The sequence below is a fragment of the Trinickia terrae genome (genome assembly GCF_005144415.1).
In the GTDB taxonomy this organism is placed as follows: domain Bacteria; phylum Pseudomonadota; class Gammaproteobacteria; order Burkholderiales; family Burkholderiaceae; genus Trinickia_A; species Trinickia_A terrae.
Genome location: NZ_SWJE01000008.1, coordinates 230,687 through 288,357 on the forward strand (window position 1 = coordinate 230,687; position 57,671 = coordinate 288,357).

Here is a 57,671-nt window from a genome sequence, read left to right on the forward strand (position 1 = left end):
TATGTCAGGGTGATTTCGACGTGATCAAGCAATCGAGCGATAATGGCATGCGCAATTTGCTGTTTGCGTGCCGGGCGAAATAACGGGCTTTTTGCACGACGTGCGGGACGGGGCGGGAAACTGCCGGTGTTTAATCTTCCTGCTCACGTTTAACGGATGCACGAAACTTTCATCTTGTTTCGCCAATAATCAGCCAGGGCCTGTTTACCGCTGATAACAGGCCCCACGCTCTGCTTGGCCGGCGTCGCCGGCCAAGCGCGTCTGTCGAACAACATGTGCAATCCGGGGGCGGCAAATGAGTCATTGCCAGGTTGAACAAGATCTCGAGCATTTGGAGCGGATCATCGCGCGCATTACTGCCGGGGATCGAATTCCGCTTTCGTATTGGCGCAAACGCATCCAATCCGTTTTGGCGGCGGCGCGCCTGCCGCCGCATATAGAGCGCGCAAAGAAATTAATTAGCGCTTTGGATGCGCTCGAGTCGAACATCAAATTGGGAGTTCAATAGATAGTATTCAGTTGCGCTAATTGCGTAGATTTCCTGCATGCGGATGATAGGCTTCGGCCGCATCGACCGCACAAGGCCCTCAAGTCAGATGGGGAGTCCTATGCGGCACTTTTTGTCCGTGGCATGGTCACACTGCCGTCATTCACAACAATAGGAGGCAATGCTCCATGGCGACGTACAAACAGCTCACTGCGCAACTCGAAAAGCTTCAGGTTCAGGTCACTGCGGCGCGCGAGAAGGAGATTGAAGCCGCGATTGCACAGATCAAAGAAAAGATTGCGGAATATGGCATCACCGCTGAAGAACTTGGCTTTTCCAGCAAACGTTCGACTGCGCGCAAATCGGCATTGGCGCCCAAGTACCGCAATCCGAAGACGGGCCAGACCTGGAGCGGGCGCGGGCGCGTGCCGGCCTGGATCGGCAAGAATCGCGAACGTTTCCTGATCGAAGATTGATGATCATTCTTGCTCGAGTGGCGACTGCGATGAGCATGCCGCTCGGATATGAGAAGCGCGGCTGAGCGCCGCGCTTCTTCTTTCAGCTCCCGAATCCGCTCACCTTTGGCAAGACGGCGTTCCCGAATCAGGATGTCCGTGTTGTCTGTTTCTCTGCTTCGCCAAGGACGCCGTAGGTCGCGCACTCCTTTGCGATGACTGCGGCAGCGATCAGTCAGAGGGATCGTGGCGGCGCCGCATTTACCCCCTGCTGATTATCTCAAGTCATTGATTTGCAATGGTTTTCTTATGCCGCGCAAGCGCCCTCCGGCGCGTCGGGCTGCGACTCGGTTGGCAGGTTCGGAGCGGAATCCTCACCGAAAAGCGGTTCGCTATCGGTGCGCCTCAGTGGCGCTAAACCGATCACCTATTGCTTTTTATCCGCGCCGTTTCCGCAGCTCCCGAATTTCCTCACCTTTGCGTTGCCGCGTTCGTGAAAAATCCGTAGAAACCCGAACTTGAGCCGCCCTCATACCCCGGATCAAAAAACATCGATTCATGCCTCATTTGGCCCGATAGCACAATCGTTCCACCCCCTCTTTAACCTCCAAAGGGTTCAAGCAAATGAGCGCAGCTACGGACAAGCAACTCTATATTGGCGAAGGCTTCGAAGGCCCGGGCGTCAATCTCGCCCACATCAACGTGCTGGTCGGCCCGCGCAACGGCCCCGCGGGCCAGGCATTCGCGACGGCGCTCGCCACGCCGTCCGCGGGCCATGCGCCGTTCGTCGTCATCGCGCGCCCCGGCGTGCCGACCAAGCCGCTCACGCTCTATGTGAACAAGGCGCAGATCGAAGGCGATTTCCACGGCAACGCGACCTGGGGCGCCTCGCAGGCTGGCATCGCCAAGGCCGTCGCCGAATCGCTCGAAAACGGCACGCTGCCGCCGGAAGCGGAGAACGACTGGGTCGTCGTGTCCGCGAACTGGGTCAACCCGAAGACCGACGATCTCGACGCTGTCTTCGAAAACAACTACCGCGCGTGCAAGAACGCGATCCTCGCGGCGATGAAGGGCCTGCCGCATCGCGACGAAGTGTTCGCCGCCGCGCGCGAGGTCTCGAACCCGTTCTATACGCCCAAACAACACTAATACATGCGCGGCGGCTTGCGCGCCATGAGAAGCGCCGCCGCTCAGTCAGCTTTGCATGAGAGCAGAGTAAGCGCTAAAGCGCTAACTCCAAGCAACCACAGCATGGGACCAGACTAGGCGCTGAAGCGCCAAGTCTGATCGACCGCTACGGGCTTGGAGTAAGCGCTGAAGCGCTAACTCCACGCGACCACAGCATGGGATCAGACTAGGCGCTAAAGCGCCAAGTCTGATCGACCGCTGCGGGCTTGGAGTAAGCGCTGAAGCGCTAACTCCAAGCAACCACAGCATGGGATCAGACTAGGCGCTAAAGCGCCAAGTCTGATCGACCGCTGCGGGCTTGGAGTAAGCGCTAAAGCGCTAACTCCAAGCAACCACAGCATGGGATCAGACTAGGCGCTAAAGCGCCAAGTCTGATCGACACAGGAGACAGACATGGAATACGTTCGCCTCGGTCAATCCGGCCTCAAGGTTTCGCGCCTGTGCCTCGGCACGATGAACATGGGTACGCCGGACTGGAAGCCTTGGATCTTCGACGAAGCGCAAAGCGAGCCGATCGTGCGTCACGCGCTCGACGCAGGCGTGAACTTCATCGACCTCGCCGATTTCTATTCGACGGGCGTGGGCGAGGAAGTGGTCGGCCGCATCCTGAAGCGTCTGACGCGGCGCGAAGAGATCGTCGTGGCGACCAAGGTCGGCTACGACATGGGCGCGTACCAGAACGCCGGCGGACATTCGCGCAAGCACGTGATGGACGGCATCGACGGTTCGTTGAAGCGCCTCGGCATGGAGTACGTCGACATCTACATGCTGCATTTCTTCGACGTGAATACGCCCGTCGAAGAAACGATGGGCGCGTTGAACGACATCGTGCGTGCGGGCAAGGCGCGCTATATCGGCGTGTCGACGATGTACACGTGGCAGCTTGCGAAGATCATGCAGGCCTGCGACCGCAACGGCTGGGCCAAGCCGATCAACATGCAGCTGCAATTGAACGTGGCGTATCGCGAGGAAGAGCGCGAGATGATCCCTTACTGCCTCGATCAAGGGATCGGTGTCTCGGTGTTCAGCCCGCTCGCGCGCGGCCTTTTGACCTCCGATCCGAACTCGACGCGCAATCAGACCGACTTCTTCACCGCGCAGATGTACGGCGATGCGGCGTCGCGCGAGATTGCGGCTTCGGTCGCGCGCGTGGCGAAGCGGCGCGGCGTGAGTCCGGCGCAAATCGCGCAGGCGTGGGTGCTGAATCATCACGGCGTGTCGAGCATGCTGGTCGGCGCCGATTCGGCCGCGCAGTTCGACAGCGCGCTCGCGGCTCTCGAAACGAAGCTCGATGCAGACGAACTGCATGAGCTGGAACGCAATTACACGCCGTGCGACCTGATCAACGATTACACGGCAGGCAAGCGCATTGCCCGCGAAGCGCGTCCCGCGCAGGGCGTGTTTGCCGACAACCTGGATAAAGCGGCATGAGCGATTTTCTCCGTACCGGACACTACATCGACGGCGAATGGCATCCGGCCAAGAGCCAGGGCAGCGATACCTACGCGGTGCACAACCCGGCCACGGGCGAGGTCATCACCTACGTGGCGAAGGGCGGCGCAGCCGAGACCGCCCAAGCGATCGCCGCAGCGGAGCGCGCATTTCCCGCATGGCGCAAGCTGACCGCGAAGGAACGCGGCGCGCGTGTGAGGCGCTGGGGCGAGCTGATGCTCGAGCATCGCGAGGCGCTTGCCGAGCTGATGGTGCGCGAGCAGGGCAAGCCGCTTGCCGAGGCGCGCGGCGAAGTGGGCTACGCGGCGAGCTTTCTCGAGTGGTTCGCCGAAGAAGCGAAGCGCATGTATGGCGACGTGATTCCGAGCCCGAAGCCCGATTCGAAGATCGTCGTCACGCGCGAGCCGATCGGTGTCGTCGCTGCGATCACGCCGTGGAATTTCCCGCTCGCGATGATCACGCGCAAGGCCGGTCCCGCGCTGGCGGCCGGCTGCACGATGGTGCTCAAGCCTTCCGAGGAAACGCCGTTGTCCGCGTTTGCGCTGGCCGTGCTGGCCGAGCACGCGGGTATTCCGGCGGGGGTGTTCAACATCGTCTCCGGCGATGCGGTTGCGATCGGCGGCGTGCTGACGGGCTCGCCCGTCGTGCGCAAGCTGTCGTTCACGGGTTCGACGCGCGTCGGCAAGCTGCTTGCGCAGCAGTCGGCGGAAACGCTCAAGAAGCTGTCGCTCGAACTGGGCGGCAACGCGCCGTTCATCGTGTTCGACGATGCCGATATCGACGCCGCCGTGCAGGGCGCGATGGCGTCGAAGTTCCGCAACACCGGACAGACCTGCGTGTGCGTGAACCGCTTCTATGTACAGGACGGCATCCACGATGCCTTCATGCAGGCGCTCACGGCAGCCGTGAAGAAGATGCGCGTCGGAAACGGGCTCGAAGGCGAGGCCGAGCAGGGGCCGCTCATCAACGAAGCGGCGCTGGCGAAGGTCGAGCGTCATGTCGCGGATGCCGTGCAGAAGGGTGCGCAAGTGCTGACGGGCGGCAAGCGCCACGCGCTCGGCGGCACGTTCTATGAGCCGACGGTGCTCGCCAACGCCTCGACGTCGATGCTGCTCGCGGAAGAAGAAACGTTCGGCCCGGTCGCCGCGGCGTTCCGCTTCAAGACCGAAGAGGAAGCGATCAAGGCGGCCAACGACACGCCGTTCGGCTTGTCCGCGTATTTCTACACGCGCGACCTGGGCCGTGCATGGCGCGTCGGCGAGGCGCTGGAAAGCGGGATGGTCGGCATCAACGAAGGCATCATCTCGACCGAAGTGGCGCCGTTCGGCGGCGTCAAGGAATCGGGACTCGGCCGCGAGGGCTCGAAGTACGGCCTCGATGAATACGTCGAGCTGAAGTACATGATGATGGGCGGTCTCGGCCGCTGACGTGCAAAGCGCGTGGGCTCGCGTCGGACAACGCAATATCGCGCGACGCGGGCCGCCAGTCGTTTTTCGCGCCTGCTTTTGGATCGGTTTCCCCTCGGGCTGCCATGCGGTGCATAGGCCCTCAATAACAAGAAGGAGACGACTTGAGTCATCCGCAAAATCAAATGGGAGTGGTTGGTCTTACCCCTGCTGCGCCGCATGCCGGCGCGAATTCCCTCCGCCATGATTCGAAGAACTGCGTCGCGCTCGACGATGTTCCGCTGAATGCCTTCCACATCAAGATCGCTGGCCTGACATTCGGTGCGCACTTCACCGAAGGCTTTGCGCTCGGCACCGTCGGTTACGCGCTGGCGTCGATGAGCCGGCAGATGCCGCTCGATTCGTTCTGGATGGGGATGATCGGCAGCTCGGCGCTGCTGGGCATTTTCTTCGGCAGCCTCGTGTTCGGCTGGCTGTCGGACCGCATGGGCCGGCAAAAGATCTTCCTGACGAGTTTTCTCATCATCACCGTGGCGGCGTTTGCGCAGTTCCATGCGACGTCGCCGCTCGTGCTGTGTCTGCTGCGCGTTGCGATCGGCTTCGGCATGGGCGGCGACTTCACGGTCGGCCACGCGATCCTCGCCGAGTTTTCGCCGCGCAAGCATCGCGGCGCGCTGCTCGGGTCGTTCAGCGTCGTGTGGACGGTCGGTTACGTGGCGGCCAACGTGCTCGGCATGCTGTATGCCGATGCGTCGCCGGATGCTTGGCGGTGGTTGCTGGCGTCGGCCGGCGTGCCCGCGCTGATTGTGCTGGTGATGCGCCTCGGAACGCCGGAGTCGCCGCGCTGGCTGCTCGGCAAGGGCCGCGTGCAAGAGGCGCAGGCGATCGTGTACAAGTATTTCGGCCCGAATGTGACGCTCGACGCCGAGCACATTCAATCGCGAACCACGCGTGCACTGCAGGGCGCGCAGGGCTTCGCGCGGCTCTTCGAGAAGGATCTGATTCGCCGCACCGTGTTCAATTGCGCGTTCTTCGTGTGTCTCGTGATTCCTTATTTCGCGGTCTATACGTTCTTGCCGGGCATCCTGAAGGTGATCGGGCTCAGCGAAGGGTTCGGGACCGACTTGCTGCTGAATGCGTTCCTCGTGCTCGGCGCGTTGATCGGCATCTGGCTCACGATCAAGCTGCCGCGGCGCACGTTTCTGATCGGCTCGTTCGCGGTGACTTGCGCGTCGCTCGTCGCGCTGAGTGCGCTGCCGCAGTCGGCGGCGGTGGCGATGATCGTCGCGTTTGGGATCTTCACGTTGACGATGTCGGCGTTCAGCAATCTCGTCGGCGTGTTTCCGCCGGAATGCTTTCCAACCGAGGTGCGCGCATGCGGTGTCGGGCTTGCGATTGCGTGCAGCCGGCTGGGTTCGGCGGCGGGGACGTTTCTGCTGCCCTTCGGCATCGTCACGTTCGGCTTTCACGCGACGATGATGGCGCTGGCGGTCGTGTTGTTCGTGGGGATGGTTGTTTCGATTGCCTGGGCTCCGGAGACGCGCAATCTGACGTTGAACGAGGCGAGCGGGCATTGATGGCGCTTTGAGCCGACGCGTAGGTTCGGCCTCTCGGTGATGGCGCCGAGAGGCTTGTTTGCATCGATACGAGCGCGAACTTCGTGCGTCAGCCTACCGCCGAGCCATCCCGTTCAGGCACGGTTTCCTCGCGTCCCGACGCCGCTTCATACATCCACTCCAGCGTCTCCCCAAGCGGCGTCGATGGCACCTGCCCGATCACACGCTGCAGCTTGTGATTGGACCCGACGAGCCGATGCACTTCATTCGCCCGCAAAAACCGCGGATCGACGAACACATCGATCTCGTACCCGGCGATACGCGCCAGCATCGCCAGCACTTCACGCAGCGAGTGCCCGGTGCCCGAGCAGATGTTGAACGTCTCACCAGCCGGCGCCGCCTCGAGCAAACCGCCGTACATCGCCACGACGTTGCGCACGTCCGAAAAATCGCGGCTCACATGTAGATTGCCCAGTGAGATCTTCGCTTCGCGCCGCGCGTAATGCCCGACGATCTTAGGCAGCAGATAGTCCTCGCGCTGGCCCACACCCGTGTAGTTGAACGGCCGCGTCACGATGATCGGCAAGCGGTCCATCCAGAGCCGCGCCGCGTGCTCCATCGCGAGCTTGCTGACCGCATAGTCGTTGGCGGGCGAGGGCGCGATGCTTTCGTCGAGCGTCTCGACAGGCGCGTTGCCGTAGACGTTCGCGCTGCTCGCTAGCAGTACGGCGCGCGGCGGCTTGTCGAGCGAGGCGAGCGCCGCGAGCAGATTGCGCGTGCCGACGATATTCACAAGGTACGTATTGCTCGCCGTGCCGTTCGCCACGTGCGCCGCGCCGGCGAGATGGACGACCACGTCGGGCCGCGCGTCGGCGACGAGCGCCTTCATGCCTTCGGCGTCGAGCAGATCGACCGTCGATATGAGGTGCCGGTGCGATGGCGTTTCCGCCGCTGCGAACCCAGACCCTGCCTCGGACTCAGCCTCAGAGGCAGGCTCGGGCGACACCGTGCCCCACACCTCATAGCCCTCGTTTTCGAGGTATTCGGCCATGTGCTGGCCGGTGAAGCCGGCCAGCCCGGTGACGAGCGCGCGGCGCCCTCGGCGCTCAGAAAGTCTCATGGTGCTCATTGCGCGCGAGGTCGGCGTGAACCATCAACTGGCACAGCTGCTCGAGCGTCGTTTCCGGTTGCCAGCCGAGCTTTTCCTTGGCCTTGTCCGCGCAGCCGATCAGGAGATCGACTTCGGCAGGCCGGTAGAACTTCGGATTCACCTGCACGAGCACCTTGCCGGTCGAGACGTCGAGTCCTTTCTCCAGCTCGCCCTTGCCCGTCCACTCGATTTGATAGCCCGCCGCGGCGAACGCCATGTCCACGAAATCGCGCACGGTCTCGGTCCGGTTGGTGGCGAGCACGTAGGTATCGGGCTCGTCGGCCTGCAGCATGCGCCACATGCCCTCGACATACTCCTGCGCGAAGCCCCAGTCGCGCTTCGCGTCGAGGTTGCCGAGCTCGAGCCGCTCCGCTTTGCCGAGCTTGATCTTCGCGACCGTATCGGTGATCTTGCGCGTGACGAACTCGCGTCCGCGCAGCGGCGACTCGTGATTGAACAGGATGCCGCTGCAGCCGAAGATCCCGTACGACTCGCGATAGTTGATCGTCGTCCAGTGCGCGAACAGCTTCGCGACGCCATAGGGGCTGCGCGGATAGAACGGCGTGGTCTCCAATTGCGGAATCGCCTGCACCTTGCCGAACATCTCGGAGGTCGATGCCTGGTAATAGCGGATGCGCGGGTTGATCACGCGGATCGCTTCGAGCAGATTGAGCGCGCCGAGGCCCGTGACGTCGGCCGTGGTGGCGGGCTGATCGAACGAGACGCCGACGAAGCTCTGCGCCGCGAGGTTGTAGAGCTCGCTCGCCTGCGCGACTTCGAGCAGGCGCAGACTGGAGCCGAGGTCGGTCAGGTCGTGCTCGACGAGCGAGAGGTTCGGATGCTGGCGGATGCCGAGCTCGTCCATGCGCCAGAAATTCACGGAGCTGGTTCGCCGATACGTGCCGGTGACGTGGTATCCCTTGTCGAGCAGCAGCTTGGTGAGATACGCGCCGTCTTGTCCTGAGACGCCGGTGATGATCGCTTTGCGTTGAGGGTCCATAGCGTTTCCCTGAGAGTGATGCGAGTGTTTTATTCGACGGTCAGCAGTTGACGGGCTTCTTTGTGGTGTGGCCCGCCGTGAATGAGCCTCTTTTCGAACGCAAACCAGGTGAAGCTTGCATAGGCGAGCGTGAGGGCGAGCGCCGCGGCGGCCGCCGCATGGCGGTTTTGGATGTGCGGCCAGAGTGCATAGAGGATGCTCAAGTGAATCAGGTAGATCGTGTAGCTGACGGTGCCGATATGGACGAGCACGGGTTGGCTCAAGAAGCGCTTCACGATGCCCTTGCTTTGCAGCGCGATCACGACGAGCGACGTGCAAAGCACGAGCGACACGCTATAGAGGCCCGCATTCGAGAGCGCTGTATTGGCGGCGCGAAAATGCGGATAGTGCAGATGCAGCCACGCGAGCACCGCGAGCGCGGCGACAAAGGCAATGCATGCCGGCACTTTCAACCGCTCGAGTGCCTGCTTGTCGCGCCGCGCCAGCACGGCGAGCAGCGCGCCTGCGGAGAGCAGGTCCATGCGAAACGGCGTCAGGTAGTAGATGGGCCAGAACGTATCGAAGAACGGCGTCGAGATCGCGCGCAGGATCGGCACGATCACGATCAGCGCCGCCGCGACGATGAGCAGCGTGCGCTCCGACGTGAACAGCACGACGAACGGCCAGAACAGATAGAACTGCTCTTCGACGGCGAGCGACCACAACACGTTGAGACTGGGATGTCCGGCTTGATCGAGCGCATCGCCGATATTGGTCGCAAAGAACGCGTACCACTGCCAGTGCTCGGCCCAGCCAAGCCCGAACAGCAGCGACGAGACGATCATCAGCAGCACGTACGGCGGCAGGATGCGGCGCGCGCGGCGGGCGTAGAAGTAGCTGAAATACGACTGCCCGCGCGCCTTGCGCTCGAGCAGGATGCCCGTGATCAGAAACCCGCTCAGCACGAAAAACAGGTCGACGCCCATCCACAGCGGCGCTTTCAGCGCGTGTTGAGCGAACACGGCCAGCACGGCGATGGCGCGCAGGCCGTCCAGCGGAACGATGCGTTCACGAGGCTTGGCGGTAGCGGTAGGGGCAGTGGGCAGTGCGCTGACAGTCATTGATCGATCTATGCGTTACCGGAGGTGAGCAAGCGGCGATTGGAGAAAGCCATTCGCGTCGCGCGGCGGGCGTGCCGCCACGTATCGCAGGTGCAATCGATTCTAGGGAAAAGAAAATGACGAAAAAACAGAACGGTAATGAACGGAATTAGCGTGCCGTTTTAAAAAAATGAAATGGCGGCGAATGCCGGGGTGCGGCAGCGCTGGCTGCCCGACGCCCCTGTTTCGTGCGTTCGTGGCCGCCTGTGGGAGGAATTTTCTACCTGGGGCGAGGCGAAGCCGGTCGATATTGCGCGCAAAAAATCGATTTGGTGCGCAGGAATGCTCGCATGCACTTTAAAAAATCACGCGTATTGCATGCGGGAAATCTATCCGAAATATTCGGAATTATTTGTCAATTCTGGTGGATATTTTTACTTGTACTCTGGGTCGCCTTGAACGGATTCACTCCGTTAAATCCCGGCTCGCCAAGAGCCGAGCCTCGACTGGAGGAACGCCTTTGTTCCGCGCAATATCCTGTTCAACGCTTGCGGCCATCTTGTGCGTGAGCTTCGCGCTCGACGCCAGCGCCGCCTCATCGGAGACGGTGCTGCCCGCCTCGACTTCGTGGATCGGCAATAGCTTCGGCTACGGCGACGGCGCGTGGACGCAAATCAATATCGCCGCGATCGCGGTCGCGCCCGACGGCCGGGTCTATACGAACGCGCCCTGGGACGAGAGCGGCGCGGAGGTCAGCATCTACAAGGACGGCAAGATGCTTGGCTTCGCCGGCGGCACGCACGGCTGGGGCAATACGGGCGGCAGCGCGATCGCGGTCAACAAGCGCTATGCGTATATCGCGACCTCGGTCGGCAACGAAAAAGGCCGGCTCGTCGCGCAAGGCGTGTGGCCCGAGTCCGGGCAGCAATGGTTCGGCATTTCTCGCCGCTCGCTTGGCGACGTCAAGGAAAGCGCGCCGATCAGGTCAGCCGGCATGGAGCCGCGTGCGCGGCTGGCGGCGAGCTTCCTGATGATGAACCAGGTGCCGGTCGCCACGCGTGCGGAGATTGGCGGCCTGGCAGCGAACGATGCGACGCTCTACGCGGCCAACACGACGCGCGACGAAGTCGACAGCTACGATGCCGCCTCGATGCAGCCGAAGGACAAGTGGACCGTGCACGAGCCGGGCCGCATGGCGCTCGCCGATAACGGCACGCTGTGGGTGCTGGCCGGCACGCTGACCGATCCGGCGCCGCGCGTCGAGCACTATTCCGCGAGCGGACAGAAGCTCGACGATACGTTGCCGCTGCCGTCGGATTCGGTCGCGGTCGATATCGCCGTCGATGCGAAGGGCCGCGTGCTCGTCGCGGACAACGGCCCGCGCCAGCAGGTGCTGATCTTCAGCAAGCAGAACGGACGCTATGCGCTCACCGATACGCTCGGCGAGCGCGGCGGGATCTTCGGCGGGCCGCCGAGCCAGGCGGGACGCCCAGGGCCGCAGCGCTTCAATGGCCTGACCGGCGTGGGCGTCGATGCGGCGGGCAACGTCTACGTCTCGACGAACGGCATCGGGCCGCGTCTAGGCACCACCGGTGCGGGGCTCGGCGCGACGCTCGAAAGCTACGCGCCCGATGGCCGCCTGCGCTGGCAAGTGCAGGGGCTGCTGTTCGTCGATGGCGCGTGGGTCGACCCTGGCCGCCCCAATAGCGTCTTCACCGGCAACAAGCGCTTCGAGCTCGATCTCTCGAAGCCACCGGGCCAGCAATGGAAGTACGCGGGCTTCCTCTCGAATCGCTTCAAGTATCCGCAAGACCCCGTCTTCAGCACGGACCAATGGCCGGGCCTGCCGATGGCGCGCAAGCTCGACGGCCGCACGTTCCTGTATTTGACGGACATGTACTCCGATCACCTCAAGATCTACCGCTTCGATCCGCAGCGCGACGGTGAGACGGCGATTCCGTCGGGCCTCATCGCGGGCCGCGCGCGGCCCGTCGACAAGATCCCCAATCGTCCGCCAGGCGGCGACTGGATCTGGCGCGATACGAACGGCGACGGCAAGTTCGACGCCAACGAGTTTTCGCTGAACACGTCCGGCGCGAAGCTCGCGGGCGGCTGGGGCTGGTGGGTCGATACGAAGGGCGACATCTGGCGCACGAGCGATCAGCGCGGCATTCACCGTTTCCGCTATGGGGGGCTCGATAGCGTCGGCAATCCGATCTACACGTATGCGGACATGACGAGCTATCCGATGCCCGCGCCGTTCTCCGAATTGCGCCGCGCGATCTACGAGCCGCAAACCGACACGCTCTACGTGACGGGCTACACCGCCGATGCGCCTGCCGGCGCGCCGGGCACGTGGAAGGAAATCGGCCGGATGCTGGTGCGCTACGACAAGTGGTCGAGCGGCGCGCCGGTGCAGCGCTACGCGATCACGCTGCCGTGGGACACGAACGCGAAGCCGATCCAGACGCTCATCAGCGTGACCGTGGAAGGCAAGTACATCTTCGCGGTCGAGCCGGCCGGCGGCGTCCACGTCTACGACAAGGCGACGGGCGGCGCGATCGGCGTGATCGAGCCGGGGCCGGAGGTGGGCAATGCGTCGGGCTGGATCGACGTGCCCAACGGCATCGGCGCGCATCAGCGCGAGAACGGCGAGTACCTCGTGTTCGTCGAGGAAGACGCGCGCGGCAAGGTGATGATGTACCGCTGGAAACCGCAATGACGTTTGCGCTCGAGGGCCTCGGCTCACGCGCTTTCGCACGCATCAGAAACCGATAGGGCATTCGATGGACAAGGGCATTCTCAAGAACGTCGCGATCAATTTCTTCGGGCTCATCCTGCCGACGTTCGTCTCGCTCGTGACGGTGCCGTCGTATATCAAGCTGCTCGGCGTCGAGCGCTACGGCGTGATCAGTCTCGTCTGGACCTTGATCGGCTACTTCGGGTTTCTCGATCTCGGCATGAGCATGGCGGCGCAGAACCAAATCTCGAAGGCGCGCGCGACGAACGACGCAAGCCAGAGCGCGCGCGTTTTCTGGAGCGCGTTCTGGCTCAATCTCGTGACGGGCATCGTGGGCGGCCTGCTGATCTACTTCGGCGCGTTCATCTATACCGCCTACTTCACGAAGGTGTCGGCCGAGCTGCAGCATGAGGTCTATCGCGCGCTGCCGTGGCTCGCCGTGGCGATTCCGATCGCCAACGTATCGTGGGTGTTCGCGGGCGCCATCAACGGCGCGGAGCGCTTCGGCGTCTACAACACCAACCAGACGATCGGCACGTTCCTGTTCCAGTTGCTGCCGCTCGGCGCCGCTTGGCTGATCGCGCCGACGCTGCAAAGCGTGCTGGCCGCGGCCGTCGTCGCGCGCATCCTGGCGGCCGTGCTGCTTGCGCGAGCGAGCCTGAAGGTGCTGAACATCCGGCACATCCAGCTTCCGCAATGGGGCGTCGCGAAGGGGCTCTTCAGCTTCGGCGGCTGGATGCTCATCGCCAGCGTGACGAGCATGGTCTCCGATTCGCTCGATCGCGTGATGCTCGGCACGGGGCTCGGCGCGCGCTTCGTCACCTACTACACGGTGCCGCAAAATCTCGTCACGCGCCTGAACATGCTGCCGAATGCGCTGATACGTACGCTGTTTCCGCGCTTGTCGGCCGTCGAGCGCGAGCATGCCGATGCGCTCGTGCGGCAGTCGCTCGAATTCCTGAATGCCGTATTCACGCCGGTGGCGATCGTCGCGATTCTCGTGCTCGGGCCGTTCCTGACCGTGTGGGTCGGCAGCGACCTCGCGACGGCGTCCTCGCCCGTGGGCCGCATCCTCATCGTCAGCGTCTGGCTCGTGGGTCAGGCGAGCGTGACGCGCATCCTGATCCAGTCGCAGGTCAACCCGGCACGCGCCGCGGGCATCGGTCTCGTCGAATTGCCCTTTTTTGCGGGGGCATTGTGGTTCGGCATCGCCCACTACGGGCTGGTGGGCGCGGCGGTGGTGGTCGCGGTGCGCGCGCTCGTCGACTATGGCGCGCTGTTGTACCTCTCCGCCATCCGCGCGCGGCCGATCTGGCTCGACATGCTGGCTCATCTCGTGTTTCTGCTCGCGGCGCTCTATGTGGCGAGCGTCGTATCGAATCTCGCAACGCTCGCCGTGGTCGGCATCGCCATGCTCGGCGCGAACGTCGGCTGGTCGATCACGACGACGCCCGCGTTGCGCAATCTCGCCCGCGATCTGCTGCTGCGGCTCAACGTGAGGAATAGCGCATGAGCGACAACCTCTATGCAGACTATGACGAGGCCGCCGCGCACGCAGTGGCGGCCGATGTCGGGAATGGCGCGGGCCGCGCCGCGCTGGCGGAACCCAGGGAGCGCGCCCAGGCGGCGTCCGCTTCGCGTGCGCTGCGCGTGGCGGTCGTGCACGATTGGCTCGTGACCTACGCCGGCGCCGAGCGCGTGCTCGAGCAGATCATCGCGTGCTTTCCCGATGCCGACGTGTTCAGCCTCGTCGATTTTCTCGACGACAACCGCGCGTTCCTGCGCGGCAAGCACGCGAAAACGTCGTTCATCCAGAAGCTGCCGATGGCGCGCAACAAGTACCGCTCGTATCTGCCGCTGATGCCGCTTGCGATCGAGCAGCTCGACGTCAGCGCCTACGATCTCGTCATTTCGAGCAGTCACGCGGTGGCCAAGGGCGTGCTGACCGGTCCCGACCAGGTGCACATCAGCTACGTGCATTCGCCGATCCGCTACGCGTGGGATCTGCAGCATCAGTACCTGGAGCAGTCGAAGCTCACGAGCGGCCTGAAATCGGTGCTGGCGCGCGTGATTCTTCACTACATCCGCAATTGGGACATCCGGACTTCGAACTCGGTCGACTACTTCGTCGCCAACTCGGCGTTCATCGCGCGGCGCATCAAGAAGGTCTATCAGCGCGATGCGCAGGTGATCTTTCCGCCCGTGGACGTCGACGCGTTTTCGCTGAATACGCAGAAGGAAGATTTCTACCTGACCGCGTCGCGGATGGTGCCGTACAAGAAGATCGATTTGATCGTCGAGGCGTTCGCGCGGATGCCGGACAAGCGCCTCGTCGTGATCGGCGACGGGCCGGAGATGCGCAAGATCCGCGAGAAGGCGGCGCGCAACGTCGAGATCATGGGGTATCAGCCGTTCGCGGTGCTGCACGATTGCATGCGCCGCGCGAAGGCATTCGTGTTCGCGGCGGAGGAAGACTTCGGCATTTCCGTGGTCGAGGCGCAGGCGTGCGGCACGCCGGTCATCGCGTTCGGCAAGGGCGGGGCGCTCGAGACGGTGCGCGATCTATCGCGGCCGCAGCCGACGGGCATGTTCTTCGGCGAGCAGAGCGCCGAGGCGATTGCGCGTGCCGTCGACACGTTCGAGCACAACGCCGCGCGGTTTTCCGCGCAGGATTGCCGCGCGAACGCCGAGCGTTTTTCCGCTGCGCACTTTCGCGCGAGCTTTACCGGATATGTGGAGCGCGCGATGCCGGGCGCGTCGGCGCGCGCTTCGCGCAGGCCCGCGCCTGCCGCCGAGCGCGTGGACGGCAATCGGCCGAAGGTGCTTGCCGTCGACCAGACCGGCTTGCTAGGCGGCGCGGAGCTTTCGCTGCTGGAGATCGCCAGGAACTTGAAGGAATCGATGGAAGTCGTGCTGTTTGGCGACGGGCCGTTCCGGATCGCGCTGGAGGAAGCGGGCGTGGACGTCGATGTGCTCGACGTGCCCGCGCTGCATGGCGTGAGCAAGAGCGGCGGCGGACTTCCGAAAATGCGCACGCTCGGCGGGCTCGCCTCGCTCGTGCGCGAAACCGCCAAGCGTGCGCGCGAGGCGGACATCATCTACGCGAATACGCAGCGCGCCATGGTGGTCGGCGCGATTGCGGGCCGGCTCTCGCGGCGGCCGGTGGTGTGGCATCTGCGGGACATCGTCAGCGCCGAGCATTTCGGCGGCGTGCAGCGAACGATCATCAAATGGGCCAGCAAGCTGGGCGTCGATCATGTGATTGCGAATTCCGGTGCATCGGCACGCGAGTTCGCCGCGTTGACAGGGGCGTCCAAGGATCGCGTCGACGTCGTGTTCAACGGCATCTCCGAAGCGCCGTTCGCCGCGCTCGACGAGGTGGCCAGCGCGGAGCTTCGCGCGCGTTTCAATCTGCCGCTCGACGCGTTCCTGGTCGGCGCGTACAGCCGCCTTGCGAGTTGGAAGGGGCAGCATGTCCTGCTGGAAGCGATTGCTTCGAATGCGGGCATGCACGCGGTGCTCGTCGGTGCGCCGCTGTTTGGCGAAGATGCGTATGAGGCGCAATTGCGCGCGTACGTCGAAGCGCATGGGATCGCGGATCGCGTGCATTTCCTCGGGTTTCAGCGCGATGTCGCCGCGTGCATGAAGGCCGTTGATGTCGTCGCGCATACGTCGATCACGCCGGAGCCGTTCGGGCGGGTGATCGTCGAGGGCATGCTCGCGAAGCGGCCGGTCGTGGCGTCGCGTGCGGGCGGGGTGGTCGAGATCGTCGAGGACGGTGTGAACGGCGTGCTTTGCGAGCCGGGCGATGCACAAGCGCTCGCCAGGACGCTGGCCGAGCTGCAGGCGGATGCGCAGCTGCGTGCGCGGCTTGTCGAGAATGGTCTTGCGAGTGCGCGGAGCAGGTTTGGTACGCGGATTTATGTGCAGAGTGTTGAGAGGGTGTTGGCGGGGGTGGCGGGGAAGTGGGTTAAGCGTAAGCACAAGCACTAGTAGTTTGAGGCTTTCGTGCAACTTTGATATCGCGGCGGTCCGTATAGTCCGTCCCTCCCCGGGACCGGGGTCACTTTGGTCTTGCCCAAAGTAACCAAAAGCGCGTCCTAGGCGGACGGCCTGTCCCGGAGGCACGCAGTGCTGTTGGCGGTAGCGTTCTGGGGGCATCTGTTACCGCTCGCCGTACGTCCCGTTAGCACGCGGCACGGAATAGTCCTGCGACGAAACAAATAGAAGGCGTCGAATTGGCTGCGCTCCATGTTGCCTACGATTAAAAGTCAGCGGGAATGCATAAAGCAGCATCGCAAGACAAGTCCCTTTAAGCGCTTTCCTTAGCGCTGGCATTGATTTGATTCGACTTAGCGCAATTCCGTGCCGCGTGCTAACGGGCCAGGCCGTCCGCCTAGGACACGCCTTTGGTTACTTTGGGCAAGACCAAAGTGACCCCGGTCCCGGGGAGGGACGGACTATACGGACCGCCGCGAATTCAAAGTTTTCGCGAAAACCTTGGCAAAAGAACCCGAAGCCAGTTTCATTAGCGAGTCTTAGGCTTGATACTCCCCGACCACTGCATCGCGGGCAGCTCGACGAGCCGATAAAACCCATAAGCGATGCCGATCGCAACGGGCATAAACGCGAGCGAAGGCCAGATCGAAAGCTGCAACGACGACCGGAACAACACCGACCCCAGGCACACGAAAATCGGCAGGTGTACGAGATACAGCGAATAGCTGAAGTCTCCTAACCGCGCGAGCACGCGTGATGCGAGATGAGGCGGCGCCGTACGATCGAGCGCCTTGTAGAGATAGCACGCGAAGCCAAGCGCCCAAAGCTGGAACGCGCCGTATTGACCGAAGTGAAAGGCGGCGCAGCCGAGCGCGGTCAGCGCAGCCGCTGCGGCGTACCAAAGCGCGGACTTGCCGCGGGAGCCGTCCGCAGCAGTCGCACGCACGTCGGCGATATACGCGCCGATCATCCACGACAGCCAGTACGACGTGAAGAACTGCACGTCATGACGCTCGAGCAGAAGCGCCGAGGCGACATTCACGATGGCCACCGCCGCCAGCACCGCATTCATTCCAAAGCGCCGCCGGGCCGCAAAGACGAGCGGATAGACAGCATAGAACTGGACTTCGAGCGACAGCGTCCACAGCGCGCCATTCGAGCCATACGTATAGCCCGCCACGCCTTGCAGCGAAAACAGGTTGACGAGGAACGGATAGAGCCCGATGTCGCGGATCTTGTGACTGACCGGCGGAAAGTGCAGGCTGATCGTATCGAGCGCGAGCGTCAGCAGGAGCGCGGCGAGCAAGACCGGATAGATGCGCGCGAAGCGCCGGGCCCAGAAATTGCGCGCATCGAGCCGGTATTGCGGGTTCGCGGCGAGCCGCAACGCCGCGTTGCGATGGATGCAGTAGCCGCTGATGACGAAGAAGATCGGCACGCCGGCGGAGCCCCAGGCGATCGGCAGCGTCAGGTATCCGGCGATGGCGCCGGGATTGAGCGCATGCCCGAGAGCGCGATGAAACTGCTCCATGCCGACCCAGACGACTTGTCTGCAATGGAAGTAAGCGACCAGTAAGGCTGCGAAGCCGCGCATCGCGTCGATGACGAAATCCTTCGGGGCCGCCGCGGCTCGCGCATCGGATTGACGGAGGGCCGGGAACGCGGGGTTCGCGGCGGCGGTCTGCAACGCTTGGAAATCGCTCATTCGAGATCGTCGTCCGGGCTGTTGGAATGTCCTGGCGCAGCGCGCGAGGGGGCCGCGAGCCGCCCTTCATCCTAGCGCAGCGAGAAGGCGTGCAATAAGTAAATAAATTCGCAATCCCTATTCATCCGTCCAGTGTCGCGGCGAGTGAATTACGGAAAAAATTAGCGTTGGCGTAATGCCAATTATTTGCCGATTTTTTCATGATAGTTTTGTACTCGAATCGATCTGACAAGGAGTGCGTCATGGACTTGCATTGGGTTGCCGGCGTCGCCGTGCTGCTGATCCTGGCTGCGATCTCAGCCTATCGGGACGCCCTGAAGAACGAGCCGATCGGTCATTTTGGCTGGGCCAACGGCGATCTTCCGAAAATGGAAGAAATCGAATAGCAAAGGTGTGACTGGAATAGGTCGAATTTACTCGACCCATTCCCATTGATCGGTAATTTGGTATTCATCTCATGCGCGGATAAAAATCGGCTGCCCGCGAATTCTTATCCGCGCGTCATTCACAACACGACTGGGAATTCTCACGATGTTGAAAGTCACCAAAGCCGTGTTCCCCGTGGCGGGCCTGGGCACGCGGTTTCTCCCGGCCACCAAGGCGAGCCCCAAGGAGATGCTGCCCATCGTCGACAAGCCGCTGATTCAATATGCGGTCGAGGAGGCGATCGAGGCCGGGATCACTGAAATGATCTTCGTCACGGGGCGCAGCAAGCGCGCCATCGAAGATCACTTCGACAAATCCTACGAGATCGAGGCCGAGCTCGAGGCGCGCGGCAAGCAGAAGCTGCTCGACCTCGTGCGCAGCATCAAGCCGAGTCACGTCGACTGCTTCTATGTGCGCCAGCCGGAAGCGCTCGGCCTCGGCCACGCGGTGCTGTGCGCGGAGAAGCTCGTGGCGGACAGTCCGTTCGCCGTGATTCTCGCCGACGACCTGCTGCACGGTCAGCAGCCGGTGATGAAGCAGCTCGTCGAAGTGTTCAATCACTACCACAGCTCGGTGGTGGGCGTCGAAGCGATCGCGCGTGAAGACAGCCGCTCATACGGCGTCGTCGAAGGGCGCGAATGGGAAGAGGACGTCATCAAGCTGTCGGGCATCGTCGAGAAGCCGGCGCCGGAAGTCGCGCCGTCGAATCTCGGCGTGGTCGGCCGCTATGTGCTGATGCCCAGCATCTTCGACCACATCAAGAAGCTCAAGCCGGGCGCCGGCGGCGAGTTGCAATTGACGGATGCGCTGCAGTCGCTCCTCACGGAAGAGCAGGTGCTCGCGTACCGCTACTACGGCACCCGCTTCGACTGCGGCAGCAAGCTCGGCTACCTGAAGGCGACCGTCGAGCTCGCGCTGCGGCACCCTGAAGTCAGCAAGGAATTCGAGGCTTATTTGCGCGGCTGTCTGCCGGTTTTTGCATCGGCTGCCTGAAGCCCTCGCGCGTCATCGATCGCATTCCCCCCATTGGCATCGCGCCGCAACGACGTTGCGGCGCGATGCTTTTTTTGCGCTTGCTGCGCGCGAACGGCTGGCGCAGCGGCCGCTGTCACTAGGAGGAAGACCGTTCAATACGGCTGCGGCTGGGCAGGCGCGCGCATGCGCCGCTTCAGCTCGGCTTCGACAGGCTTTTTCAGCGCCAGCACGCGTTTTTCCAGCAGGCGCCAGGAGAGATGCGCGAGCAGCAGCGACAACAGGAATTGCAGCACGGCCGGCAACGCCTGCTGAAGCTCGGTTGGTAAATGCATCCGCGCATAGAGCGCGGGCGCTGCGCCCAGCTTAGACGGAATCAGGTTGTGAATGAGATAGAACCCGTAGCTGATGGTGCCGAGATAATCGAGGGCCGGCGTTTCCAGCACGGTCACCAGCACGCTGTCCTGCCGGTTCACGACGTAGAGAAAGAAACAGCAGAGCGAGACGGAAAGGCCGAGGTCGATCCATCCGAGCGCCAGTGGGCCAGCGTCGGCTGCGCACAACGGCTGGGAAGCGAACACGCAAGTTCCGGCGAGGCCTGCCGCCAGCCACGACGTACGGCGCATGTGAGCGGCAACGCGCGGATCGGCGCTTGCCATGCTGCACATTCCGCCCAGCGCGAGCAGCGCGAAATTCCAAGGCGAGAACGCATAGATCAGCGGCGAGTTTGCGCCGGCCGCATAGAGCGCGAGATGCAGCGCCGCGCAGACGAGCACGAACGCCGCGCACATCCGCAAGTGCCGCTTCGCGCGCGTGAGTACGAGCGTGAATGGCGCGACGAGATAGAATTGCTGCTCGACCGCGAGGCTCCAGAAATGCGAGACGGTGCCGGGCCACATCCGTTTGACGACGCCGATCCACAGGTTCGACAGAAACACGAAGTGCCAGACGATGCCGAGATCGACGCCGCGCTGGTAGAACAGCCGATGCGCGATCGCGAGCGCGGCGAGCAGCAGGTAGTAGACGGGAAAGATGCGCAGCGCGCGCTTGGCGAAGAACACGGCAATCACGGTGCGGCAATCCTGCATGCCGTGTTCGATGCCGGTACGGTTGCGATGCAGCTCGCCGACGATCAGGAACCCGCTGATGAAGAAGAAGATCCATACGCCGAGCTTGCCCGCATCGACGGATGCGAGATGGGCCTTGTGCGAGAGGAACACCAGGATGACCGCCAGCGCCCTCAGGCCGTTCAAGCCTTTCACGTGCTTCGTACCGCTTTCCATTGCTGTTCCAGAGTACGACTGACGCGGAAGTATAGGCAGGCAATTATTCGTAAGTAATTCTGGCGTCTTCTGGGAACTCGACAATCGTCTTTCGCATGCGCGATAAAAATTGGCGATTTGAAAGATTGCTTTGGGTTGCGAATGCGCCAATTTCGCGCTCGCTGCGGATCGATTTGTCATCGCCGCGACACACGACCGTGATCGTGCATGCTGGTGCGGTACGCGTATGGTGCGTGCCTGCTGCTTGCAAGCCGCGGCAAGCGTAAATCCTCGTAGCCGCCACCTGCGCCGCTGTAATCTGGATGACAGCGACGGCGGGTATGCTTCGGGCGGCTCCATCCGAGCCGCCACGAGAACGGATTCCCCATACGGCGATGACTCGAGATCCACAACACGCCCGCGGCGTGCCGCAAGCGGCGGAGCCGCTCGATGCGCTTTGGCGCGCGCTCGACGCCGCGCCGCAAGACGCCGCGTTGCATCGTTCGCTGGCGGACGCCTTGCGCTCGCAAGGCGACGAGCTCGGCGCGCTGGCCCATTCGATCGCCGCGCAAACGCTCGAAGCCCGCGCGGCCGGATCGCCCGATGTGTCGGCCGGCGACTTGTGCATGGTCGCCACCGGTTATTTCATGAAGGGCGACACCGAAGCGGCCGTGCGCTGGTATCGCCTCGTGCTCGCGATCGATCCGAACGTTGCCGTCGCCTATCAGAACCTCGCGGCCATTCACGCCGACGAGGGCCGCTTTGCCGAGGCCGAGGCGTGCCGCGCAAAAGCCTACGCAATCCAGCGCGTGTTCGTCGAGCGCGCGGGCGATCCGGTGCGCGACGTGCTGATTCTCTGCACGGGCCAAGGCGCCGGCAATGTCCCGTTCGATGCACTGCTGCCAAGCGCCGCGTGCGGCCGGATCAAATACGCCATCGACTACGCGCGCGACGAAGAGGATGCGCAGTTGCCGCCCTACGACCTCGTGTTCAACGCGATAGGCGATCCGGATGTCGCCGCGCCGCTCATGGCGAGACTCGAGCGCTTTGCCGCGCGCTGCGAACGTGCACTGCTCAATCCGCCCGCCGCGATCGCCCGGACTTTCCGTGACCGGCTTCCGGGCTTACTGCGCGATCTCGACGGCGTTGCGGCGGCGGCATGTGTGCGCGCCGAAGCCGCGCCCGCTTCGCGCGACGCGCTTTTGCAATGGCTGGCGGCCGCGGGCATCGTGTTGCCGGTGCTGGCGCGTCCCACCGCGACGCACGGCGGCGAGGGCCTCGCGCGCTGCGACTCGCTCGACGCGCTTCAAGCGAAACTGAAGACGCTCGACGGCACGCACTATATGACTGCGTTTGTCGATACTCACTCGGCGGACGGCTACTACCGCAAGTACCGGATGATCTTCGTCGACCGCGAGCCCTATCCCTACCATCTCGCGATTTCGCCGCACTGGATGGTGCATTACTTCTCCGCCGAGATGGAGCAGCACGCCTGGAAGCTCGACGAAGAGCGGCGTTTTCTCGAAGATCCCCGGGCCGCGCTCGGCGACCGTGCGATGGCTGCGATTGCCGCGATCGCACGCAGGCTCGACCTCGACTACGGCGGCATCGACTTCACCGTGCTGCCCGACGGACGAGTCTTCGTTTTCGAGGCCAACGCGACGATGCTTGCGCACTACGAGCGCAGCGACGGCGTGCTGGCGCACAAGAACAAGCATGTGCAGCGCATCGTCGATGCGTTCGGACAACTGCAGGCGCTGCGCGCGAGCGTTCGGGGCGCTGAGTGAATATGCAAACGAGCACGCAAATGAACTTCTCCGGCGGCCCTGGCGCCTTGCCGGCGCCGGTATTGCGCCAGACGCGCGACGCCATCGAGGCGTTGCCCGAGACGGGGCTTTCCGTGCTCGGCATGAGCCACCGCTCCGCATGGTTTCGTGCGGTGCTCGACGAAGCGGAACACAACCTGCGCGAGCTGCTGGACATTCCGCGCCACTATCACGTGCTCTTCATGCAGGGCGGCAGCAGCCTGCAGTTCTCGATGCTGCCGATGAACTTCCTGCGCGGCACCAAGCAGCGCGCCGAGTACATCGTCTCCGGCTACTGGAGCGCGAAGGCCCCGGTGGAGGCGCGTCACGAAGGCCACGCGAGCGTCATCTGGGACGGCTACGACGAACGCTATACGCGCCTGCCCCAGGCGGACGAATTGCGGCTGTCGGAAGATGCCGCTTATCTGCACTACGTTTCCAACGAAACGGTCGAAGGCCTCGAGTTCGCAGAAGCGCCCGGCCTGCCCGGCGTGCCGCTCGTCTGCGACATGTCGTCGAATCTGTTGGCGGGGCCCATCGATGTCGAGCGCTACGCGCTGATCTACGCGCACGCGCAAAAGAACCTCGGGCCGTCAGGGGTCACGGTGGTCATCCTGCGCGACGATTTTGCGCGACGCGCGCGCGGCTCGCTGCCGACGATGCTCGACTACCGCACGCATATCGACACGCGCTCGCTGTACAACACGCCTCCCGTCTTCGCGATCTACGTGCTGATGCTGGTGACGCGCTGGCTGCGCGGCGAGATCGGCGGTGTCGCGGCGATGGCCGAGATCAATCGCGCGAAGGCGAGGGCGGTGTACGGCGCGCTCGACGCGTACCCCGGCTTTTATCGCGTGCATGCGGAGCGGTCGTGCCGCTCGACGATGAACATCGCGTTCCGCTTGCCCGATACGGTGACGGAAACGCTGTTTCTGGAGGCCGCGCAACGCGACGGCTTGCACGGGCTCGAAGGGCACCGCTCGATCGGCGGATTGCGGGCGTCGCTATATAACGCCGTCACGTTGGACGCGGCCGCTACGCTTACACAATGGTTGACCGATTTTGCGCGGCGTTACGGTTAACTGCCGCTTAGGTTTTCGTGAAACTTGAATTCGCGGCGGTCCGTATAGTCCGTCCCTCCCCGGGACCGGGGTCACTTTGGTCTTGCCCAAAGTAACCAAAGGCGTGTCCTAGGCGGACGGCCTGGCCCGTTAGCACTCAGTCCTGCCAGCGATAGCGGTCGATGGGCAAGCGTTATCGCCCGCCGCACGTTCCGTTAGCACGCGGCACGGAATGGCGCTGCGACGAAGCAAATGGAGGACATCGGTTAGGCCGGGCGCCAGTTGCCTGAGTTTAAAAGTGAGCACGAGCGCATCCGCATCATCGCAAGACAAGTCTCTTTAGGCCTTTTCTTAGCGCGAGCATTGATTTGATTCGACTCAGCGCCATTCTGTGCCGCGTGCTAACGGGACGAACGGCGGGCGACAACGGTAGCCCTCAGACCGCTACCGCAAACAGGACTGAGTGCTAACGGGCCAGGCCGTCCGCCCAGGACACGCCTTTGGTTACTTTGGGCAAGACCAAAGTAACCCCGGTCCCGGGGAGGGACGGACTATACGGACCGGCGCGAAATCAAGTTTCACGAAAGCCTAAACCTTACGATCCTTGGAATCGCCAGCCATTATTGGCAAGCCTTAATCAAGCATAAAACAGCAAGCGATAAATAGTAAAAATATGTATCTAAAGGCGCATTGAAAATACCGCTTCGCGTCATTCTCAAGTGGTCTACTCCAATTCACAAATTGGACATGATCGCTTTCTATGCTTAATCGCCTTTCCGATTCTTATTAAGCTGGCGCGCGCTTCGCGCGTGGAGAAAGATCGTGCTCATCAAGACCGTTTGCGCTTGTGCGGCAGCCATTGTGTGCCTTGCCGTGGCGGCTTGCAGCAACGACGACGGCGCAAGCGCGCCAAGCCGGCAGGACGCGGCTGAGCGCACGCCGCAGCTGCCCGGCACATTCGACACGAACGCTCGCGCAAACACTCAGCAAGCTCCAGTTCTCGCACAAGGATTCGCTGCCCCGCAAACGCCGGCGGCAACTGGCGCATCGGCGCCGCTTCCTCCGCTTCAGACGCCGGTATTTCATTCGGCGGATTGAATCGGCTGCAATCGGCTTTCAGCTTTTCGTAGTTCGCTTTCTCGTCGTTAGCTGGTCCCCCAACAGGCTGTACTCGTCGACGCGTATCGCCCGCTCGCGTGCCGTCTTATTCCATCCTTATTTAAAAGAAACGAATATGACTTCGAATAGCCGACGTGACTTTCTGCGCGCCGCCGCTCAGGCGGCCGGCGCCGCAGCCGCGATGGGCGCGTTGCCCGCAGGCATCCGCAACGCGCTCGCCATTCCCGCCAACAACGCAACTCGCAGCATCAAGGACGTGGAGCACATCGTCATCCTGATGCAGGAGAACCGCTCGTTCGACCACTATTTCGGCACGCTGCGAGGCGTGCGCGGATACGGCGACAAGCGCACGATCACGCTGCCTTCGGGCAAGCCGGTCTGGTATCAGCCGCTCGCCGGCGACGCGGGCTACGTGCTGCCGTTCCGCCCGAGCGCGCCGGACCTCGGCCTGCAGTTCCTGAAGGACCTGCCGCACGACTGGAACACGACGCACGCGGCGTGGAACGGCGGCGTCTACGATCAGTGGGTGCCGGCCAAGAGCTCGACGACGATGGCCTACCTGACGCGCCAGGACATCCCGTTCCACTACCAGCTCGCCGACGCGTTCACGATCTGCGACGCCTACCACTGCTCGGGCATGACGCCGACCGACCCGAACCGCTACTACATGTGGACCGGCTGGGTGGGCAACGACGGCAACGGCGGCGGCCCGGTGATCGACAACGCCGAAGCGGGCTACTCGTGGTCGACGTATCCGGAAGTGCTCCAGCAGGCGGGCGTTTCGTGGAAGATCTACCAGGACATCGGCAACGGGCTCGACGCCGCGGGCTCGTGGGGCTGGACGAGCGATGCCTACATCGGCAACTACGGCGACAACTCGCTCCTCTATTTCAATCAATACCGCAACGCGCAGCCGGGCAATCCGCTCTATGACAACGCGCGCACGGGCACCAACGTGGCGGTGAGCGGCGGCTACTTCGACGTCCTCAAGCAGGACGTGCAGAACAATACGCTGCCGCAGGTCTCGTGGATCGTCGCGCCCGAAGCGTACTCGGAGCATCCGAACTGGCCCGCGAACTACGGCGCGTGGTACGTCGATCAAGTGCTGCAGATCCTGACGTCGAACGCCGACCTCTGGAGCAAGACGGTCCTGCTCGTCACCTACGACGAGAACGACGGCTTCTTCGATCACGTCGCGGCGCCGTTCGCGCCGTCGACGAGCGCAACGGGCTTGTCGAACGTCGATACTGCCAACGAGTATTTCGCCGGCAACTCGACGTATTCGGCGGGTCCCTACGGCCTCGGGCCGCGCGTGCCGATGCTCGTGGTGTCGCCGTGGTCCAAGGGCGGCTGGGTGTGCTCGGAGACGTTCGACCATACGTCGATCATCCGCTTCATCGAGCGCCGTTTCGGCCACGACCACAATCTCGCCGAGCCGAACGTCACGGCGTGGCGCCGTGCGGTATGCGGCGACCTCACGCGCGCGTTCGACTTCACGAATCCGAACGCCGCTTTGCCGACGCTGCCGAGCACGAGCGGCTACGTGCCGCCCGACCAGCTGCGTCATCCGGACTACGTGCCGGTGCCGCCGCTCGTGCAGGCGGTTCCGCAGCAAGAGCCCGGTGTGCGTCCGGCGCGCGCGCTGCCGTATGAGCTGTTCGCGCACGGCCTGCCGCAAGCGAACCAGGGCAAGTTCAACATCGAGTTCGTCAACAAGGGGCAGGCGGGCGCGGCGTTCCTCGTCTACGCAGCGCACAGCACAGGTGCGCCGCGCACCTACACCGTCGCCGCCGGGACGCGCCTGAAGGACCAGCTCGCGCTCGCCAGCGACGGGAGCTACGGCTTCTCGGTGCACGGCCCGAACGGCTTCTTCCGCCGTCTCGCGGGCAAGGCGGTGGCGACGCACTGGTGGAGCGGGACCGACGTGGCGTTGCCTGATGTGGTGGAAAGCTACGACGTCGCCAACGGCAACATCCAGCTCACGCTCAAGAACGCGGGCACGGCGGCTTGCCAGTTCGCGATCTTCAACGCGTACGACCGCGGCAACGTCCTCAGGAAATCGGTCGCGGGCGGCGAGAGCGTGAGCGTCTACATCGATCTGCGCGCGCAGTACGGCTGGTACGACCTGCGCGTGACGGTCGAATCGGACCCGACGTTCGAGCGTTGGCTCGCCGGCCACGTCGAGACGGGCAGCAGCAGCATGAGCGATCCGGCGCTGGGTCAGTCGTGATGGAAGGCCGCCATCGGCGATGAGACGCATCGGACCCGCGTGCCGCGGGTCCGATCAGCTTTTTCTCGACGTCTGCGCGACAAACGGGGTGGGTACGTGCTGCACCTGCTCGCTCCCGCATTTCGGGCAGGGCGGATGGGCCTTCTCATGTTCGGCGAGGTGTTCGACATGCTCGAACGTCTCGCCGCACTTTTCGCAACGATATTGGTAAGTCGGCATGGCAGTCCTCCGGCACGAGTCCTGCACGTCGTCGCCGGGTATCTCGCCAACAGTGTGCAGCGCTCTAGTGACCCATTGTAGGTCACGAAAAGAGCCGAACCCTTGTTTGAACCGGCAATTGCATAGTTTGGCGGACTATGGTCTCGTACTCGCTTGCGAGCGGATTGCTCGGACGATTCGCCAGTCGGCTGAAAAAACAAAACCATGAACTCAACGGTTCTTTCGGCGCTCGCCGCACTGGTCGGCGCGATCATCGGCGGCCTGACGTCGGTATTGGCGTCATGGATGACGCAACGGACACAGGCGCGGGCAGACTGGCTCCTGCAGGACCGGGCGCGCCGCCAGGAGCTTTACAAGGATTTCATCGAGGAGGCGTCCGCATGCTACGTCCATGCGCTCCAGCATGGCGAGCCGGATCTGCATTCGCTTGCCAGTCTCTACGCGAAGATCAACCGGATGCGGGTGCAATCCTCGCGGCAGGTCGTGGAGGAGGCCGATCGCATCGGGCGAGCGATCGTCGATACGTACCTGAGTCCCGACAGGACATTCGTCGAGTTGCGGGAGATGCTCGCGGACGGCTCGATCGACATCCTCATCGAATTCGGTTCGATGTGCCGCGCCGAACTGGAATCGCTGCGCGCCCAGCAATTCTGATCGGCACGGCGCTTCAGGCTTTATCGCGCGGCGTTTCTTCAGTGACGCGCAACGCGGCGTGGGCCGCGACCAGCAGTCCGGCGTCGTGCTCGCGAAGCGACGCGTCGACAGCGTCCAATGCCTTGGCGAGTTCATGACGTCCTTCCTCGGTCGAATTACCGCCGTCGAACACGAGGTCGGCTTCTTGTCTTAACCGTTTAATGAGCTTTGCGGCACAGCGGCTGTCGAGTGTGCCGTTGTGAACGAATGCGCTGATTTGCAGCGTCAGGGCGGCCAGGGTGGCCTCGGTGGTTTGATTGAGAAGCTCCAATTCGTCTTTCGACGACCGTTTACTCATCGCGGTTCTCCGGTTTGCGTTCGTTCGAGAAACACAGGATCGGCGCTTGCGGCACCCAGGCTCCGCAAGCTCGGCTTTGGACAGGGCGATCCATTCTAATAGACGAAGTGGCCTTTTTGATGCGAAATGAGTTGGATTGTGCGCATGTCCACGATCGGTCCGCTCAAGCGCCGTTTCGTTAGCGACGCTGCACGCTTCGTGCGACGGATGCCCGAGCGCTTCCTCACTTCACCACGCTTTCGGCCTGCGTCTCCAGCGCTTCCGTTTCAGGCGCGCGCACGCCATGCGCGCACGACACCATCCCCGGCTGCAGCAGCAGCGCGACGAGCCCGCTCCAGCCGGTCTGGTGCGAAGCGCCGACGCCGCATCCGTTGTCGCCGTGAAAATACTCGTGAAAGAGCACGAGGTCGTCGCAGCGCGGGTCCGCCTGCAGCTTCGGGTACGCGCCCATCACCGGGCGCTTGCCGCCGGCGTCTTTGAGGAACAGCGTCGTCACGCGGCGCGCGAGGAAGAACGCGATCTCGCGCAGCGAATACTTCTGGCCAGAGCCGGTCGGGTATTCGACGCGGAAATCGTCGCCGTAGTAGCGATGGAATTCGAATAGCGATTCGATCAGCAGGAAATTCACCGGCATCCATACGGGCCCGCGCCAGTTGGAATTGCCGCCGAACACGTGCGAATCCGATTCCGCCGGCAGGTACTTCACGTAGAAATGGTCGCCGTCGTGGCGGAAGGTGAACGGGGTTTCGCAATGCACGCGCGAGAGCGCGCGCACGCCGTGCGGCGACAGGAACTCGTTTTCATCGAGCATGCGCCGCAGCAGGCATTTCATCCGATGGCCGCGCAACAGCGAGAGCAACGCGCTGTTGCCCGCGCCCGGCTCATGCCAGCGCGACACGAGCCGCGCGAGATCGGGCCGGTGCTCCAGGAACCAGAGAAGCCGCTCGCGCAAGCCCGGCAGGCTGCCGTGCGTGCGCTGCTCGAGCACGCGCACTGCGAAGAGCGGAATTAGCCCGACGATCGAGCGCATCCTGAGCGGCACGCTGCTGCCGTCGGGCAGACGCAGCTTGTCGTAGTAGAAGCCGTCTTCGTCGTCCCAGAGGCCCGTGTCGCAGGCGTCGCTGCAGCCGACCGCTTCCGCGATATAGAGAAAGTGCTCGAAGAATTTCACGGCGATATCGACGAACACCGCATTCTCGATCGCAAGCTCGAGTGCGATCTGCATCAGGTCGAGCGCATAGGCGGCGACCCAAGCGGTGCCGTCGGCCTGATCGATGCGGCCGCCGGTCGGCAGCGGCGCGGAGCGGTCGAAGATGCCGACGTTGTCGAGCCCGAGAAAGCCGCCCTGGAAGATGTTGTGGCCGGCGGCGTCCTTGCGGTTCACCCACCACGAGAAATTCAAGAGCAGCTTGTGAAAGATGCGCTCGAGAAACATGCGGTCGCCGCGGCCCGTCGCCGCCTTGTCCATTTCGTAGACGCGCCACGCCGCCCATGCGTGAACGGGCGGGTTCGCGTCGGAGAACGCCCATTCGTAGGCGGGCAGCTGGCCGTTCGGATGCTGGTAGCGATCCTTGATCAGGAGGGTCAACTGGTGCTTGGCGAAGTCAGGGTCGATCATTGCGAACGCCACCGCATGGAACGCAAGGTCCCACGAGGCGTACCACGGGTACTCCCATTTGTCGGGCATCGAGACGATGTCGCAATTCGACAAGTGCCGCCAGTCGGCGTTGCGCGCCGTGCGCCGCGCGCGCGGCGGCTTCGGCTGGGCGGGGTCGCCGTCGAGCCAGCGCGTCACGTCGAACTGGTAATACTGCTTGCCCCATAGCATCCCCGCGAGCGCCTGGCGCTGGACGAGCCGCGCATCGGCGTCGTCGAGGTCTTCCTGCAGCGCCGCGTAGAACTCGTCCGCTTCCGCGCGGCGCATCGCGAAGATCGCGCTCGCGTCGATATGCGCCGAGCGTTCGGCCGATTCGGCGCGCACGCGCAGATGCACGACACGCTTTTCGCCGGGCGCAAGCCGCAGATGCACTCGGGCCGCCGCGCGCGTGCCGCGGTCGCGGCGGATCGCATGCTTGTCGCCGGCGACGAGGTAGTCGTTGAAGCCGTCCTTGAACGGTCCCGCGCCGTCCATGCCGAACAGCCGCCGCACGTTGGTGTCGTTTTCGCAGAAGAGCCATTCGACGGGCGCGTCTGCGCCCGCCGTCACGACGAGCGGCTCGTGGCCCGCGCGCCGCGCGATCACGCAGGTCTTGCCTTCGGCCGCTTCGAGCGACAGCGACGGCCTCGGCTGGCCGGGCCACCATGACCAGCGGTTGCGGGCCCAGATCTGCGGCAGCACGTCGAGCTCCGCGGGCTCGCTCGCGCGGTTCTCGACGGTGACGCGCATGACGATGTCGCCGGGGTCGCCCTTGGCGTATTCGATATGGATGTCGAAGTATCGATCGCCGTCGAACACGCCGGTGTCGAGGATTTCGTATTCGGGATCGGCAGCCCCGCGCCGCGCGTTTTCCGCAACGAGGTCCGAATAGGGGAACGCGGCCTGCGGATATTTGTAGAGCATCCGCATGTAGGAATGCGTGGGCGTGCCGTCGAGATAGAAATACAGCTCCTTGACGTCCTCGCCGTGGTTGCCTTCGTCATTGGTCAGGCCGAACAGGCGCTCCTTCACGATCGCGTCGCGCCCGTTCCAGAGCGCGACGCTCATGCACCAGTCGAGCGTGTCGTCGCCGAAGCCGCCGATGCCATCCTCGCCCCAGCGGTAGGCGCGGCTGCGTGCGTGATCGTGCGGAAAGTAGTCCCATGCCGTGCCGTTCGCGCTGTAGTCCTCGCGCACCGTGCCCCACTGGCGTTCGCTCAGGTACGGGCCCCAGCGGCGCCAGCGTGCGATGTCGGGTCCATGGAGGCGGTGGCCTTCGACGGTGTCGAGAAGCTTGGAGCGGCGCGGACTGAGCATGGCGACTTCCTCGGACGAGGAGCGGAAGAGGCCAATTTAGCGCATTCGCGGGGCTTATGTGCGCCGCACCGTACCCGAGCGGCCGTTCGGCTGCACCGACGCCAGCAGCGATTCGATACGCAGCAGCTCCCCGAGCGACCACGCTTGAAACGGCGTGCCGCGCGGCGCGTGCGGCGCGTCGCCGTCGGCGATCTCGCAGACGTGGCCGAGCCCGTCGACGCGCAAATGCGCGAAGAGCGGCGCGAGGAAGCGGCGGCGCGCTTCGGCGCGCGTATGCGGCGAACTGCCGTGCACGCGCAGCCAGGCTTCGACGAACGGACCGATCAGCCAGGGCCAGACGGTGCCCTGGTGATAGGCCGCATCGCGTTGCCGCACGTTGCCCGTGTAAGCGCCTGCATAGTTCGGATCGCCCGGCGCGAGCGTGCGCAGCCCGAGCGGCGTGAGCAAATCGGCTTCGACTTGCTCGACGATATGGCGCGCCGTTTCGCCTGTCGCGAGCGTGAATGGCAAGCCGCCCACCGCGAAGATCTGGTTCGGCCGGATGCTCGCGTCGACGCGGCCGGGCTCGTGATCGACGTCGACGACGTCGTACAGCGCGCCTGTCTGCGGATTGACGAAGCGCGCGAGAAACGCCTGCGTGGCGCGCTCTTCGAGGCTTTGCCATTGCGCGGTCCAGTCGAGCGAGGTCCGCAGCGCGTTGATCCACAGCGCCTGGACCTCGACCGGCTTGCCGATGCGCGGCGTGACGACCCGGCCGTCGACTTTCGCGTCCATCCACGTGAGCTGGACGCCCGGTACGCCGGCGCGGACGAGCCCGTCCGTATCCGCGCCGATCGCATAGCGGGTGCCGCGCGCGTAGCCTTCGAGCACGGCGTCGACGGCATGGCGCAAGGTCGAGCGGGTCGTGTGGCTCGCGTGGTCGGTGCGCAGGTAGTCGTGCACCGCGACGATGAACCATAGCGATGCATCGACGGCGTTGTATTCCGGCTCGCTGCCGTCGTCGGGGAAGCGGTTGGGCAGCATTCCTTGCGACACCGTGCGCGACCAGTCGAGCAGGATCGCCTCGGCGTCGCCGTAGCGGCGCGTGCCGAGCGCGAGACCGCGCAGCGCGATGAAGGTGTCGCGGCCCCAGTCGGTGAACCACGGGTAGCCGGCGACGAGCGTCTGGCCCGTGCCGCGCTCGACGAAGTACGCGTCGGCGGACAAGCGCGTGCGCGAGCGGAACGCGGCGCGGCGCGCATGCTCGGCGCGCGCGAGCTCGGCGGCGCGCGTCTTGGCGTCGTCGCCGAGTTCGCCGTTCGGGCGCAGGATGATGACGGCGTCGCGCGCGGCCACGTCGAACGCGAACACGCCGGGGGTCGCGAGATCCTCGCTGAAGTCGAGGCCCCGCTCGCGCTCGCGGACGTAGAGGAAATGGCGATACCAGTCCGGCGCGTGCTCATACGTGCCGTTCGTCAGTGCGGCGATAGCGGGCAAATCGCCGTAGGGGCGCCATGCGACGTTGCCGCCCGCCTCGCGGCAGGAGAAGCAGAAGGCCGCGTTTTCGTGGTGCAGCGCATGGTGGTCGCGTCCGGAGAGCAGCAGCCGCACCTTCAAGCGAAGCGGACCAGCCACGTCTTGCGCGCCTTCGAGCCTCCAGCGCAGCACGGTTTCCCCATAGCCCTTCGCGACGAACAGCTCGTAGACGAGCGTGGCCGCGCCGTCGATCCGGAAGCGCCAGACCGGCCAGGGCGCGACGTCGAACGCGATCAGATGCGGCGCGAGATCGGGGTGGACAACATCGGGAAGGTAGCGCTGCGTCGACAAAGGCACGTTGCCGCCGGGCGTTTCGAGCCACGCCTGAAGGCCGTTGACGAGCACCACGCGGCCCGTCGGCGGATGCGTCGCCGCGAGCAGCAGCGCGTGATAGCGGCGCGTGCGCTCGCCGCCCGCGGTGCCCGACGCGAAGCCGCCGAGGCCGTCGGGCTCGAGCCATTCGGCGTGCTCGTCGAACTGCTCGGCAAGAAAAGACGATGCGCCGGAGGCGTCCCGCGCGCCGCTATGCGCGTCGTCCGGCAGGTGTTCGGAGGGGATCGTTCGCGTCATGTCGAAGCTCTTCGCGCTCTATGCACGCATCAGCGCATCGTATCCGTTCGCTGCCGCAGCGTCTCGAAGACTCGGGAAAACACGGTGCCCGAAGCAATCCAAACGCATTTTGACCGCTGAAACAAGGCTCAAAATGCATCGGACAGTCTGCGCCGCGCAACACATCGCGCGATAAAGCAGCGGGAATAACACAAAAGAGATGCACGAAACGTTGTGGCGTATGTAGAATCCGCCGTTGAAGCGCGCGTATATCTCGCGCGCTTCGGTTCATCACTGACCACAACTGGTAGGAGAAACATGGCGACTTCCGCAAAAAAGGTAGCCAAGAAGGCTGCCCCCGCACCGGCTAAGAAAGCAGCCGCAACGAAAGCTCCCGCGAAGAAAGTAGCGGCTAAGAAGGTCGCCGTGAAGGCGTCCGGCGCACCGTCGCCGATCAAGGACACCTTCACGAAGGCCTCGCTGGCTGCTCACCTCGCTGAGCGCGCTGCTGTCGAGCCGAAGTCCGTCAAGGCTGTGCTGGCCGCACTCGAAGACACGATCCTCGGTACGGTCCACAAGAAGGGCGCAGGCGAGTTCACGCTGTCCGGCCTTCTGAAGATCGTCGTGCAAGCCGTGCCGGCGAAGAAGAAGCGCTTCGGCAAGGACCCGTTCACGGGCGAAGAGCGCTGGTTCCCGGCCAAGCCGGCATCGGTGCGCATCAAGGCGCGCGCGCTGAAGAAGCTGAAGGACGCAGCAGCGGCGTAATAGCCGCGCGTGCTGGCATCGCCGCGTGCTGTTGAGCGCGGCGCCGCGAGCGCAAGCTGATCGGAATCCCCGCGAGCGGAAGTTCGCGGGGATTTTTTTGCGTCAGTCTCAATCAACCCCGCGGATGTAAGCCGGCGTAAGTGCCGGGCGTCACGCCATAGGTGCGCTTGAAAAGGCGGTTCAAATGGCTTTGATCGTAGAGGCCGGCTTCGGCGGCGCTGCGCGGGGATTGGCGAAAAGTGCTATGGGGAGAGAGGCGGGAGGACAGGCGCGCGCCGTCTGTCCTCCCGTCGAAGCGCTATTGCGGCTTCTGGTCGAGCGCCATCTTCGGATCCGGCTGATAGCCGTCGTTCAGCGTCTTCATGAAGGCGATGATGTCGCGGATATCGTCGTCGGTCATCGACGGCTTGTCGCCGAACTTGCGGTCGAACGGGGCATCGGATTTGTCGATGTTCGCGCGGTAGCGGGCCGGCAGGTCGTTGTACTTGGTCACCTTGCCGTGCGCGTCGCGCGGGTAGATCTTCGCCGGATCGATGTCGCGCAGGTTGTAGAACGCCATCACCTCGTCGAGCGTGTGGTAGACGCCGTTGTGGAAGAACACCTTGCGCGTCGACGAATTGCGCAGCGTCGGCGTGAGGAACATGCCGCAATATTGCGTCTGCTTTGAAAGGTCGGTCCGGTAGGGGCCGCAGATCCCCATGTCGTAGTACTTGGGGTTCTTCGTCGCCGCGAGCGCCGTGTTGCGCGGCACGCCGAGCGCTTCGTACTGGTAGTCGGTAAACATCGGCGGCAGGCCGTCCTTGCCCGGCTTCGACAGGTGGCAGCCGGCGCAGTTGGCCTTCTGCGGATCGTTGAAGAGCTGCAGGCCATGAAGCTCGGCCTGCGTGAGGCGAGCCTTGCCTTCGAGCCAGTAATCGTACTTGCTCGTGTACGGATGGAACGACACGTCCTCGAACTGGTAGCGCGCCACCGCGAACATCGCCTCCGACACGAGCATCTTCGGATTGTCGAAGATGGCTTGGCCGAAGAGCTGCGCGAACGCCGCGCGATAGGAGCTGTGGGAGAGCTTGCCGGCGATCGCTTCGAGGCTCGGGTTCGCCATCTCGGTCGGGTTCAGCATCGGGCCGATCGCCTGCGCCTGCAGCGTGTCGACGCGGCCGTCCCAGAACAGACCGCCCTGCGGCACCATCGCGGGCGCGGCCGGCGCGACGCCCGCCGTCTTCTGCGCGCGCGCCACGCCGCTTGCCGCCGTCGCGGCCTGGGTCAGGTTGGCGGCTTCCTCGGTGTCGCCCTGGTCGGGGCCGATGCTGAAGTTCGGCTGACGGTAGAGGTACATCAACGAGGGCGGCGGACGGTCGCCCTGGAGCGTCAACGACGGGCCGCCCATCTGCACCGGCAGGCCGTTGGGCGGGCCGTACGCGTGCTCGGCGCTATGGCACGAGGCGCACGACATCTTGCCCGAGCCGGACAGCGTCTGGTCGTAGAAGATCTGCTTGCCGAGCTGCGCCATCGCGGAGAGCGGCGCGGCGGCGGGGCGCACCAAGTGCACGGGATTCGGGTTGGCGCCCGTCAGCTGCTCCACCATCTTGCCGACCGGAGCGGGCGTCTGGTCTGGCGCGCTCAGCGCCCACACCGACAGGCCGGCGGCGGCACACATCGCGGCCAGCGCGCCGCTGACGAGCCGGCGCGCGCGGCGGTTCGCCGCGCCTGAGGATGATGCGTCCGCGGATGGCGCGGAAACGGCGGCATTCTGCGATTCGTTCATTGAAGTCGTGTCTTTGTCGGAAGTCAGAAACGGCTACAGCCCGTTGCCGGGCTGTGAGCATCCCTCTACAGCGGTAGCGGCTCCTGCGCGTTTGCGTCCGTTGCGGCGCTTGGCGCGAGGGAACCGCGGCTCCCGCTAACTTCTCGTCAGATCGACGGCGGCGTCGCCACCTGCTCGCCGGTCGTCGGGTCCAGATAGATCACCGGATTACGGCCGCCGCCGCGGAAGTCGAACATGTCCATGATGCTGCCCGAGCGCGCGTCGAACGAGCCGCCGCCGAGGCGCTCGCCTTCGAGCCAGTTGTCTTCGATGAAGCGCACGACCGAAGCTTGCGTGAGCAGCGTGTGATCGACGTAGTTCTGCTTCGCCCACGGCGAGATCACGAGGAACGGAAGGCGCGTGCCGGGGCCGCAGCGGCCGTTGACGGGCTTGCCGAGCACGCCCTCCCGCGCCTTGCCGGTGCCGCAGATGCCCGCGCCGTTCAGCTGGTCGGCGACGGAATCGTACGAGGCGCTTGTCGGCGTCGTGTACTGGTGGTCATACCAGCCGTCGGAGTCGTCCCAGGCGACGATGACCGCCGTGTGCCTCCAGTCGGGCTGCTGCTCGAGGAAGTTGACCACCTTGGTCACGAAGGCCTGCTCGTCGAGCGGATCGGAGTAGCCCGCGTGGCCGTCCTGATAGGCCGGGGCCTTCAGGAAGCTCACCGCCGGGAAGTTGCCCGCCTTGACCGCCGTGAAGAAGTCGTCCGTGTCGTACTGGTGGTTCGCCGGGTCGATCGTCCGGTGGTCCTTTTCCCGCGTGTGGCCGATCGCGGCCGTCGAGTTCGGGCGCTGGTGCTGCGGGTTTGCCGTCGACGCGAAATACTGGAACCAGTTGTGGTGCGGAATGTAGTCGCCCGTCGTCGACCCCACGACGCTCGAGTACGTGCTGCGCTTGCAGCCCGTCGTGCCGTTGCTGTTGGTCTTCGTCAGGTCGAAGCCGCCCATGAAGCCGCCCCAGCTGATGTCCTTGTCGTTCAGGAGATCGCCGATGTTCTTGCTCGTCATCAGCGCCTGGTCGGTCGTGCTCGAGCAGGTGTCGTAGCCGGGGTCGACGTCGTTGATCATCGTGAAGCCGCCTTGGCCGTCGTTCACGTAGTACGAGCCCGCCACCGACGGCTTCTTAGTCGTCAGCACGACCTGCATGCCGTTGGTCTGGCCGGACACGACTTCGAGCGCACCCGGCGTCGACGGGCCATAGGTCGACGTGTAGGCGTTGTCGCTCATCGCGAAGTTTTGCGCATAGTTCCAGAGCCCCGTCACGGTGTTGCCGTCGTAGTAGCCCATCACCTGGCCCGTCGTACCGAACGCGCCTGCGCCGCCGCTCGTGCCGCGGCCGGTGTATTTCGGGAAGAGGTCGGCGGCGCCGTTGTCGTACGCTTGCTGTTCCGCCGTATACGCGTGGTTCTGGTCGGCCGTCGCTGCCTGCGTGCGGTCGAGGCGGAACGGGTTGGCCGCGCCGGCGCCGTTGGCGGCGTTCGTGTCGTTCGGGTTCGCGGTCAAGAGCGCGCCGGACAGGCCGTTGGGCGTCGGGGTGCCCGCGGCGGCGTTGAATGCGGGCTCGCCGGAGGGGTTCGTCGCGACCGGGTAGGTCGCGAAGTAGTGATCGAACGAGACGTTCTCGCCGTAGATCACCACCAGATGCTTGATCGGAGTTGCGGTTCTTCCTTCGTTGCGCCACGACCTGTCGTGCGACCTCTGGTCGTCGTCTTGCCCATGTGCAGCGACGGCGATCAAGCCGGCGAGCGCAAGTGAAACGGGGATCAGCTTACGGGGAAACATCGTCGGAACTCCTTTTTCTAATTGAATTGCCGAAGTGGCCTCGTCCTGAACGCGAACGCTCTCTCGACGGGACGTGAAGCGGAGCCAGGCAATGGGGGGTGTTTTGCGGAATTGCGAGGCATTGCATCACGCACGTGTTAAAGCTTGGGGACGGGGCGCTTTCATTCTGGTTTCAATTATTTTCGGTGCATGATTTGCTGAATCGATTGGCGTGGTTTCCGTGCCTGATATTGAAAATTGGAATGTTCTGATAATTACGTCGATATCCTGAATAGTGTGCCTCGGGGGCGATTCGCTTTGGCTTGCTGTCTTGGAGTTGGGTTCGATGAATTAATCAGGATTTCGTACTAATTGGGTGGCTGGCGTGTTGTCGTGTTGCATCGCAGCGCAGGGGGCGGTGGCAAGGGGTGATTCGTCGTCTGCGAATGAGGGCCGTATGACTGCCGGTGCCCGATGTGGTTCGAAAACCACTCCAGCTCCGCCCGGACAGCGAAAAAGCGCCGCCGGACAGGCCAGTAAACGGCCGATCCGTGATCCAAACCACCCCGGAGCACTTATCCGACACCGCCCGCGCATTACAATAGCGGGGTTTGGTTGGCTTCCGATTACGAGAAAAATCCATGACTTACTGTGTGGCGATGTGCGTCGACGACGGGCTCGTCTTCTTGTCCGACACGCGGACCAACGCCGGTGTCGATCACATCAGCACCGCGCGCAAGATGACGGTGTTCGAGCAGCCTGGGGAACGCGTGCTGGTCCTGCTTGGCGCGGGCAATCTCGCGCTGACGCAGGCGGTGCTCCACGAGCTCTCCGAGCCGTCGAATCCTGACCGGCCCTCGCTCTGGACGGCGCCGACGATGCCCGACGTGGCCCGCGTCGTCGGCCAGGCGGTGCGCGACGTGCATCAGCGCGAGGCGCGCGCCTTGCAGGAATTCGGCGTCGACTTCAATTGCAGCTTCATTCTCGGCGGGCAGATCGCCGGCACGGCGAACGGGCAGGGCGCGAACGGCGAGGGCGGCGCGCGCACGCTCAATCGTCCGCGCCTCTTCATGATCTACTCGGCGGGCAACTTCATCGAATCGTCGAGCGTGAATCCGTATTTCCAGATCGGCGAATCGAAGTACGGCAAGCCGATCATCGACCGCGTGCTGACGCCCGCGACGCCGCTCGGCGAGGCCGCGAAATGCGCGCTGGTGTCGATGGATTCGACGCTGCGCTCGAACCTGTCGGTGGGGATGCCGCTGGACCTGCTGGTCTACGAGACGGATGCGCTGCGCGTCACGCGATTCGTCTCGATCGATCAGGACAACGCCTACTTCGAGATGATTCACCGGACCTGGGGCGAGCGGCTGCGGCAGGTGTTCGCCGAGATTCCGGACCCGAACTGGCGCGATGGGGCCGAGGCGCCGCTGCAGCGTCCCGAGCGCTCGCTCGTGCTGCATCGCTCGCCGCTTGCCGGCGCGGAGGCGGGCCACACGACGCCCGCGCAGACGCTCGCGCAAGACGACAAGGCGCGGCCGCAGCGGTAGGCGTCGGACGCTTGGCGCGATGAGGCGTCAACTCCACTACGAAAAAAGCCCGTCCCGGCGTGAGCCGGGACGGGCTTTTTACACAGCGTGTTGCTTCAGCTGCCGGTCAAGTCCGATTAGAACTTGTGGCGCAGGCCGAGAGCGAAGAGCTCTTGCGAGTTGTTGCCGCTGCTGTAACCGTACGAACCGACCGAAGCCTCGGCGTTGACCACGGCGGTGCCAGTCGCGTTAAGCGTATTGCCGCTCGCGTGCTGGTAGGCGCCAACCAGGTACACGTCGGTGCGCTTCGACAGGTTGTAGTCCGCGCCCAGCGAAATCTGATGGTAGGTCGCGGCGGTGTTGCCGCTCGACTTCGTGTAGCTGTAGCCGAGGCCCAGCAGCAGCGCAGCCGTTGCCTGGTAGTTGGCGAAGCCTTGGCCCGTGTTGTACTTCTCGGTCGAGGTGAACGTCGAGAAGCCGTCGTTCTTGTACTGCGAGTTGCTGTAGCCGGCGCCGAACGTGAACGGACCTGCGACGTACTGCCCGGCGATGCGAGCGATGTTGATCGACTTGGCCGTCTGGTAGCCGAGGTTGATCAGCGAACCGTCGAACGTGCCGCCCGACGTGCCGCCCCAGCCGTCGCCGTTGCTATCCGCCGTACGCTTGCCGTTCGTGTTGTCGGCCACGAAGTAGCCCGCCGCCACCGAAATCGGGCCGTTGTTATAGGCCGCAGCCAGCGACCACGTCTGGCCCGAACCCGTCTGGCCGGCTACGCCGCCCAGTGCATACATGCCTTCGACTTGCAGGCCGGAGAACGACGGCGACACGTACTTGATCGCGTTGTTGGTGCGCGAGCTGTTGTCGTAGTTGTCGACGTCGCCGGCGGTTGCGAACACGCTGCCGAAGTAGTTGTCGGCCGTGATGCCTTGGACCATGTCGACGAGCGGGTCGTACTGGCGGCCCAGCGTGAACGTGCCGTACTTGTCGCCGCCGTCGATGCCGACGAACGCTTGACGGCCGAACTCACGGCTGCCTTGGAGCAGCTTGCCGCTGCTCGGGTCAAAGCCGTTTTCCAATTGGAAAATCGCCTTCAGGCCGCCGCCCAGGTCTTCCGAACCCTTCAAGCCCCAGCGGGTGCCCGACAGGTCGCCGCCGCTGGCGTTGCCCAGCGCCCACAGGTTCTGGCCCGATGAATCAGCGTGATGAACATACGTCAGCGACGTATCGATCGTGCCGTACAGGGTGACGCTGCTTTGAGCCTGCGCTGCGCCGGCGGCGCCGAGCAAGGCTAGCGAGAGGGTCGACAAAGCGATTTTTTTCATCATTTCTCCACGCGGATGATTAGTTTATTTGTTGCGGAATGGAGAATAGCGCAACGTGCTGATTGGCTAGAACTGGAAAAAAATCACTGTCTCGAAAATGAAACATAGCCCCAAGCCGCTGATATATAAGGCGGATAAAGAATTGTTGCTGTATCGGAAATATTGTATTGCCGCGTCTGCGGAGAGTTCGCCGAAGCGAGGCGGTATTTCACCCTTTGAGGGCGTTTTTTAAATGTATTCGTAAGGAAGTGCCCGAAACATCAAGCGCATGTGATTAATTTCGGAGCAGCTGCACGTAAATGCGGCGTGATGCACCCGAATGGCGGGCAATCTGGGCCGCTAGACAGCGGCGTTGTGATGTGTTTAGCCAATGCCGGGCAATTGGCCCGGATCCAGCCTTTGCTTTATCGCTTGGGATCCGCCGAGTGGCTGGATTCGCCGCCGTTGCCGCGGCCCGCGATCGACGTGAGGAACAGCGCCGCCCCTGCCGCGAGCATCACGGCGCGCCACGGATGCCGGTGCACATAGCGGTCGGCGGCGGCGGCGTGGCGCTCCGCCTCGAGCAGCGTCGCGGCGGTGGCGCGGGCCGCCTGGCGTTCGGCGCGCCCGATCTGGCGGCCGAGTTCGAGCGCCTGTACCGCCACGCTGGGCAGGGCCGCATTCCGCAGCGCATCTTCTCCGGACGCCGCGCCGTCCCCGGATGCCCTGCCCGCCTTCTCCGCCGCCTGCGCTGGCGCAGCCGCCGAAACCGTCGACGCCGCCAGCGCCGAAGCCAGCATCGCCCGGCTGCCTGGCCGCGTCTCTTCGCTCTGCAGCCCCCACGCGCCGCGCGGATCGTGCAAGTGGCCGCGAGCGGACGCGAACTCCGCGCCGAGCAGCAGCACGGCCGCCGAGAAGTACAGCCACATCAGCAGCACCGCGAGCGAGCCTGCCGCGCCGAACGAATTCGCCATCCCGGCATGCGCGAGGTAGAGCGCGAAGAGCTTCTTGCCGCAGGAGAACAGGACGGCGGCGACCGCGCCGCCTGTCAGGGCGTCGCGCCAGACGACCGGCGCATCGGGCAGGAATTTGAGCAGCGCGGCGAACGCGAAGGCGAGCACGAGGAGACCGACGGCCAACTGCAGCAGATTGCCGATCACGATGTAGGGCGTATTGCCCCACAGCCATTGGCCGACGAACGTGATGGCCGTATCGAGCACGAGCGACACGATCAGCAGGAACGCCACGCCGAGCACGAGCCCGAACGAGATGAGCCGTACCTTGACGAGCGCGACGACGGTCGAGGGGCGCGAGCCGGTGTGCGGCCAAATGATGCTGAGTGCCGTATTCAGCGACGAGAAGGTCGCCGATGCGCCGATGGCGAGCAGCGCAAACGAGATGATCGCGGCGATGCCGCCCGCGCTGCCGCTGCGATGCGCATTCTGGACGATGGTCTGCACGCCGGTGGCGGCTTCGTTGCCGAGCAGGCCGTGAACGTGGCTGAAGATCTGCCCGCGCGCGGCTTCGTCGCCGAAGAACCAGCCGGCCACCGCGATCACCATCACGAGCATCGGCGCGAGCGAGAACGCGGAGTAGAACGCGATGCTGGCCGCCATTGCGGTGCAGCGGTCGTCCGCGAACTGCTTGAAGGCGCGCAGGCCCCATGAGGCTTCGCGACGCAGCGATGCATGCAGTTTGTCGGCGGAGAGTGTGCTCATGATTCGGTCCAGCGGCTTCAAGAGCCGTAGATGCTACCTGAACTCGGTGAGATGCAGCGTCGATGCGCGCAGATGCGCGCGGTTGTTTGCTGATTCTAGTCAATGGAGGGGGCTGCGGTGTTTGGTTTCTTTCTTCGCTCAGGCTTTCGTGAAACTTGAATTCGCGGCGGTCCGTATAGTCCGTCCCTCCCCGGGACCGGGGTCACTTTTGTCCTTGCCAAAAGTAACCAAAAGCGCGTCCTGGGCGGACGGCCTGGCCCGGAGGCACTCAGTCCTGTTCGCGATAGCGGTCTGGGGGCTACTGTCCTCGCTCGCCGAGCGTCCCGTTAGCACGCGGCACAGAATTGCGCAGAGTCGAATCAAATCAATGCGGGCGGTCAGGAAAGGTCTGAAAAGGCTTGTTTTGCGATGCTGCGTCATGCGCCCGAGTTCACTCTCAATCGTAGGCAACATGGGGCGCGGCCAAACCACCGCCTTCAATTTGTATCGTCGCAGGGCAACCACGTGCCACGTGCTAACGGGACGTACGGCGGGCGACAGCGGTAGCTCTCAGACCGCTACCGCCAACAGGACTGAGTGCTAACGGGCCGAGGCTGTCCGCCGAGGACGCGCTTTTGGTTACTTTTGGCAAGGACAAAAGTGACCCCGGTCCCGGGGAGGGACGGACTATACGGACCGCTGCGAATTCAAGTTTCAAGAAGGCCTCGGTGAAAGAACCAACCGCCGTAAAGGCAAAAAAAAACGCGGCATGTCCCCAGAATGGAACGATGCCGCGTGACAGAGAAACCTTATACAGCCGGATAAGGGCGAAGCCGATCAGATCAAGAAATCAACGCCTGCCGGATGGCCTCAGCCAGATCCCCAGCCGCAAACTTCGCCACATATCCAGTCGCGCCAGCGTTCTTGACATGCGCCTCGTTGGCGGCCCCCGTCAGGGAGGAATGAATGACGACGGGAATATCCCGCGTGCGGTCGTCGCTCTTGATAAGGCGCGTCAGCATGAACCCGTCCATCTCGGGCATCTCCAGGTCGGTCAGCACCAGCGAGACCTTGTCGCGCGTGCGCGCGCCTTCGGACTGCGCCTCGCGCGCGATCTTGTCTAGCATGTCCCATGCTTCCTGGCCGGTCTTCGCAATCAGGTAGTCCGCGCCGATCGCGGTCAGGGCCTGCTCGATCAGCTTGCGGGCGAAGCCCGAATCGTCGGCGGCGAGGATCTTCGCGCCGGGCCGCAGGCTGATCGCCGTGCCGACGTCCTTGGCCTCGACGCTCGGATGCTGGGCCGGGAACACGTCGCGCAGCACCTGCTCGACGTCGACCACCTGCGCGAGCCGCGAATCGCCGGTGTTGCCGTCGATGCGCGCGATGCTCGTCACCGAGTTGCCGCCCGTCGCCGCGCCCTCGGCCGCGAGCACCTGATTCCACTCGAGCCGCACGATGTCGTCGACTTCCTCCACCGCGAACGCCTGGGTCGTGCGCGCGAACTCGGTGACGAGCAGGATGTTCAGCCCGCGTGTCGGGTTGCAGCCGAGCAGCTTGGGCAGGTCGATGACGGGAATGATCTGGCCGCGGATATCGACCGCGCCGAGCACGTGATCCGACGCGCCCGCGATCGGCGTGATCGCCGGCATCGTCATGATTTCGCGGACCTTGAACACGTTGATGCCGTACAGCTCGTGCTCATCGCTATCGGCAACCGTACCCAGGCGAAACAGCAGCAGCTCGAACTTGTTCGAACTCGTCAAATTGGTGCGTTCGTCGATCGAATGATGATCTGCCATCGAAGTTGTCCACGATTGCGCTGGCTGGCCCAGTGCCGGCCCGGTTCGCTGACGGGCGAGACCGGTGCGCTGTTTTCAGTATTTGTGATATCGGCGCGGCCGGAGGAAAGTTGAACGGACTTAGGGCTTTCCCGCAAATTTTTACTCTGGATTTGCTTACATATGAAAAATTGCCTGGGTATTTCGACCGGGGTAAGTTGACGCCCTTCAAGTCTTGTCATCGATATGACGTTATCCCGGACGTGAGACCAAAAGGTAAGCTGCAAACCGGCAGTGGCGTCGCCATTGCGCTTCGCACCTTATCGACCCGAACAAGAACATCCATCCATGAGCGATGCGCAAAACCCGAGTCTGCCGAGCATAGAGAGCGCGTTCCAGCCGATCTTTTCGCTGGCGCATCAGGAACCGGTCGGTTACGAGGCCCTGCTGCGCCCCTCGCAAGCAGGCGAGCTGTGCTCGCCTGCGGCGGCTTTCGCGACCGCCCGGCGGCTCGGGCGGTGCGGCGAATTCGAACGAGCGTGCGTGCGGCACCACATCGGCCGTTTTCTCGGTTTCGCCGACAGCGACAACGTGCTGTTCCTCAACGTGCACCCGGACATGCTGGTCCACCCGGTCCACGGCCCGGGGCTCATCGACGACATCGCGGCGTGCGGCCTGCCGCCCTCGCGCGTCGTCATCGAAATTCTCGAGGTGGCCGACGACACGGCCGCCATGCTCGCGGATGCCGTCGCGCGTCTGCGTCTCGCGGGCTTCCTGATCGCGCTCGACGACTTCGGCGCCGGCTTGACGAACCTCGGGCGCGTCTGGGACCTGCGCCCCGATGTGGTGAAGCTCGACGGCGAGCTGATCCGCAAGGCCGTCACCAGCTATCGCAACGCGCGCAGCCTGCTGCGGTTGATCGAGCTGCTGCACGACATCGGAACCTTCGTCGTGGTGGAGGGCATCGAGGCCGAAGCGCAGGCGCTGCTGAGCATGGATTGCGATGCCGATTTCGTGCAGGGCTATTATTTCGCCCGGCCGGAGATCATCGCGGGCGGACGGCACAGCGCGCTGCCGGTGACGGAGCCGCTCGCACGCCGCTTCATGGATGCGCGCAAGCTGCCGCAGATCGGCGACATGGAAGAGCTGGAGCCCTATCGCCGGGCCTTTCGCGAGACGATCGAAGCCTTCATCGGCGGCCACTCGGTCGAAGCATGCGCCGCGCATTTTCTGGCGCTCGAATGGTCGCTGCGCGTGTTTTTGCTCGACGACCAAGGGGTGCAGGTTTGCGACACGATCGAAGCGCAAGGGCATCCGATGCGGCGGGAGATGCCGTTTCCGCTGCTCACGCGCCGGACCGGCGCCAACTGGGCGAAGCGCGCGTACTTCCGGAACGCGCTGGCCCATCCGGGGACGCTCATGGTCAGCGAGCCGTACATGTCGTCGAGCTCGACGAATTTGTGCGTCACGCTTTCCATTTACATCAGGACCCTGCATGGCGGGCGGGTCGTGGGCGGCGACGTGCTGTTCGAGGGCTTGAGCCGCTTGCTGGAATAGCGCCCGCTCCAGGACTGCTGTCAGTGTGAGCAGGCCCTAGCTTTCACTCCACCACCCCAGCCTTCGCGACAGCCTTTGCACCGCGTGACGCAGCCGCCCGGCAGGCTCGCCGTGCGTGCCGCAATCGAAGCTGCCCGTCGAGCCCATCAGCGCGATGACGAGGCAGATGCCGCCCGTGTGATCGAACACCGGGGCCGCGAGCGAATCGATGCCGGGCACGGGCTTGCTCAAGGCGGTGTCGATGCCTTCCTCGCGAATCCGCGCAAAGCGCCGCGCGAGCGGCGCCAACAGTGCGCCCGGGTTGGCGGCGTCCTCGAAGATATCTCCAGGCGCCGCGCCCGCGAGCCGCAAGCCGTCTTGCGCGAAAAGCGGCGCCAGCGCGTCTGCGCTGAGATGCGCGGCGAACGTCCGGCCGATCGCGGTGTTGACGAGCGACATCACCGTGCCGACGCGCAAGCTCACGTGCTGCGGCTGCGCCGCTTCCTCGAGACGCACGACCGTGGGCCCGAGCGGCCCGAGCACGGCCATCGCCACGCTCAAGCCGGTGGCCGACGCGAGTTCGACGATCTCCGGCTCGGCTTCGCGCGTCGGCGCAAGCCGCTGCAACGCGATCAGCCCCAGCTCCAGCGCGAGCGGGCCGGCCTCGAAAAAGCCGTCGTCGTCGCGGCTCAGCAAGCCGATCTTCAGCAGGCTTACCAGATGCGGAAACGCCTTCGCGGGCGCCATGTCGGCCGCGGCGGCCAGATCGCGCAGCGACAGCCGCTCGCCCGAGCCGACCAGCGCGGCGAGCAGTTCGCCCGTGGTGTCGAGCGAATTGATTCCGCGTTGCGGTTTCGCGGCGGCATCGGCGGCGTCGATGGTTCCGTGCTTGCGCGAGGGGGCGGAGGAGGGAGTGGAAGGCATCGTCGATGAATCGAGGTATCGAGAGTTCAGGACGCAGCGGCGAGCTCGCGGCCGATCGCCTCGCTCGCCGCACGCAGCGCGCGGGCGACCGCGCCGTTGAAGCCGACGTCGATCGCGCCCGACGAGCCGATCACGGTCAGCGCCGCGCCCAGCTCGCCGTGCGCGTCGAGCACGGGCACGCTCAAGCTGCTGATGCCCGGGCTCGGCGTGTCGACGGCGCGTTCGATGCCGCGCTTGCGGATCGCGGCGAGCGTTGCTTCGAAGGCGTCTCGCTCATCGGCCGAGGCGAAGGCGTCGAGCGTGCGCGTGGCCTGCGTCGCCCACATCGCCTGCACGCGCTCGGCGGGCAGGAACGCGCAGAAGACGCGGCCGGTCGCCGTCTTCGTCAGCGACATCACCGTGCCGACGTGCAGGTTCATGTGGAGCGGAAACCCCGCATGCTCGTAGCGCACGATGGTCGGTCCATGCGGCCCGGCAATGCAGATCGCGACGCTGCAGCCGAGCGCCTCGGCGAGCGCCGTGGCATGCGGGACGGCGGCGCGATACGCGCTCTGATGTTCGAGATGCAGGAGCCCGAGCCGCAGCGACAGCGGCCCCGGCTCGTAGCGGCCGGACAGCTCGTCGCGCTTGATGAGCCCCAGGCGCGTGAGGCTCACGAGATACGTATGCGCCTGCGCGGGCGCGAGCTCGGCGCTCTCGGCGAGATCGGTCAGCGCGAGCGGTTCGCGCGCGCGGGCGAGCGCATGCAGCAGGCGGCCGCCGACTTCGGTGCTCTGCACGCCGCGCTGCGCCTTCTCCTTCGGCGCGCCGCCGGCCTCGCCTGCTGCCGCTTTCTTCATACGCTCGTCTTGTCCCCGATGAAAACGGCGAGTGTAAACGATCGTTCCGGCGGCGCATGCGCGCCGCCGCTGTGTCGGCCATTGCTGTTCTTCTATTTTAGTAAATAGCAACTTGATTTGCTATTGACAAATTTTCAGGCCGCCGCCATGATTCACCTCACCCCGGCGCCACAGCCGCATACTTAGAAACGGGGCGAGACACCTGCCGTTCCCCATGATGCGTTCGAGAGAGCGTTTCGCGTGTCCCGCCATCGTCAGCCCACCTCTTGAATCCAGATAGACGGAGACAACCATGGCGAAGGCATTCGCATCCCAGGCCGATCTCGAAGCAAAGCAAGTCACGTTCACGCAGCTCTCCGAAAACGCCTATGCGTACACGGCCGAAGGCGATCCGAACTCGGGCGTCATCATCGGCGACGACGGCGTGCTGATCGTCGACACGACCGCCACGCCCGCGATGGCGCAGGACCTGATCGCGAAGATCCGCGCCGTCACCGACAAGCCCATCAAATACGTCGTGCTGTCCCACTACCACGCGGTACGCGTGCTCGGCGCCTCCGCCTATTTCGCCGAAGGCGCGCAGCAGGTGATCGCGAGCCGCGGCACCTACGAGATGATCGTCGAGCGTGGTGAAGCTGACATGAAGTCGGAGATCGAGCGCTTCCCGCGTCTCTTCGCGGGCGTCGAGACAGTGCCGGGCCTGACGTGGCCCACGCTCGTGTTCGAAAAGGAAATCACGCTCTGGCTCGGCAAGCTCGAAGTGAAGATCATGCATCTGGGCTCGGGCCACACGAAGGGCGATACGGTGGTCTGGCTGCCGTCGCAGAAGGTGCTGTTCTCGGGCGACCTCGTCGAGTACGACGCCGCCTGCTATTGCGGCGACGCGCAGCTCGAGCAATGGCCGGCGACGCTCGAAGCGCTGCGCGCGCTGAACGCCGAGAAGCTCGTGCCGGGACGCGGCCCCGCGCTCCTGAACCCGGCCGAGGTGAACAAGGGCCTCGATTACACGAAGGACTTCGTCACGACGCTGCTCGCGCAAGGCCGCAAGGCGGTCGAGCGCAAGCTCGACCTGAAGGCCGCGATGGCGCTCACGCGCGAAGCGATGGACCCGAAGTTCGGTCACGTCTTCATCTATGAGCATTGCCTGCCGTTCGACGTTTCGCGCGCCTACGACGAAGCGAGCGGCATCACGCATCCGCGCATCTGGACCGCGCAGCGCGACAAGGACATGTGGGCGGCGCTGCAGGACTAAGCGAGACAAGTGCGGGAGACGGCGCTTTGCATGGGATCGGAGTAGGCGCTAAAGCGCCAACTCCGATCGACAGGAGACAAGCCATGAGCATCAATTACCAGACCGTGTCATTCGAATACCGGCGCTCGGCCGAACAGCTCGAAGACGCGGCGACGCTGCATCCGGTGATCGTGGTCGGCGCGGGGCCGGTGGGCCTCGCCGCCGCGATCGACGTGGCGCAGCGCGGCGTGCCGGTCGTGCTCGTCGACGACGACTGCACGCTGTCCACGGGCTCGCGGGCGATCTGCTTCTCGAAGCGCTCGCTCGACATCTTCGACAGGCTCGGCTGCGGCGAGCGCATGGTCGACAAGGGCGTGAGCTGGAACGTCGGCAAGGTGTTCGTGCAGCGCGAGCACGTGTACACGTTCAACCTGCTGCCGGAAAGCGGCCATCGGCGGCCGGCGTTCATCAATCTCCAGCAGTATTACGTCGAAGGGTTTCTGGTCGAGCGCGCGCAGCAATTGCCGAATCTGGAGATCCGCTGGAAGAGCAAGGTCACGGGGATCCGCCAGGACGATGGCTCGGACGGAAAATCCGTGACGCTCACCATCGATACGCCCGACGGCCCCTACGATCTGCGCGGCCGCTACGTGGTGGCCGCCGACGGCTCGCGCAGCCCGCTGCGCAACCTGCTCGGGCTCGACAGCAAAGGGCGGATCTTCAAGGACCGCTTCCTGATCGCCGATGTCAAGATGCAGGCCGATTTCCCGAGCGAGCGCTGGTTCTGGTTCGATCCGCCGTTTCATCCGGGCCAGTCGGTGCTGCTGCATCACCAGCCCGACAACGTCTGGCGCATCGATTTCCAGCTCGGCTGGGATGCGGACCCGGCGCTCGAAAAGACGCCCGAGCGGATCATCCCGCGCGTGCGCGCGCTGCTCGGTCCCGATGCCGAGTTCGAGCTGGAGTGGGCGAGCGTCTATACGTTTGCCTGCGTGCGGATGGAGAGCTTCCGGCACGGCAACGTGCTGTTCGCCGGCGATTCGGCGCATGGCGTCTCGCCGTTCGGCGCGCGCGGCGCGAACAGCGGCATCCAGGATGCGGAGAATCTCGCATGGAAGCTCGAGATGGTGCTCGCAGGCCGTGCGCCCGACAGTCTGCTCGACACCTACGCGAGCGAGCGCGAATACGCGGCCGACGAAAACATCCGCAATTCGTCGCGCTCGACCGATTTCATCACGCCGAAGACACCCGTGAGCCGCGTGTTCCGCGACGCGGTGCTGAAGCTTGCTCGCCAGCATCCGTTTGCGCGGCAGCTCGTGAATACGGGGCGCTTGTCGGTGCCTGCGGTGCTGCGCGAATCGACGCTCAATACGCCTGATCGCGATCGCTTCGAAGGGCCGATGGCGCTTGGCGCGGCTTGCGTCGATGCGCCGGTGCGCGCCGACGGCAAGGACGAATGGCTGTTGTCGCGCTTGGGCGGACAGTTCAACGTGCTGGTGTTCTGCGGGGCGGACGGCATCGATGCGGCGAGCGCCGCCGCGCTGAAAGCGATGCGCGACGCGGCCTGGCCGGTGACGCCGGTCATGGTCGGCGCGGGTCCGCTCGAGGTTCTTCGCTGCGAAGCGCCGGCAAACGCCGTGCTGCTCGAAGACGTAGAGGGCTTGGCGGCGCAGCGCTACGACGCGACGCCGGGCACCTGTTACCTGATTCGTCCTGACCAGCACGTTTGCGCGCGCTGGCGGCATGCGAGCGCCGGCGATCTCGAAGCGGCGCTAAAGCGTGCGCTGGGTGTGCAAGGCGTTGCGTGAGCGGGCCGCTACACGATATCCGGAGACCAAATGAACTACCCTCACACTCACTATCGTTCGCTGTCGACCGGAGTTAGCGCTTTAGCGGTTACTCCGGTCCCATGCAACGCTCCCCCCGAGGGGGCGGATGCCTCCCTTGGGGCGGAACCGGCGCCCGAAGGAAGTCCCCTTGGGGGACGGGAGGCATCATGGCACTGAACACCCAACCCAACCTCTCGCGCCCCGACGACTTCTACGAGGCGCTGCTCGACATGCATCGCGATCTCGACGATGCGGCGAGCCAATCGGCGAACGCGCAGCTGATCCTGCTGCTCGCCAACCACATCGGCGACTACGCGACGCTCGTCGAGGCGATCCGGCATGCGCGCGAGGGCGTCATCAGCCAGCAGCAGCCCGAGCCGGCATTGGCGCACGCGCAGTAGTGGCGCCGGGCGCGCGATCCTCGAGGTATTTCGTGCGCAGCGGCTTTTCCACAGCGCTCCTTACAGTGGCAGCCGCTGCCGCATCAGCAGAAGGCGTCAAGCGACGGCAGCCACGCCTTTGTCCGCGAGATAGCGCAAGACGCCAGGGTGAATCCGCTCGAGGCCAGGAGCCGCGGCGAGCGTATTTTCCGGCCGGGTCTCGGCGCCCTGCTCAACGTGCTGGACCAGCTTGGCATGACCGATGTCGAGCGCTCTCGCAAACCGGTAGGCCACGTCGTCATCCAGACTGACCCTGCCCAGGATGTAGCTCCACGATCCGACTGCCTGGATCGGCTCGGCCTGGCCCGGGTAGGAACCGGCGGGGACGACGATGGGCTTCAAGAAATTGTGCTTGGCGCGAACCTCCTCGATCTCGTCGGGGGTGAGTCCGATCAGCCGGCCGCCCGCACTTGTGATCGTGGTGAAGCCCGGCCAGCCGATTCCCGCTCCCCATTGCGCGGCGACCTCGCCTTCCGCGAGCATGGTGGGACCGTCGGCGGCTTTCTCGAGAAAGTGCGGTTCAAAGTCCTTTTCTCGATCCAGACCCAGGCCGTCCATCACGTACTTGCCGAGCAGGGTGATGCCGGATGCGCGCGTTCCCCACGCGATCGGTTTGCCGACCAGATCGCGCACCGAACTCGCGGAGCTGTCGCCCCTGACTGCGAACATGCCCGGACTCGAATAGATTGCCGCGATGATTTTCAAATTCGACGCGGGCCGGCCGATCCCGGCGAAAGCCTCATAGGCGGGCTCGCCTGCGACCAGCGCCATGTCGAGCTCGCCCGCTTCCAGCAGGCGAATGTTTTCCGTGCTGCCGGCGGTGTTTCGTGTTTGTACGAGCAGCGAAAGATCGGTCTCGTTGACAGCGGCAGCGGCCGCGTCCCCGTATAGCGGGAAGCCGCCTCCCGGCGTCGCTGTTCCCAATGCGATGATCGTTAGCGGATCGTTCATGTTCATGATGGTTCGGTGAAGTGAGTTCAATCGAGGCGAGCGGCAGGCGGCCGCTCGGCGCACGGGCTATTTGGCTGTTGGCTAGCCTTCGAACTGCAGAATGTGCAGGCCGGCGTTCGGGTCGGACAGGTAAATCAGCCCCTCCTTGTCCACGAAGAGATCGCCCGACTGCACGACCGCGGGCGCGTTCGGCCGGGAATCGATCATGCGCGCAGGCGGTGGCGGCACGTAGTGCGCCAACTCTGCCGGCTGGAACGGATCGCGAAGGTCGTATGCCCGAACGCCTGCATTGAGGTACGTGGCGAAAACGATGTCGGAGCTCTGAAACGATCCTGGCCGGTTTTCGTGGAGGTTGTGAGGGCCGAACTTTCCCCCCTTGCTGCAATAGTCGACCTCTCTGGGCACCGGCAGCGTCGAAATCGGCACGGGCGCTTCCGGACATCGGATATCGACGACCCAAATTCTCGGAACGCCGTTTGCGCAGTTCATGGTGGTCGCCTCGTCCGCGACGACCAGCAGGTTTCGTTCGGGGAGCGGCAGCGCGGTATGCGTTCCGCCGGTGAATGGCGGGCTCCAGTTCGAGTGGCTGACCATGACCGGCTTGGCCAGGTCACGGACGTCGTGGATCGTGAAGCCGCCGTCGCGCCATGCCCCGTAAGCAAAATCGCCGGCAACGATCGCATGGTGGGCCGCATGGCGCTTGCCCTTCGGCAGCTCGGACTGCTCGCCGCCCGCGCTCCATTGACCGGGCAGCCACCATCGGCTCACGATCTCGGGCCGCTCCGGAACCGCAAGATCGATCACCGCCATGACGTGATCCGTGTAGCCCTGTTCGTGCGCGGCGACATAGGCGTATCGCCCGCCGGTCCACCAGATGCGGTTCACGCCGAGACCCGGTATCTCAAGAAACGCAATCTCCCGGGGCGCCGATGGCACGCTGATGTCATAGATCCGGACGCCGGCTGCGAAGGCGAGCTCGCTGTCCTTGAATGAGGTCGTGAGCGTGCTCGCGAAATACTTGCTCTGGTCCTGAAACTGAGCCAGGGTCCAGATGCTGGGGCCATTGATGGCGAGCAGCAGGTCGTCAGCGACCTGAAGGTGATGCGAGCGCGTGTTCTTCGGCATCGGCACGAACGCCACTGCCTCCGGCGTTCGCGGGTCCCTGACGTCCAACACGCTGAACCCGTCGCTGAACATGTGGCCGACGTAGGCGAAGCCTTTGTGCACGATGACTTGCACGCCGTCGGGCCGGCCACCCTGGTCGCTGTGCGCGACAAAGGAGATGTTCTTCGCAAAGTCCGCTGTAGCCATGGAAGCGCTGCTTGCTGACATTCAGACCTCCGCAGCCTCGCGCACGCGTGCTGCGCCGCGAATGACGTCAACCAGCTCCACGGGATCGGCCGGCACTGAATTGCCGCGCCAGGCGACGTACTGATCCGCGCGCACCAGCGTCAAGCCCATTTCATACTGACCATCCGCCTCCGACGTCTTCAGGTCGAGGACCTTGATCGGGACCCCGCGCTTGTGCGCTGCCTGAACAAGCGGCCCGATATTGATGAGCGGATCGACCCGAACGAGGGTGTAGTACGGACCGAGCTCGTCATAGAGAGAGCGCCGGCCCTCCAGCCATACGTGCGGTGCACGGCAGCCGGGGACCGTGGACGGCTGATACTCGTGCATCGAGTACGCCGGCTGCTGCGCGCCGTCATACGCGATGACCGGGGAGTCGGCGTAGTAGTAGCCGTAGTTGAGGCCGGCCGAGCATTGTTGCTTGAGCTCGAGATCGTGCGATGCCTCGCCCACGCGCGTGCGCGACTCGTCGCCGGCGGGTCCGTCGTCCTCGATGTCCGCGGGGACGTTGCGACGCTGCTGCATCACCGCAACGGCCACTTCGGTGATGATGTGGGAAATCTGCTCGGTGATGGGCTTGCGCTCTGCTTCATAGGCGTCGAGGACTCCCTCCTCGGCCCAGCCTTGCAGCACTGCCGCCAGCATCCACGCCAGATCGGCCGCATCCGCGATCCCCGCGTTCATGCCGTAGCCGGCGGCGGGAATCCACAGATGGCAGGCGTCGCCCGCGATGAAAACGCGCTTGTCCCGCATCTTGTCGGCCACCATCCGCCGACCCATCCAGTTTTCCTTCGAGAGGATTTCGTACTCGAAGTCCGGCCCCACCCCCAGGAGCTCGCGGATTGCCCAGTCCCGGTCGACCTCGTCGTAGTCTTCGTCGTTGTAGAGGAAGTTGTGAACGTTCCAGCGCTCCTTGCCGTCGATCGCGATGATGGTGCCGCAGCGCCGGGGGTTCAGGACGTAATACATCCACGCCGGATTCGCGATGATCGACATCAGCTTCGGTGCGCGAATGAAGCTGGACTGCACCTTCTGGATCTGCGGCGTGCCGATGAACGTGGCGCCGATCATCGTGCGAATGATGGAGCGGCCGCCGTCGCAACCGACCAGATACGCGCCGGCAATTTCCTTGAGCTCGCCCGAGTCCAGGTCGCGAACGCGGGCGACCACGCGATCCTTTTCCTGAACGTACTCGACGAATTCGTGCCGATTCAGGATCTCGATGCGCGGCTGCTTCGACGCATGCTCGAAGATGACCGGTTCGAAGAACAGCTGGTTCGCACGGTGCGAAGGCTCGGGAGTGGGCCACCAGCTGTCGGGCGAGGCGACGCCTTGCTTGCGGCCATTGCGGGAAGGCAGTAAGAGCCTGGACAACTCGATGCCGGTGACGCTCGTCGTCGAGAGCACATCGGTGTTGTGGTCCGGAGGAAGACCGACCTCGCGAATTTTCTTGGCGACGCCGAGCCGCCTGTACACCTCCATCGAGCGCGACGAAATGGAGTTGCATTTGACTGCCGGGGGTTCTCCGGCTGCGCGCGTTTCGATCACCACGACCTCGACGCCTCGCCATGCCAGGTCCATTGCCAGCGTCAAGCCCACGGGACCGGCACCAATCACGATCACTTTCGATTCAGTCATGTTTTGCTTGCTCTGAGTGGTATGGGGTACTGGACCGTGTATCAGCCCGATCGTGCAGGATCGGATCTTCCGGCGGCCCAACCTGCTGAACATCCTAGGGAACGGCACTCCGGTGCGGAAGCTGCAATTTCATCTACCCCTATCGGAAAGACCGATGGGGCGGCTTTGACGCCGGTGAGCGGGACGAGGGTGTTTGAAGTCGAAACGGCGTGCCCGATCGGGTGGGCGGGGAGCCATCGGGCTTTCTTATAGGGGTAACTGAATATCCGGCTTCTGCCTTCGAGGGGGCCCGCCTACGATGGCAAGCAACGTGGTCGCTCGGGCCGCCCTCGGCGTGGTCGGGATGGGGCGCCTCGCGAACCCTTCGCTTTACAAGAAGCTTCAGTGCGACGCCATGAGTCTGATGGACAAATTGAGGATGCGGTATCTGCGTGGAGCCGGTGTCATCGTCCCTGGACTATTGAACTGTTTCCTGACTTGCGTGGCTGGCGCGTTTGCCAATGTCGCGTTCGAGCACGGGAGCCAGAGCGCGTGGAACCTGCTGACGCGGCGGATCCTCGTTGGCTATTTGGGAGCCGTCGGCGTCGTCGTTCTGGTGCTGCCGTGGCTTTATCGGATCTCGACGGATCGGCGAAGACGCAGCCGGCAAGACTAGTCTCTTTCCGCGAAGAATAGGTCTGACCATATGGATTTCTGGCGGGATGCCTGCGGCAACACTATGAATATGCCTTCGGCGCGTGGGATATCAAAACATAAAGGATGGAGACAGACATGTCGGAGCTTGCAGTGAATCAGCACCACCGTTGGTATCGAGGACGTACGTTCCACGTTCTCGTTGCGGTGCTCCTGGGTATTTTGGTGGGCCATTTCTTTCCGAATGCCGGAACAGACATGAAGCCGCTGGCCGATATCTTCGTGCGTCTGATCAAGATGGTGATCGGACCCATCGTGTTCATCATGATCGTCACGGGCATTTCCGGTGCGGGCGACCTCCGCAAGGCGGGCCGTATCGGCTTGATGGCGCTTGTCTACTTTGAAATCGTCACCACCGTGGCCCTCGCGCTGGGCATGCTGGTTTCAAACCTTGCGAAACCGGGTGCCGGAATTGTCGTTGGCGCCATTGCAAAATCGGCGTTGCCGGGTGCATCGAAGGCAGCTTCGACGACGTGGGTCGATACGGTGGTTGCGATATTTCCAGACAATGCGGTCAAGGCATTCGTGAACGGGGATCTGGTGCCGATCATCGCATTCTCGATTTTCTTCGGTTGTTCGCTTTCATTGATGGGGATTCGCGGCAAGCCCATCGAAGAATTCTTCGAGCGATTTGGTGTTGTGCTGTTCGGCATTATCAAGATCGTCATGAAGTACGCCCCCATTGCAGCCTTTAGCGCGATTGCTTTCAGCGTTGGAAAATATGGACTCGGCTCACTGCTTGTCCTCGGCAAGCTGGTCGGGTACGTGTACCTCACGATGGCTTTCTTTGTTTTTGTCGTACTGGGCCTGATTGCCCGCCTGAACGGGCTGAGTCTCTGGAGGCTCTTGAAGTACTGCAAGGAAGAACTCGTTCTGGTCCTCGGAACCGTTCCAAGCGAGACCGTGCTGCCCACGCTGATGGCGAAGCTCGAAGCGCTCGGGGTGTCCAAGCGCGCAGTCGGACTCGTCATGCCGACGGGCTATTCATTCAACCAAATCGGTGCGGCGATCTATCTTTCGATGTCGGTTCTCTTCATTGCGCAAGTCTACGGTGTTGAACTTGGCATGTCGGAGCAGATCGGAATCCTGCTGGTACTCATGCTCACATCCAAAGGATCCGCCGGCGTCACCGGAAGCGCGTTTGTCGTGCTCGCATCGACGGTGGCGGCGACGCACGTTGTGCCCGTGGAGGGAGTCGCGCTTCTTCTCGGTGTTGAGCAGTTCATGTCGATTGGAAGGGCGACGCTCACGGTGATCGGCAATCTTGTAGCGACGGTAGTGGTGGGGAAGATGGCAGGAGAATTCGACTCCTCCGTTGCGCTGGAATGCTACAAGAAGCACTTTGAGGATGCGTCAATAGTCAGAATTTAATTGCAAGGCTACGCATGAAGCCAGGCGCGTGCCATTGCGCGCCGGGGAAAACAATCCACTGATTTCTTAACAGGAGGTTTTATGAGCGCATCAAACACCCATTCCAAGATCGGCGCAGTCTTTTACATAATTTGGGCCTGCCTGCATTTCATGGCGGCACATTCGGTATATGTGCTTGGCCGCTCCTTGGATTCGTCGATGCTGCAAGGACGAGTCTTTCAGGCGGCATGGAACCTTTTGTTCTTTTCGATCGCCGCCATTGCCGTTGCTGCCACCTTGAACTGGAGAAACAGCACATGGGGCTATTGGATCAACTTTGCCGTGGTCGGCGTTGCGGATGTTGGCTTTATCCTCTTCGTTCTCGTCCCCGGTTATATGCCTGTGTGGCCGGGTATTCTTGGCCCGGCATTCTGGGTGCTGGCGACGATCTTCTCGACGATCGCCCTGCTGACGCGAGACAAAGACGCGGCAAAGCGTCAATTGGAACCGTCTTCCGCTGCTTGACTTTTGACGTCCGGGGCATGGTTTTGCTGCCGGAAGAAGTCGTGAGAGAGGAGGCGCTCAACGCGACGGACCGAGTTTTTTAAGGTAAGAGTTTATTCAGCCTTGCGCACCATCGCGAGACGCTTCGTCTTCGGCATCAACGATCTAAAAAGACATCCCGACACTATCCATTCGCACTGGCCCGGAGCCAGTGCCTTGGGTTCGTTCGTCCATAAGAAGGGCAAAAGCTCCAGAAGAAAGTAGTTCAACGAGAGCTGTTTTGTACCACTCGATACTAACAGCCGAATATTGGAGGAAGACATGAGGAAAATGGCATTGGCTTTGCTCGGATACGCTTGCATGTCGAGCGTTGTCTGTACGAAAGCAGAGGCACAGAGCGTCACGCTTTATGGAATCGTGGATACCGGCATCG

Annotated in this window: 47 protein-coding genes (2 of these 47 running past the window's edge); 27 read left to right on the plus strand and 20 right to left on the minus strand. The window is 63.7% G+C overall.

All coding sequences use genetic code 11. The features are described 5' to 3' along the window. The 7 genes from FAZ69_RS16115 to FAZ69_RS16145 form a co-directional block, all read left to right on the plus strand. Positions 1-83, plus strand: the 3' end of a protein-coding gene (locus FAZ69_RS16115) for a hypothetical protein (protein ID WP_240702260.1). Its footprint begins 193 nt before the window's first position; 83 of the gene's 276 nt are visible here — the last part of the coding sequence; the start codon falls outside the window, past its left edge; its stop codon occupies positions 81-83. A 212-nt stretch (positions 84-295) separates the two neighbouring features. After that, the gene (locus FAZ69_RS16120; RefSeq protein WP_136896065.1) at positions 296-508 is read left to right on the plus strand and encodes a hypothetical protein; all 213 of its coding nucleotides are present in this window, start codon (positions 296-298) and stop codon (positions 506-508) included. A gap of 167 nt (positions 509-675) precedes the next feature. Beyond that, the gene (locus tag FAZ69_RS16125; RefSeq protein ID WP_136896066.1) at positions 676-963 is read left to right on the plus strand and encodes an H-NS histone family protein; all 288 of its coding nucleotides are present in this window, start codon (positions 676-678) and stop codon (positions 961-963) included. A gap of 603 nt (positions 964-1,566) precedes the next feature. Then, on the plus strand, positions 1,567-2,091 hold the full coding sequence (gene fae / locus FAZ69_RS16130; protein WP_136896067.1) for a formaldehyde-activating enzyme: 525 nt from the start codon (positions 1,567-1,569) through the stop codon (positions 2,089-2,091). 432 nt (positions 2,092-2,523) lie between these two features. Next, the gene (locus FAZ69_RS16135) at positions 2,524-3,561 is read left to right on the plus strand and encodes an aldo/keto reductase (RefSeq protein WP_136896068.1); all 1,038 of its coding nucleotides are present in this window, start codon (positions 2,524-2,526) and stop codon (positions 3,559-3,561) included. Beyond that, complete coding sequence (locus FAZ69_RS16140) at positions 3,558-5,009, plus strand: NAD-dependent succinate-semialdehyde dehydrogenase (protein ID WP_136896069.1); 1,452 nt, start codon at positions 3,558-3,560, stop codon at positions 5,007-5,009. Before FAZ69_RS16135 ends, FAZ69_RS16140 begins: the two co-directional genes overlap by 4 nt. A 164-nt stretch (positions 5,010-5,173) precedes the next feature. Then, complete coding sequence (locus FAZ69_RS16145; RefSeq protein WP_136896333.1) at positions 5,174-6,565, plus strand: MFS transporter; 1,392 nt, start codon at positions 5,174-5,176, stop codon at positions 6,563-6,565. 88 nt (positions 6,566-6,653) lie between these two features. Here the strand turns inward: FAZ69_RS16145 and FAZ69_RS16150 are convergent, their stop codons facing one another. Genes FAZ69_RS16150 through FAZ69_RS16160 form a run of 3 tightly spaced genes read right to left on the minus strand, consistent with a single transcriptional unit; the run spans position 6,654 to position 9,794 of the window. Beyond that, positions 6,654-7,664 carry a GDP-mannose 4,6-dehydratase gene (locus tag FAZ69_RS16150; RefSeq protein ID WP_136896070.1) on the minus strand — a complete coding sequence of 337 codons (1,011 nt, stop codon included), beginning with the start codon at positions 7,662-7,664 and terminating at the stop codon, positions 6,654-6,656. Further along, on the minus strand, positions 7,651-8,694 hold the full coding sequence (gmd, locus tag FAZ69_RS16155; RefSeq protein ID WP_136896071.1) for a GDP-mannose 4,6-dehydratase: 1,044 nt from the start codon (positions 8,692-8,694) through the stop codon (positions 7,651-7,653). Before gmd ends, FAZ69_RS16150 begins: the two co-directional genes overlap by 14 nt. 29 nt (positions 8,695-8,723) lie before the next feature. After that, positions 8,724-9,794 (minus strand): acyltransferase family protein, encoded by a 1,071-nt coding sequence (locus FAZ69_RS16160; protein WP_136896072.1) that lies wholly within the window; start codon positions 9,792-9,794, stop codon positions 8,724-8,726. Positions 9,795-9,968: 174 nt separating this feature from the next. On the opposite strand from FAZ69_RS16160, the gene FAZ69_RS16165 reads away from it, so the two are divergent. From FAZ69_RS16165 to FAZ69_RS16180, 4 genes are all read left to right on the plus strand, one after another. Beyond that, a complete protein-coding gene (locus FAZ69_RS16165) occupies positions 9,969-10,232 on the plus strand; it encodes a hypothetical protein (RefSeq protein ID WP_136896073.1) in 264 nt (87 codons plus the stop codon). 97 nt (positions 10,233-10,329) lie between these two features. Beyond that, positions 10,330-12,495, plus strand: coding sequence for an NHL repeat-containing protein (locus tag FAZ69_RS16170; protein ID WP_169708683.1), 2,166 nt, complete (start codon positions 10,330-10,332; stop codon positions 12,493-12,495). Between the two features lie 64 nt (positions 12,496-12,559). Continuing rightward, the gene (locus tag FAZ69_RS16175) at positions 12,560-14,026 is read left to right on the plus strand and encodes a flippase (RefSeq protein ID WP_136896074.1); all 1,467 of its coding nucleotides are present in this window, start codon (positions 12,560-12,562) and stop codon (positions 14,024-14,026) included. Beyond that, the gene (locus FAZ69_RS16180) at positions 14,023-16,506 is read left to right on the plus strand and encodes a glycosyltransferase family 4 protein (protein WP_136896075.1); all 2,484 of its coding nucleotides are present in this window, start codon (positions 14,023-14,025) and stop codon (positions 16,504-16,506) included. Before FAZ69_RS16175 ends, FAZ69_RS16180 begins: the two co-directional genes overlap by 4 nt. Positions 16,507-17,041: 535 nt before the next feature. Here the strand turns inward: FAZ69_RS16180 and FAZ69_RS16185 are convergent. Continuing rightward, on the minus strand, positions 17,042-18,217 hold the full coding sequence (locus FAZ69_RS16185; RefSeq protein WP_136896076.1) for an acyltransferase family protein: 1,176 nt from the start codon (positions 18,215-18,217) through the stop codon (positions 17,042-17,044). A gap of 242 nt (positions 18,218-18,459) precedes the next feature. Between FAZ69_RS16185 and FAZ69_RS33290 the strand changes: the two genes are divergently transcribed. After that, a complete protein-coding gene (locus FAZ69_RS33290) occupies positions 18,460-18,603 on the plus strand; it encodes a hypothetical protein (protein ID WP_169708668.1) in 144 nt (47 codons plus the stop codon). A gap of 145 nt (positions 18,604-18,748) precedes the next feature. Continuing rightward, complete coding sequence (gene galU / locus FAZ69_RS16190) at positions 18,749-19,636, plus strand: UTP--glucose-1-phosphate uridylyltransferase GalU (protein WP_136896077.1); 888 nt, start codon at positions 18,749-18,751, stop codon at positions 19,634-19,636. 134 nt (positions 19,637-19,770) lie between these two features. On the opposite strand, the gene FAZ69_RS16195 is transcribed toward galU, so the two are convergent. Continuing rightward, positions 19,771-20,898: an acyltransferase family protein gene (locus FAZ69_RS16195; RefSeq protein ID WP_240702262.1), complete on the minus strand. Its 1,128-nt coding sequence runs from the start codon at positions 20,896-20,898 to the stop codon at positions 19,771-19,773. 374 nt (positions 20,899-21,272) lie between these two features. Here FAZ69_RS16195 and FAZ69_RS16200 point away from each other — a divergent pair, with 374 nt between their 5' ends. From FAZ69_RS16200 to FAZ69_RS16210, 3 genes are all read left to right on the plus strand, one after another. After that, a complete protein-coding gene (locus FAZ69_RS16200) occupies positions 21,273-22,664 on the plus strand; it encodes an ATP-grasp domain-containing protein (RefSeq protein WP_136896079.1) in 1,392 nt (463 codons plus the stop codon). A gap of 20 nt (positions 22,665-22,684) precedes the next feature. Beyond that, complete coding sequence (gene serC, locus FAZ69_RS16205; protein WP_240702264.1) at positions 22,685-23,764, plus strand: 3-phosphoserine/phosphohydroxythreonine transaminase; 1,080 nt, start codon at positions 22,685-22,687, stop codon at positions 23,762-23,764. A 1,213-nt stretch (positions 23,765-24,977) separates the two neighbouring features. Further along, the gene (locus FAZ69_RS16210) at positions 24,978-27,092 is read left to right on the plus strand and encodes a phosphocholine-specific phospholipase C (protein ID WP_136896080.1); all 2,115 of its coding nucleotides are present in this window, start codon (positions 24,978-24,980) and stop codon (positions 27,090-27,092) included. A gap of 54 nt (positions 27,093-27,146) precedes the next feature. Here the strand turns inward: FAZ69_RS16210 and FAZ69_RS16215 are convergent, their stop codons facing one another. Next, positions 27,147-27,311: an FmdB family zinc ribbon protein gene (locus tag FAZ69_RS16215; RefSeq protein ID WP_136896081.1), complete on the minus strand. Its 165-nt coding sequence runs from the start codon at positions 27,309-27,311 to the stop codon at positions 27,147-27,149. Positions 27,312-27,515: 204 nt separating this feature from the next. On the opposite strand from FAZ69_RS16215, the gene FAZ69_RS16220 reads away from it, so the two are divergent. After that, positions 27,516-27,965, plus strand: a complete 450-nt coding sequence (locus FAZ69_RS16220; protein WP_136896082.1) for a hypothetical protein — start codon at positions 27,516-27,518, stop codon at positions 27,963-27,965. 13 nt (positions 27,966-27,978) lie between these two features. Here the strand turns inward: FAZ69_RS16220 and FAZ69_RS16225 are convergent, their stop codons facing one another. The 3 genes from FAZ69_RS16225 to FAZ69_RS16235 form a co-directional block, all read right to left on the minus strand. Beyond that, a complete protein-coding gene (locus tag FAZ69_RS16225; protein WP_136896083.1) occupies positions 27,979-28,302 on the minus strand; it encodes a hypothetical protein in 324 nt (107 codons plus the stop codon). Positions 28,303-28,525: 223 nt separating this feature from the next. Then, the gene (locus tag FAZ69_RS16230; protein WP_136896084.1) at positions 28,526-31,255 is read right to left on the minus strand and encodes an MGH1-like glycoside hydrolase domain-containing protein; all 2,730 of its coding nucleotides are present in this window, start codon (positions 31,253-31,255) and stop codon (positions 28,526-28,528) included. Positions 31,256-31,309: 54 nt separating this feature from the next. Further along, the gene (locus tag FAZ69_RS16235; RefSeq protein WP_136896085.1) at positions 31,310-33,340 is read right to left on the minus strand and encodes an amylo-alpha-1,6-glucosidase; all 2,031 of its coding nucleotides are present in this window, start codon (positions 33,338-33,340) and stop codon (positions 31,310-31,312) included. Between the two features lie 297 nt (positions 33,341-33,637). On the opposite strand from FAZ69_RS16235, the gene FAZ69_RS16240 reads away from it, so the two are divergent. Next, entirely contained in the window at positions 33,638-34,084 is a 447-nt protein-coding gene (locus tag FAZ69_RS16240; RefSeq protein ID WP_136896086.1) for an HU family DNA-binding protein, read from the plus strand. A gap of 112 nt (positions 34,085-34,196) precedes the next feature. Here FAZ69_RS16240 and FAZ69_RS34225 read toward each other — a convergent pair whose 3' ends face one another. The 3 genes from FAZ69_RS34225 to FAZ69_RS16255 all read right to left on the minus strand — a co-directional run bounded on the left by FAZ69_RS34225 (position 34,197) and on the right by FAZ69_RS16255 (position 37,669). Beyond that, the gene (locus tag FAZ69_RS34225) at positions 34,197-34,352 is read right to left on the minus strand and encodes an AraC family transcriptional regulator (RefSeq protein ID WP_206171211.1); all 156 of its coding nucleotides are present in this window, start codon (positions 34,350-34,352) and stop codon (positions 34,197-34,199) included. 30 nt (positions 34,353-34,382) lie between these two features. Beyond that, complete coding sequence (locus tag FAZ69_RS16250; RefSeq protein WP_136896087.1) at positions 34,383-35,849, minus strand: cytochrome-c peroxidase; 1,467 nt, start codon at positions 35,847-35,849, stop codon at positions 34,383-34,385. Positions 35,850-35,995: 146 nt separating this feature from the next. Next, complete coding sequence (locus FAZ69_RS16255; protein ID WP_136896088.1) at positions 35,996-37,669, minus strand: phospholipase C; 1,674 nt, start codon at positions 37,667-37,669, stop codon at positions 35,996-35,998. 620 nt (positions 37,670-38,289) lie between these two features. Here FAZ69_RS16255 and FAZ69_RS16260 point away from each other — a divergent pair. Continuing rightward, complete coding sequence (locus FAZ69_RS16260; RefSeq protein WP_136896089.1) at positions 38,290-39,198, plus strand: proteasome-type protease; 909 nt, start codon at positions 38,290-38,292, stop codon at positions 39,196-39,198. Positions 39,199-39,314: 116 nt separating this feature from the next. On the opposite strand, the gene FAZ69_RS16265 is transcribed toward FAZ69_RS16260, so the two are convergent. The 3 genes from FAZ69_RS16265 to FAZ69_RS16275 form a co-directional block, all read right to left on the minus strand. Further along, on the minus strand, positions 39,315-40,499 hold the full coding sequence (locus FAZ69_RS16265; RefSeq protein WP_136896090.1) for a porin: 1,185 nt from the start codon (positions 40,497-40,499) through the stop codon (positions 39,315-39,317). A gap of 404 nt (positions 40,500-40,903) precedes the next feature. Next, complete coding sequence (locus FAZ69_RS16270; protein ID WP_136896091.1) at positions 40,904-42,196, minus strand: YhjD/YihY/BrkB family envelope integrity protein; 1,293 nt, start codon at positions 42,194-42,196, stop codon at positions 40,904-40,906. An 821-nt stretch (positions 42,197-43,017) separates the two neighbouring features. Further along, entirely contained in the window at positions 43,018-43,974 is a 957-nt protein-coding gene (locus FAZ69_RS16275; protein WP_136896092.1) for a chemotaxis protein CheV, read from the minus strand. Between the two features lie 327 nt (positions 43,975-44,301). Here FAZ69_RS16275 and FAZ69_RS16280 point away from each other — a divergent pair, with 327 nt between their 5' ends. After that, positions 44,302-45,510 carry a sensor domain-containing phosphodiesterase gene (locus tag FAZ69_RS16280; RefSeq protein WP_136896093.1) on the plus strand — a complete coding sequence of 403 codons (1,209 nt, stop codon included), beginning with the start codon at positions 44,302-44,304 and terminating at the stop codon, positions 45,508-45,510. 36 nt (positions 45,511-45,546) lie between these two features. Here the strand turns inward: FAZ69_RS16280 and FAZ69_RS16285 are convergent, their stop codons facing one another. Together FAZ69_RS16285 and FAZ69_RS16290 are read right to left on the minus strand one after the other, a co-directional pair. Next, complete coding sequence (locus FAZ69_RS16285; RefSeq protein ID WP_136896094.1) at positions 45,547-46,413, minus strand: IclR family transcriptional regulator; 867 nt, start codon at positions 46,411-46,413, stop codon at positions 45,547-45,549. 26 nt (positions 46,414-46,439) lie between these two features. Beyond that, positions 46,440-47,252, minus strand: a complete 813-nt coding sequence (locus tag FAZ69_RS16290) for an IclR family transcriptional regulator (RefSeq protein WP_136896095.1) — start codon at positions 47,250-47,252, stop codon at positions 46,440-46,442. Between the two features lie 292 nt (positions 47,253-47,544). Between FAZ69_RS16290 and FAZ69_RS16295 the strand changes: the two genes are divergently transcribed. The 3 genes from FAZ69_RS16295 (at position 47,545) to FAZ69_RS16305 (ending at position 50,713) form a co-directional block, all read left to right on the plus strand. After that, positions 47,545-48,504, plus strand: coding sequence for an MBL fold metallo-hydrolase (locus FAZ69_RS16295; protein ID WP_136896096.1), 960 nt, complete (start codon positions 47,545-47,547; stop codon positions 48,502-48,504). An 83-nt stretch (positions 48,505-48,587) separates the two neighbouring features. Next, on the plus strand, positions 48,588-50,291 hold the full coding sequence (locus FAZ69_RS16300) for an FAD-dependent oxidoreductase (protein WP_136896097.1): 1,704 nt from the start codon (positions 48,588-48,590) through the stop codon (positions 50,289-50,291). Positions 50,292-50,479: 188 nt separating this feature from the next. Then, on the plus strand, positions 50,480-50,713 hold the full coding sequence (locus FAZ69_RS16305; RefSeq protein WP_136896098.1) for a DUF2783 domain-containing protein: 234 nt from the start codon (positions 50,480-50,482) through the stop codon (positions 50,711-50,713). 96 nt (positions 50,714-50,809) lie between these two features. Here the strand turns inward: FAZ69_RS16305 and FAZ69_RS16310 are convergent, their stop codons facing one another. The 3 genes from FAZ69_RS16310 to FAZ69_RS16320 form a co-directional block, all read right to left on the minus strand. Next, the gene (locus FAZ69_RS16310) at positions 50,810-51,709 is read right to left on the minus strand and encodes a TAXI family TRAP transporter solute-binding subunit (RefSeq protein WP_136896099.1); all 900 of its coding nucleotides are present in this window, start codon (positions 51,707-51,709) and stop codon (positions 50,810-50,812) included. Between the two features lie 75 nt (positions 51,710-51,784). Further along, positions 51,785-53,035, minus strand: a complete 1,251-nt coding sequence (locus FAZ69_RS16315) for an LVIVD repeat-containing protein (protein WP_240702265.1) — start codon at positions 53,033-53,035, stop codon at positions 51,785-51,787. After that, complete coding sequence (locus tag FAZ69_RS16320; RefSeq protein ID WP_240702266.1) at positions 53,036-54,772, minus strand: FAD-dependent oxidoreductase; 1,737 nt, start codon at positions 54,770-54,772, stop codon at positions 53,036-53,038. A gap of 217 nt (positions 54,773-54,989) precedes the next feature. Here FAZ69_RS16320 and FAZ69_RS16325 point away from each other — a divergent pair, with 217 nt between their 5' ends. The 4 genes from FAZ69_RS16325 to FAZ69_RS16340 all read left to right on the plus strand — a co-directional run. After that, entirely contained in the window at positions 54,990-55,346 is a 357-nt protein-coding gene (locus FAZ69_RS16325; RefSeq protein ID WP_136896101.1) for a hypothetical protein, read from the plus strand. A 116-nt stretch (positions 55,347-55,462) separates the two neighbouring features. Continuing rightward, complete coding sequence (locus FAZ69_RS16330; RefSeq protein ID WP_136896102.1) at positions 55,463-56,755, plus strand: cation:dicarboxylate symporter family transporter; 1,293 nt, start codon at positions 55,463-55,465, stop codon at positions 56,753-56,755. Positions 56,756-56,836: 81 nt separating this feature from the next. Further along, positions 56,837-57,259, plus strand: coding sequence for a hypothetical protein (locus tag FAZ69_RS16335; RefSeq protein WP_136896103.1), 423 nt, complete (start codon positions 56,837-56,839; stop codon positions 57,257-57,259). Positions 57,260-57,598: 339 nt separating this feature from the next. Beyond that, positions 57,599-57,671 carry the 5' end (the start) of a porin gene (locus FAZ69_RS16340; protein WP_240702267.1) on the plus strand. 1,031 nt of this gene lie beyond the right edge of the window, so 73 of the gene's 1,104 nt are visible here — the first part of the coding sequence; it begins with the start codon at positions 57,599-57,601; the stop codon falls past the right edge of the window.

Bases quoted from the DNA above. Each gene is read 5' to 3' on its own strand.
- FAZ69_RS16120 (WP_136896065.1), top strand. From the start codon at position 296: ATGAGTCATTGCCAGGTTGAACAAGATCTCGAGCATTTGGAGCGGATC.
- FAZ69_RS16125 (WP_136896066.1), top strand. From the start codon at position 676: ATGGCGACGTACAAACAGCTCACTGCGCAACTCGAAAAGCTTCAGGTT.
- fae (WP_136896067.1), top strand. From the start codon at position 1,567: ATGAGCGCAGCTACGGACAAGCAACTCTATATTGGCGAAGGCTTCGAA.
- FAZ69_RS16135 (WP_136896068.1), top strand. From the start codon at position 2,524: ATGGAATACGTTCGCCTCGGTCAATCCGGCCTCAAGGTTTCGCGCCTG.
- FAZ69_RS16140 (WP_136896069.1), top strand. From the start codon at position 3,558: ATGAGCGATTTTCTCCGTACCGGACACTACATCGACGGCGAATGGCAT.
- FAZ69_RS16145 (WP_136896333.1), top strand. From the start codon at position 5,174: ATGGGAGTGGTTGGTCTTACCCCTGCTGCGCCGCATGCCGGCGCGAAT.
- FAZ69_RS16150 (WP_136896070.1), bottom strand. From the start codon at position 7,664: ATGAGACTTTCTGAGCGCCGAGGGCGCCGCGCGCTCGTCACCGGGCTG.
- gmd (WP_136896071.1), bottom strand. From the start codon at position 8,694: ATGGACCCTCAACGCAAAGCGATCATCACCGGCGTCTCAGGACAAGAC.
- FAZ69_RS16160 (WP_136896072.1), bottom strand. From the start codon at position 9,794: ATGACTGTCAGCGCACTGCCCACTGCCCCTACCGCTACCGCCAAGCCT.
- FAZ69_RS16165 (WP_136896073.1), top strand. From the start codon at position 9,969: ATGGCGGCGAATGCCGGGGTGCGGCAGCGCTGGCTGCCCGACGCCCCT.
- FAZ69_RS16175 (WP_136896074.1), top strand. From the start codon at position 12,560: ATGGACAAGGGCATTCTCAAGAACGTCGCGATCAATTTCTTCGGGCTC.
- FAZ69_RS16180 (WP_136896075.1), top strand. From the start codon at position 14,023: ATGAGCGACAACCTCTATGCAGACTATGACGAGGCCGCCGCGCACGCA.
- FAZ69_RS16185 (WP_136896076.1), bottom strand. From the start codon at position 18,217: ATGAGCGATTTCCAAGCGTTGCAGACCGCCGCCGCGAACCCCGCGTTC.
- FAZ69_RS33290 (WP_169708668.1), top strand. From the start codon at position 18,460: ATGGACTTGCATTGGGTTGCCGGCGTCGCCGTGCTGCTGATCCTGGCT.
- galU (WP_136896077.1), top strand. From the start codon at position 18,749: ATGTTGAAAGTCACCAAAGCCGTGTTCCCCGTGGCGGGCCTGGGCACG.
- FAZ69_RS16195 (WP_240702262.1), bottom strand. From the start codon at position 20,898: ATGGAAAGCGGTACGAAGCACGTGAAAGGCTTGAACGGCCTGAGGGCG.
- FAZ69_RS16200 (WP_136896079.1), top strand. From the start codon at position 21,273: ATGACTCGAGATCCACAACACGCCCGCGGCGTGCCGCAAGCGGCGGAG.
- serC (WP_240702264.1), top strand. From the start codon at position 22,685: ATGAACTTCTCCGGCGGCCCTGGCGCCTTGCCGGCGCCGGTATTGCGC.
- FAZ69_RS16210 (WP_136896080.1), top strand. From the start codon at position 24,978: ATGACTTCGAATAGCCGACGTGACTTTCTGCGCGCCGCCGCTCAGGCG.
- FAZ69_RS16215 (WP_136896081.1), bottom strand. From the start codon at position 27,311: ATGCCGACTTACCAATATCGTTGCGAAAAGTGCGGCGAGACGTTCGAG.
- FAZ69_RS16220 (WP_136896082.1), top strand. From the start codon at position 27,516: ATGAACTCAACGGTTCTTTCGGCGCTCGCCGCACTGGTCGGCGCGATC.
- FAZ69_RS16225 (WP_136896083.1), bottom strand. From the start codon at position 28,302: ATGAGTAAACGGTCGTCGAAAGACGAATTGGAGCTTCTCAATCAAACC.
- FAZ69_RS16230 (WP_136896084.1), bottom strand. From the start codon at position 31,255: ATGCTCAGTCCGCGCCGCTCCAAGCTTCTCGACACCGTCGAAGGCCAC.
- FAZ69_RS16235 (WP_136896085.1), bottom strand. From the start codon at position 33,340: ATGACGCGAACGATCCCCTCCGAACACCTGCCGGACGACGCGCATAGC.
- FAZ69_RS16240 (WP_136896086.1), top strand. From the start codon at position 33,638: ATGGCGACTTCCGCAAAAAAGGTAGCCAAGAAGGCTGCCCCCGCACCG.
- FAZ69_RS16250 (WP_136896087.1), bottom strand. From the start codon at position 35,849: ATGAACGAATCGCAGAATGCCGCCGTTTCCGCGCCATCCGCGGACGCA.
- FAZ69_RS16255 (WP_136896088.1), bottom strand. From the start codon at position 37,669: ATGTTTCCCCGTAAGCTGATCCCCGTTTCACTTGCGCTCGCCGGCTTG.
- FAZ69_RS16260 (WP_136896089.1), top strand. From the start codon at position 38,290: ATGACTTACTGTGTGGCGATGTGCGTCGACGACGGGCTCGTCTTCTTG.
- FAZ69_RS16265 (WP_136896090.1), bottom strand. From the start codon at position 40,499: ATGAAAAAAATCGCTTTGTCGACCCTCTCGCTAGCCTTGCTCGGCGCC.
- FAZ69_RS16270 (WP_136896091.1), bottom strand. From the start codon at position 42,196: ATGAGCACACTCTCCGCCGACAAACTGCATGCATCGCTGCGTCGCGAA.
- FAZ69_RS16275 (WP_136896092.1), bottom strand. From the start codon at position 43,974: ATGGCAGATCATCATTCGATCGACGAACGCACCAATTTGACGAGTTCG.
- FAZ69_RS16280 (WP_136896093.1), top strand. From the start codon at position 44,302: ATGAGCGATGCGCAAAACCCGAGTCTGCCGAGCATAGAGAGCGCGTTC.
- FAZ69_RS16285 (WP_136896094.1), bottom strand. From the start codon at position 46,413: ATGCCTTCCACTCCCTCCTCCGCCCCCTCGCGCAAGCACGGAACCATC.
- FAZ69_RS16290 (WP_136896095.1), bottom strand. From the start codon at position 47,252: ATGAAGAAAGCGGCAGCAGGCGAGGCCGGCGGCGCGCCGAAGGAGAAG.
- FAZ69_RS16295 (WP_136896096.1), top strand. From the start codon at position 47,545: ATGGCGAAGGCATTCGCATCCCAGGCCGATCTCGAAGCAAAGCAAGTC.
- FAZ69_RS16300 (WP_136896097.1), top strand. From the start codon at position 48,588: ATGAGCATCAATTACCAGACCGTGTCATTCGAATACCGGCGCTCGGCC.
- FAZ69_RS16305 (WP_136896098.1), top strand. From the start codon at position 50,480: ATGGCACTGAACACCCAACCCAACCTCTCGCGCCCCGACGACTTCTAC.
- FAZ69_RS16310 (WP_136896099.1), bottom strand. From the start codon at position 51,709: ATGAACATGAACGATCCGCTAACGATCATCGCATTGGGAACAGCGACG.
- FAZ69_RS16315 (WP_240702265.1), bottom strand. From the start codon at position 53,035: ATGTCAGCAAGCAGCGCTTCCATGGCTACAGCGGACTTTGCGAAGAAC.
- FAZ69_RS16325 (WP_136896101.1), top strand. From the start codon at position 54,990: ATGGCAAGCAACGTGGTCGCTCGGGCCGCCCTCGGCGTGGTCGGGATG.
- FAZ69_RS16330 (WP_136896102.1), top strand. From the start codon at position 55,463: ATGTCGGAGCTTGCAGTGAATCAGCACCACCGTTGGTATCGAGGACGT.
- FAZ69_RS16335 (WP_136896103.1), top strand. From the start codon at position 56,837: ATGAGCGCATCAAACACCCATTCCAAGATCGGCGCAGTCTTTTACATA.